The 44,263-nt window shown below is 65.6% G+C and carries 37 protein-coding genes; 22 read left to right on the forward strand and 15 right to left on the reverse strand.

Going from position 1 to position 44,263, the window contains the following annotated elements; translation table 11 throughout:
• The first annotated feature begins 42 nt into the window (after window positions 1–42).
• Entirely contained in the window at window positions 43–3,072 is a 3,030-nt protein-coding gene (locus tag TNMX_RS00165; RefSeq protein WP_038028210.1) for an EAL domain-containing protein, read from the forward strand.
• Here TNMX_RS00165 and dtd read toward each other — a convergent pair.
• The 3 genes from dtd to TNMX_RS00180 are packed head-to-tail and all read right to left on the reverse strand — an operon-like array spanning window position 3,059 to window position 5,198.
• Entirely contained in the window at window positions 3,059–3,526 is a 468-nt protein-coding gene (gene dtd / locus TNMX_RS00170) for a D-aminoacyl-tRNA deacylase (protein ID WP_038028211.1), read from the reverse strand. The two genes, TNMX_RS00165 and dtd, sit on opposite strands and share 14 nt — an antisense overlap.
• A gap of 3 nt (window positions 3,527–3,529) precedes the next feature.
• Window positions 3,530–4,372, reverse strand: a complete 843-nt coding sequence (locus TNMX_RS00175) for a DegV family protein (protein ID WP_038028212.1) — start codon at window positions 4,370–4,372, stop codon at window positions 3,530–3,532.
• Window positions 4,356–5,198 (reverse strand): DegV family protein, encoded by an 843-nt coding sequence (locus tag TNMX_RS00180; protein ID WP_038028213.1) that lies wholly within the window; start codon window positions 5,196–5,198, stop codon window positions 4,356–4,358. The genes TNMX_RS00175 and TNMX_RS00180 overlap by 17 nt, the downstream gene beginning before the upstream one ends.
• A gap of 99 nt (window positions 5,199–5,297) precedes the next feature.
• Here TNMX_RS00180 and serA point away from each other — a divergent pair, with 99 nt between their 5' ends.
• Complete coding sequence (gene serA / locus TNMX_RS00185) at window positions 5,298–6,863, forward strand: phosphoglycerate dehydrogenase (protein ID WP_038028214.1); 1,566 nt, start codon at window positions 5,298–5,300, stop codon at window positions 6,861–6,863.
• A 118-nt stretch (window positions 6,864–6,981) separates the two neighbouring features.
• Here serA and TNMX_RS00190 read toward each other — a convergent pair whose 3' ends face one another.
• Window positions 6,982–7,413: a hypothetical protein gene (locus TNMX_RS00190; protein ID WP_019550544.1), complete on the reverse strand. Its 432-nt coding sequence runs from the start codon at window positions 7,411–7,413 to the stop codon at window positions 6,982–6,984.
• Between the two features lie 9 nt (window positions 7,414–7,422).
• The gene (locus TNMX_RS00195) at window positions 7,423–8,799 is read right to left on the reverse strand and encodes a CdaR family transcriptional regulator (protein ID WP_038028215.1); all 1,377 of its coding nucleotides are present in this window, start codon (window positions 8,797–8,799) and stop codon (window positions 7,423–7,425) included.
• Between the two features lie 144 nt (window positions 8,800–8,943).
• Here TNMX_RS00195 and hpaI point away from each other — a divergent pair, with 144 nt between their 5' ends.
• The 14 genes from hpaI to TNMX_RS00265 all read left to right on the forward strand — a co-directional run bounded on the left by hpaI (window position 8,944) and on the right by TNMX_RS00265 (window position 22,947).
• Window positions 8,944–9,834: a 2,4-dihydroxyhept-2-ene-1,7-dioic acid aldolase gene (gene hpaI, locus TNMX_RS00200; RefSeq protein WP_038028216.1), complete on the forward strand. Its 891-nt coding sequence runs from the start codon at window positions 8,944–8,946 to the stop codon at window positions 9,832–9,834.
• A complete protein-coding gene (locus tag TNMX_RS00205; RefSeq protein ID WP_019550548.1) occupies window positions 9,831–10,601 on the forward strand; it encodes a fumarylacetoacetate hydrolase family protein in 771 nt (256 codons plus the stop codon). The genes hpaI and TNMX_RS00205 overlap by 4 nt, the downstream gene beginning before the upstream one ends.
• On the forward strand, window positions 10,598–12,148 hold the full coding sequence (gene hpaE, locus TNMX_RS00210) for a 5-carboxymethyl-2-hydroxymuconate semialdehyde dehydrogenase (protein ID WP_038028217.1): 1,551 nt from the start codon (window positions 10,598–10,600) through the stop codon (window positions 12,146–12,148). The genes TNMX_RS00205 and hpaE overlap by 4 nt, the downstream gene beginning before the upstream one ends.
• 4 nt (window positions 12,149–12,152) lie before the next feature.
• Window positions 12,153–13,604, forward strand: a complete 1,452-nt coding sequence (gene hpaB / locus TNMX_RS00215) for a 4-hydroxyphenylacetate 3-monooxygenase, oxygenase component (RefSeq protein ID WP_038028218.1) — start codon at window positions 12,153–12,155, stop codon at window positions 13,602–13,604.
• A gap of 50 nt (window positions 13,605–13,654) precedes the next feature.
• A complete protein-coding gene (hpaC, locus tag TNMX_RS00220; protein ID WP_038028244.1) occupies window positions 13,655–14,104 on the forward strand; it encodes a 4-hydroxyphenylacetate 3-monooxygenase reductase subunit in 450 nt (149 codons plus the stop codon).
• Window positions 14,092–15,048 (forward strand): 3,4-dihydroxyphenylacetate 2,3-dioxygenase, encoded by a 957-nt coding sequence (gene hpaD / locus TNMX_RS00225; protein WP_038028219.1) that lies wholly within the window; start codon window positions 14,092–14,094, stop codon window positions 15,046–15,048. Before hpaC ends, hpaD begins: the two co-directional genes overlap by 13 nt.
• 117 nt (window positions 15,049–15,165) lie before the next feature.
• Complete coding sequence (locus tag TNMX_RS00230) at window positions 15,166–16,338, forward strand: ABC transporter substrate-binding protein (protein ID WP_015716947.1); 1,173 nt, start codon at window positions 15,166–15,168, stop codon at window positions 16,336–16,338.
• A 3-nt stretch (window positions 16,339–16,341) separates the two neighbouring features.
• Entirely contained in the window at window positions 16,342–17,319 is a 978-nt protein-coding gene (locus TNMX_RS00235) for a branched-chain amino acid ABC transporter permease (protein WP_015716948.1), read from the forward strand.
• The gene (locus tag TNMX_RS00240; protein ID WP_038028220.1) at window positions 17,319–19,073 is read left to right on the forward strand and encodes an ATP-binding cassette domain-containing protein; all 1,755 of its coding nucleotides are present in this window, start codon (window positions 17,319–17,321) and stop codon (window positions 19,071–19,073) included. The genes TNMX_RS00235 and TNMX_RS00240 overlap by 1 nt, the downstream gene beginning before the upstream one ends.
• Window positions 19,070–19,831, forward strand: a complete 762-nt coding sequence (locus TNMX_RS00245; RefSeq protein WP_038028221.1) for an ABC transporter ATP-binding protein — start codon at window positions 19,070–19,072, stop codon at window positions 19,829–19,831. Before TNMX_RS00240 ends, TNMX_RS00245 begins: the two co-directional genes overlap by 4 nt.
• 3 nt (window positions 19,832–19,834) lie before the next feature.
• Window positions 19,835–20,290, forward strand: coding sequence for a hydroxyphenylacetyl-CoA thioesterase PaaI (gene paaI, locus TNMX_RS00250; RefSeq protein WP_038028222.1), 456 nt, complete (start codon window positions 19,835–19,837; stop codon window positions 20,288–20,290).
• Entirely contained in the window at window positions 20,290–21,627 is a 1,338-nt protein-coding gene (locus tag TNMX_RS00255; RefSeq protein WP_038028223.1) for a phenylacetate--CoA ligase family protein, read from the forward strand. Before paaI ends, TNMX_RS00255 begins: the two co-directional genes overlap by 1 nt.
• Before the next feature lie 2 nt (window positions 21,628–21,629).
• A complete protein-coding gene (locus tag TNMX_RS00260; RefSeq protein WP_038028224.1) occupies window positions 21,630–22,052 on the forward strand; it encodes a thioesterase family protein in 423 nt (140 codons plus the stop codon).
• Between the two features lie 97 nt (window positions 22,053–22,149).
• Window positions 22,150–22,947 carry an SDR family oxidoreductase gene (locus TNMX_RS00265; RefSeq protein ID WP_038028225.1) on the forward strand — a complete coding sequence of 266 codons (798 nt, stop codon included), beginning with the start codon at window positions 22,150–22,152 and terminating at the stop codon, window positions 22,945–22,947.
• Here the strand turns inward: TNMX_RS00265 and TNMX_RS00270 are convergent.
• The 3 genes from TNMX_RS00270 to TNMX_RS00280 all read right to left on the reverse strand — a co-directional run bounded on the left by TNMX_RS00270 (window position 22,944) and on the right by TNMX_RS00280 (window position 27,220).
• The gene (locus TNMX_RS00270; protein ID WP_038028226.1) at window positions 22,944–24,857 is read right to left on the reverse strand and encodes a cobyric acid synthase; all 1,914 of its coding nucleotides are present in this window, start codon (window positions 24,855–24,857) and stop codon (window positions 22,944–22,946) included. The genes TNMX_RS00265 and TNMX_RS00270 overlap by 4 nt on opposite strands.
• A gap of 180 nt (window positions 24,858–25,037) precedes the next feature.
• Window positions 25,038–26,033: a histidinol-phosphate transaminase gene (locus tag TNMX_RS00275; protein WP_038028227.1), complete on the reverse strand. Its 996-nt coding sequence runs from the start codon at window positions 26,031–26,033 to the stop codon at window positions 25,038–25,040.
• A 47-nt stretch (window positions 26,034–26,080) separates the two neighbouring features.
• Window positions 26,081–27,220 (reverse strand): MFS transporter, encoded by a 1,140-nt coding sequence (locus TNMX_RS00280; protein ID WP_038028228.1) that lies wholly within the window; start codon window positions 27,218–27,220, stop codon window positions 26,081–26,083.
• 108 nt (window positions 27,221–27,328) lie between these two features.
• Here TNMX_RS00280 and ppdK point away from each other — a divergent pair, with 108 nt between their 5' ends.
• Window positions 27,329–29,935 (forward strand): pyruvate, phosphate dikinase, encoded by a 2,607-nt coding sequence (gene ppdK / locus TNMX_RS00285; protein ID WP_038028229.1) that lies wholly within the window; start codon window positions 27,329–27,331, stop codon window positions 29,933–29,935.
• Between the two features lie 154 nt (window positions 29,936–30,089).
• Here ppdK and TNMX_RS00290 read toward each other — a convergent pair whose 3' ends face one another.
• On the reverse strand, window positions 30,090–30,842 hold the full coding sequence (locus tag TNMX_RS00290) for a LamB/YcsF family protein (RefSeq protein ID WP_038028230.1): 753 nt from the start codon (window positions 30,840–30,842) through the stop codon (window positions 30,090–30,092).
• 139 nt (window positions 30,843–30,981) lie between these two features.
• On the reverse strand, window positions 30,982–32,070 hold the full coding sequence (nagA, locus tag TNMX_RS00295; protein WP_038028231.1) for an N-acetylglucosamine-6-phosphate deacetylase: 1,089 nt from the start codon (window positions 32,068–32,070) through the stop codon (window positions 30,982–30,984).
• Between the two features lie 297 nt (window positions 32,071–32,367).
• Here nagA and TNMX_RS00300 point away from each other — a divergent pair, with 297 nt between their 5' ends.
• Complete coding sequence (locus TNMX_RS00300; protein WP_038028232.1) at window positions 32,368–34,506, forward strand: alpha-amylase family glycosyl hydrolase; 2,139 nt, start codon at window positions 32,368–32,370, stop codon at window positions 34,504–34,506.
• Window positions 34,507–34,760: 254 nt separating this feature from the next.
• Entirely contained in the window at window positions 34,761–35,702 is a 942-nt protein-coding gene (locus TNMX_RS00305) for an AI-2E family transporter (protein WP_038028233.1), read from the forward strand.
• Here the strand turns inward: TNMX_RS00305 and TNMX_RS00310 are convergent.
• The 3 genes from TNMX_RS00310 to TNMX_RS00320 all read right to left on the reverse strand — a co-directional run bounded on the left by TNMX_RS00310 (window position 35,699) and on the right by TNMX_RS00320 (window position 39,056).
• On the reverse strand, window positions 35,699–37,570 hold the full coding sequence (locus TNMX_RS00310) for an amino acid transporter (RefSeq protein WP_038028234.1): 1,872 nt from the start codon (window positions 37,568–37,570) through the stop codon (window positions 35,699–35,701). The two genes, TNMX_RS00305 and TNMX_RS00310, sit on opposite strands and share 4 nt — an antisense overlap.
• Before the next feature lie 101 nt (window positions 37,571–37,671).
• Window positions 37,672–38,541, reverse strand: a complete 870-nt coding sequence (gene cbiB / locus TNMX_RS00315) for an adenosylcobinamide-phosphate synthase CbiB (RefSeq protein ID WP_038028235.1) — start codon at window positions 38,539–38,541, stop codon at window positions 37,672–37,674.
• Window positions 38,538–39,056: a histidine phosphatase family protein gene (locus TNMX_RS00320; RefSeq protein WP_038028237.1), complete on the reverse strand. Its 519-nt coding sequence runs from the start codon at window positions 39,054–39,056 to the stop codon at window positions 38,538–38,540. Before TNMX_RS00320 ends, cbiB begins: the two co-directional genes overlap by 4 nt.
• Window positions 39,057–39,082: 26 nt before the next feature.
• Between TNMX_RS00320 and cobT the strand changes: the two genes are divergently transcribed.
• Genes cobT through cobO form a run of 3 tightly spaced genes read left to right on the forward strand, consistent with a single transcriptional unit; the run spans window position 39,083 to window position 41,337 of the window.
• Entirely contained in the window at window positions 39,083–40,096 is a 1,014-nt protein-coding gene (cobT, locus tag TNMX_RS00325) for a nicotinate-nucleotide--dimethylbenzimidazole phosphoribosyltransferase (RefSeq protein ID WP_038028238.1), read from the forward strand.
• Between the two features lie 3 nt (window positions 40,097–40,099).
• Entirely contained in the window at window positions 40,100–40,795 is a 696-nt protein-coding gene (locus TNMX_RS00330) for an adenosylcobinamide-GDP ribazoletransferase (RefSeq protein ID WP_038028239.1), read from the forward strand.
• Window positions 40,774–41,337, forward strand: coding sequence for a cob(I)yrinic acid a,c-diamide adenosyltransferase (cobO, locus tag TNMX_RS00335; protein ID WP_038028241.1), 564 nt, complete (start codon window positions 40,774–40,776; stop codon window positions 41,335–41,337). The genes TNMX_RS00330 and cobO overlap by 22 nt, the downstream gene beginning before the upstream one ends.
• Here the strand turns inward: cobO and TNMX_RS00340 are convergent.
• Window positions 41,334–43,310, reverse strand: coding sequence for a cobyric acid synthase (locus tag TNMX_RS00340; RefSeq protein ID WP_038028242.1), 1,977 nt, complete (start codon window positions 43,308–43,310; stop codon window positions 41,334–41,336). The two genes, cobO and TNMX_RS00340, sit on opposite strands and share 4 nt — an antisense overlap.
• Window positions 43,311–43,661: 351 nt before the next feature.
• Window positions 43,662–44,263 (reverse strand): ABC transporter ATP-binding protein (locus tag TNMX_RS00345; protein WP_038028243.1); only part of this gene is annotated, 602 nt, incomplete at its 5' end.

Genomic DNA, 44,263 nt, shown 5'->3' on the forward strand with positions numbered 1-44,263 from the left:
CTTAACCATTTAGGGCTACGATGCAGGCAGGTAGGTAGGTCCATGCCCAGGCGAACCCAGGTAACCCTTCAGCTCTCCCGGATCCTCCTAAAGGAAGCTCCCTTACAGGCGAGGCTGCAGGAGTTCCTCCAGGCTCTCCTTGAGGTGCCGTGGCTTGGTTTACAGGCCCGGGGGGCCATCTTCCTTAAGCAGGGGGAAAGCCTCCGCCTGGTGGCGGAGTACCGTCTGGATGAACCCCTGAAGACCTCCTGTGCCCTTTTTCCCTTGGGCCGGTGCCTGTGCGGGCGGGTGGGGCTCACGGGGGAGCCGCTTTGGACGCCTGAGGTGGATGAGGCCCACGAGATTACCTACCCGGGGATGCCTCCCCATGGCCATGCCATCCTTCCCCTCAAGCTGGGAGAGCGGGTTCTGGGGGTCTTGAATCTGTACCTGGAGCCAGGGGCAAGACTCTCCCGCACTGCCAAGGCCATGTTGGAGATGGCCGCGGGCCTTCTGGCCCTGGCGGTGCTCAGGGAGCGGGCGGAGAGGGCGGCCAGGGTTTTGCACCGGGCCAGCCAGGTGGCCCTCGAGGCCCAGGACGAGGCCGAGTATTTCCAGCGCCTGTGCGCTTTGCTGGTGGAGGAAGGCTACGCACTGGCCTGGGTGGGGGAGGCCCTGCCCGACGGCCGGGTGCGCCCTCTGGAGGGGGCGGGGGCAGTGGGGTACCTGGAGGAAGTGGTGGTGCGCCACGACGAAACCCCCGAGGGTCAGGGTCCCACGGGAAGGGCCATCCGCCTGGGCGAGCCCCAGGTGCTGAGGGATGTGGGCGAGGACCCGAACTACGGCCCTTGGCGCCTTCGGGCCCAGCGCTTTGGCTTCGCCTCCAGCGCCGCTTTCCCTTTGTGGATCGGGAAGAGGATTTTTGGTGCCCTTAACGTGTACGCTCCCGAGCCGGATGCCTTTGACCCGGAGGAGGTGGCCCTCCTCCAGGACCTGGCTCATATGGCGGGGAAGGCCCTGGAACGCTTCCGTGCCCTGGCCCAGGCCCACCTCCTCTCCCAGCTGGTGGAGCAGGTGCCGGAGGGCATTTTCACCACGGACCTGGAGGGGCGCATCACCTATGCGAACGCAGCCCTATATACCCAGACAGGGTATGATCCTTCAGAGCTCCTGGGGCAGAATCCCCGCATCTTCAAGTCGGGCAAGCACCCGGAAGCCTTTTATAGGGACCTTTGGGATACCTTGCGGCGAGGCCAAGTATTCCGAAGCATCTTCTATAACCGCCGAAAGGATGGGCGGCTGGTGGTGGAGGACGAGATCCTCACCCCCATACGGAACCTTCAGGGCCAGGTGGTGGCCTATGCCTCCACGGGGCGGGACATCACCCGGGAGTGGAGCCTTTACCGCATCCAACAGGTGCTCATCCAGATGCTGGAGCGCTTTTTGCAGGAGGGGATGGGCCGCTCCTTCTTCCAGCACTTTCTGGAAAAGGTCCTGGAGGCCATTCCAGGGGCGGAGGCGGGAAGCCTCCTTTTACGAAACCGGGACGGGAACTTCTCCTTCGTGGCCCTTACGGGGCATGACCCCGGGCTAAGGGAGGTGCGCCTTGCTCCCGAGGAGGTTTACGCCCTACAGGCCCAGGCTCCTCAGGGCCGGGTGTCTGGGGCGGTGCTTGGGGAGTTCCTCCGGCACCTGCCCCCGGAAAAGGGGGAGATCCTTTGGCAAAGGGGGCGTTTTGGGGAGCTTAAGGAAACCCTTTACGCCCGCCTCGAGGTGGAGGGGGAAGCCATCGGGGCCCTGTACCTGGATGCCTTCCAGGCTCCTTTCCCTGACGAGGCCCTGGATCCCTTCCGTTTCCTGGCCCGTTGGTTGGAGATGATTTTCTCGTGGGAGCGGGCCCAGGTGCAGGCCCGGTACTTCCGCTACCACGATCCCCTTACCGGCCTACCCAACCGGGCCTTCTTGGAGGAAGCCTGGCGGGAAGGGGATGAATCCCTTGTCCTGGTGCTGGCAGACCTGGACAACTTCGGGGAGTTTAACCAGATACATGGCCGGAAGGTGGGGGATATGCTCCTGGCGGCGGCGGCCCGGGCCTGGGGGGAACTCCTTCCCAAGGGCGGGGAGCTTTACCGCTTGGGGGATAACGAGTTCCTCTTCGTGCTTCCCCTTGAACCGGGAAAGGTCCTGGGGTTTTATCAGGACTTGACACGGGCTTTGCAGGCCAGCGCCCCAAGCGCCTTGGAAAAGGCCAAGCTGGGGATCTCCGTGGGGGTGGTGGCCTACCCCACGGACGGGCGGAACCTGGGCGAACTCCTCCGGCGGGCGGACCTCGCCCTGCGGGAGGCCAAGAAGGGCCGGGGGATCGCTTACTTCAACCGGGAGCTGGAGGCCGCTTACATGGAGCGGGTGGAGGTCCTGGCCGCCCTGGAGGAAGCCTTGCGGGAAGGCCAGTTGGTCCTGTTCGGCCAGCCCATCGTGGATCTTTCCACCCTCGAGGCCGTGGCCACGGAGGTACTGGTGCGCTGGCCCAGGGAGGGGAGCTTCTGGCCTGCGGGGGTTTTCATCCCCCTGGCGGAGGAAACCGGGTTGATCCGGGAGCTGGACCTTTACGTGCTCCGCCGGGTGGAGAACCTGCCCGAGAATAGTGTCTGGCACGTGAACCTTTCGCCACAGACCCTGCGCGACCCCCGGTTCCTGGAGGCGGCCTCCCGCCTGCGGGGCAAGGGGGTGCGGTTTGAGATCACCGAGTACGCCCTGGCCCAGGGGGTGGAGGAGGTGCTACAGGAGCTGGTGGAAATGGGGTTCGGGCTGGTCCTGGATGACTTTGGCCAGGGCTACGCCTCCCTCAACACCTTGATCCAACATCCCTTCTGCATGGTCAAGATGGACCGGAGCTTCACCGCCGGGCTTGGGAAGAATCCCAAATCCCATGCGGTCCTCCGGGCTTCCTTGAGCCTGGCCCGGGAGCTGGGGTTGGAGCTGGTGGCGGAAGGGGTGGAAACCCAGGCGCAGCGGGCCTGGTTGTCGCGCCTTGGGTACCGGTTCGCCCAGGGGTACCTCTTCGGGACTCCCCAGCCCGTCAGCGGCTCCTGAACCTCTCCGCTTTTGCCTCCGAGTCCAGGATGAGGGTCACGGGGCCATCGTTCACCAGGTGCACCCGCATGTGGGCCCCGTAGACCCCGGTTTCCACGTGCACGCCCTGTTGCAGGAAGGCCTCTATGGCCACTTCGTAGAGGCGCTTGCCCAAGTCGGGCGGGGCCGCCTGGACAAAGGAGGGTCGGTTTCCCTTGCGGGTGTCCGCGTAAAGGGTGAACTGGCTCACGAGGAGCACCTCCCCGCCCACCTCCTTGAGGGAGAGGTTCATCTTTCCGGCCTCATCGGGGAAGATGCGCAGGGCCACGATCTTGCGCGCCAGGTAAAGGGCGTCCTCCACCGTGTCCCCGTGCCCGATCCCCAGGAGGACCAGAAGCCCGAGGCTGATCCTGCCCACCTCCTCGCCTTCCACCTCCACGAAGGCCTCGGAAACCCGTTGCACCACCGCCCGCATGCCTTACCTCCTGGGCCCGGCGAAGAGGGCCACGGTGCCCGGGCCCGCGTGGACGCTCACCGCAGCCCCTGCCCGCAAGGTGCCCAAGACCTCCACGCCTTCCGCTCTCAGGGCCTCGCCCAAGGTCCTGGCGCCCTCCGGGTTGCCCGCATGGGCCAGGTAAACGAGTCCCCCATCCGGGAAGTCCCGGCGGAAGAGCTCCACCAGCCTGCGCAGGCCCTCCTTGAAGCCCCGCACGCGCGGACCAGCCAGGACCTGGCCCCCCTTGACCTCCAGCACCGGAAGGATGCTGAGAAGCCCGCCCATGAACCTCTGCAGGCCGGAGATCCGCCCGGAGCGGTGCAGGTAGATAAGGGTTTCGGGGAGGACATAGCCCCGCACCCTCTCCCGGTAGGGGGCAACGGCTTCCTCCAGGTGTTCCCAGGCCACCCCTCTTCCCAGAAGCCGGCGGGCTTCCTCCAGCACCAAGAGGAGGCCCCCGTTCAGGGACCAGGAATCCAGCACCTTGAGCCTTTCCCCGAACTCCCGGGCCACCGCCATGGCGGTGGCCACGGTTCCCGAGAGGTGGCCGGACACGTGGACGGAAAGCACCCGCTCGTGGGTTTGCAGGAGGGTTTCGTAGGTGGAGCGCAGGTCCTCGAGGGCCACCTGGCTGGTGGAAAGCCGCTCCCCTCGGCGCAGGAGGTCTAGGACCTCCTCGTCGGTGATGTCCAGCTGGTCGCGGAGGGTTCTATTCCCCCAGATCACCTGCTGGGGCACCACGTGAATGCCCTGTTTTAAGGCCTCTTCGGGGCTCAGGCCTAAGGTGGAGTCGGCCACGAAGGCTACTTTAGAGGCTGTAGGCATAGAACCCGTAGGTGCCGGGCCCGGTGTGGCTGGCGATCACCGCTCCCAGCTCGCTCACCAGGGCTTCTTCCACGGGAAGGCCCGAGGCCAAAACCATCTCCTTAAGCTCCCTTACGGCGTTTTCCTCAGCGCCATAAAGGAAGAAGGCCCGGATGTGCTCCCTTCCCCTGGCCCAGGCCTGGAAGTCCTTGAGGATCTCCTCCCTGGCTTTCCTTTCCCCCCGGGCCCGGCCCGCCGCCTCCACCCGGCCTTCCCTCAGGGTCAGGATGGGCTTGATGCCCAGGAGGGTACCCAACAGGGCCTGGGCCCCGCCGATCCGCCCGCCCCGCTTTAAAAACTCCAGGGTGGCCACGCTGAAGCGCACGAAGTGATCCTGGCGGATGCGCTCAAGCTCGCGGATGACCTCGGGCAGGGCCTGGCCTGCTTGCAAGAGCTCGTGGGCCCGCAGGAGCATCATGCCTATCCCCAAGGAAGCGGCCTGGCTGTCAAAGACGGTGATCCGCTCCGGAAAGTTTTGCGCCGCAAGAAGGGCGGACTGCACGGTGCCCGAGAGTTTGGCCGAGATGTGGATGGAAAGCACGTGGTCGGCCTCCTGCAGGGCCTCCTGGTAGGCTCGCTGGAAATCCTCAGGGGAAGGCTGGCTGGTGGTGGGAAAGGCCTCCCCCTCCCGCACCTTCTTGAAGATCTCCTCGGGGGTGATCTCCTCCCAGTCCTTGTAGATGCGCCCCCCCAGGTTCACGTAAAGGGGCACTACCCGTACCCCCAGGCGCTCCCTTAGGGGCTTGGGCAGGTCGGCGGTGGAATCGGTTACCAGGGCTACTTTCATACCTCCTCCTCTCGGTCCTGGACAAGATACCACAGGCTTGTGGTGTAGTGTACCGGGCTTGTTGCTGGAAGAGGGGCTTTCTGCTAGGGTCAAGGGTATATGTGGCGGGTCTTGGTGTCCGACGAGATGCGGCTTGGGGATGTGAAGTACCCAGGGGTGCTTTTGGACTACCGGCCGGGGATCGGGCGGGAGGAGCTTTTGGAGATCATCCCCGCCTACGATGCCCTCATCACCCGGAGCCGAACCCAGGTGGATGCTGAGCTACTGAAGCGGGGCAAGCGGCTCAAGGTGGTGGGACGGGGCGGGGTAGGCGTGGACAACGTGGACCTCGAGGCGGCAAGCCGCCTGGGCATCCTGGTGGTCAACGTCCCCGAGGCCAACACCCGCTCGGCGGCGGAGCTGGCCTTTGGTCTTCTCTTGGCGGCGGCCCGGGGCATCGCCCTTTCCGACCGCAAGATCCGTGCCGGGGAGTGGGACCGGAAGTTCCTGGGCCTGGAGCTTAAGGGGAAAACCCTGGGCATCGTCGGCCTGGGGAGGATCGGAAGCCAGGTGGCCCGCTTCGCCAAGGGGTTTGAGATGCGGGTCTTGGCCTACGACCCCTACATCCCCCGGACCCGGGCGGAGAGCCTGGGAGTGGAGCTCCTGGAGGACCTTTCCGACCTCCTCCGTCAGAGCCACTTCCTCACCGTCCACACCCCCCTCACCGAGGAAACCCGGGGGATGATCGGGAGGAGGGAACTCTACCTCCTCCCCCGGGGGGCGGTGGTGGTGAACGCCGCCAGAGGGGGCATCGTGGACGAGAAGGCCCTGTTGGAGGTGTTGGAGGAAGGCCACCTGTTCGCCGCGGGTCTGGACGTGTTTGCCCAGGAGCCTCCCCCCAAGGACCACCCGCTTCTTAACCACCCGAAGGTGGTTCTCACCGCCCACCTGGGGGCCAACACCTTTGAGGCCCAGGACCGGGTGGGGGAGGCGGTTTTGGAGCGGGTGGTGCGCACCCTGGAGGGGGATCTTTCCTATGCCCTGAACACCGGGTTTGATCCCGAGGCCCTCGAGGCCCTGAGGGGATTCCTGCCCCTGGGGGAGGCGTTGGGGAAGCTTCTTGCCCAGATCACCCGGGGCCGGCCCGAGGTGCTGGAGGTAAGCTTCCTGGGCCGGTTTGAAAAGGACCCCGAGCCCGTGGCCAGCGCCGTGGCCAAGGGCTTCCTCTCCCGGGTGCTGGGGGAGGAGATGGTGAACCTGGTTTCCGCCAGGCCCCTCCTTAAGGACCGGGGCATCCGGCTTGTCACCCGCAGGCAGGAGGAGGCGGGGGAGTACACCAGGCTTCTGGAGGTGCGCCTTGCCACCGACCAGGAGGAGCGCCGGGCCCGCGGGGTGGTGATGGCGGGTAAGCCCCGCCTGGTGGGCATCGACGACTATGCCCTCGAGGTGGTGCCGGAGGGGTACATGCTGGTCTGCGTCAACTACGACCGGCCGGGGGTGGTGGGCCAGGTGGGAACCCTCCTGGGCGAGGCCGGGGTGAACATCGCCGGAATGCAGCTGGGCCGGGACGTGCCCGGCGGAAGGGCCCTCTTTGTGCTCACCGTGGACCAGAAGCCTAACCCGGAGGTGCTGGAGGCCCTTAGGGCCCTCCCCGTGCTGGAACGGGTGGACTTGGCGGAGGTTTAGCCCAGGAGACGGGCACGCTTTTCCTTCGGCTTTGTGGCCTGGCTAAAGGGGTGGGTTTGGGTGAGACAACAGGCACGAGCAGCTTGAATCGTGAAGCAAAGCACTAACGCTTGGGGTGCTAACGCTTTTTCCCGAACCCGTAGACCAGTTCCTCCCCCTTGCGCACCACCAGGAGGATGGCGGACCGGCCCAGGCTGTCCTTGAGGAGGTAAAGGCTTCGCACCTCCCCATCTATGGTTTTCTCCTCCTGCCTCTCCACGAAGTAGCCTGCGGCGGCGAAGCTGGTGAGCACCTGCTGGACGAAAGCAGCGTGGAGCCTGCTGGCGATGCCTTTGGCCACGAAGGCCTCGAGGGCATACCCCTTGGCCTCGGGAAAGCGAAGGAGGAGGGGTTCAGGTTTTTTGGCCTTGTAGCTTCCCGCCGGCAGGCGCACCGCTGGGTCCAGGCTGGAGGCCAAGGCCACCACGGCGGTGGCCTCCAGGAGGGTCTGGGCAAAGCCCACGCCGCCCAAAAGCAGGAGGACCAGGAGAAGCACCCTGAGCTTTGGCATATAGGGATCTTACCCCATCAGGAGGTCTTGGGCCTTGAGGGCCAGGTGGACCTGGGCCAGGACCTCGGGTCGGGACAGGGAGCCCAGGGCGGCTTCGATCCGCTTGAGGCGGTAGCGCAGGGTGTTGGGGTGGATGTGGAGGGAAGAGGCCGCCTCCTCCACGCTGCCCGTGGCCATGTACACCTCGAGGGTCTTCAGGAGCTTCGGGGGCAGGGGTAGGTAGCGTTCCACCAGGGCCTTCAGGTCCTCGGGGGACTGCTGGAGAAGCACAAAGGCCACGGGATCCAGGCCGCTGAAGGAAAGGGCCTCCCCCGCCCGGGCCGCCTTGAGGGCGATGAGGGCCTCGCGGTAGGCGTTTTGCACCTCATCGCCAGCGGCGTGGACCGCGGAATACCCCAGCCGGCTTCCCGGGGGCAGGGCAGAAAGGAGGTCTTGCGCCTCCTTCTTGGGGTTGTGCACCTGCCACATGGCCGCCAGGCGGTTTCCCCGGGTGGTGAGGAGGTAGGGCACGCCCAGCCGGTCCAGGAAGGTGCCGGCCCGGCGCCTTAGTTCCAGGGTGGCCTCCCGCCTCTGCTCCTCCGCCAGCCGGTGGCGGCCCGGTACCGCCTTGGGTTCCACCAGGGCCAGGACCCACTCCACCCCCTCGGTGAAGCCAAAGGCGAAGAGCCGGTCGGGTTCCGCTTCCCCCAGGATGAGGCCCTCCAGGAGCGCCCCGCCCAGGGATTCCTCCCGCATCCTTTCCAGGGAGCGTTCCAGGGCCCGCACCCGGAGGAGCCGGGCGGCCACCTCCAGAAGGCCCCGGGCCTGCCGTAGACCCTCCTCCTCCCCGTAGGCCACCAGAACACCCTCCCCTGCCTCAAGGGAAAGCCATCCCCGGCCTTCCCCGGGCTCCTTGGGGTGCTGGGGAGGCACGGGGCCGGCAAATCCCAGCACCTCTCCCCAGGGGGCTACCCGGGTCAGGGCCAGGCCCGTGGCCTGGTAGAGGACTTCCAGGAAGGGCCTTTCCGGAAGCTTCAACAGGAGGTCCAAAAGCCCGGCCATCCCCAGGCCCGAGCCCAGGTGGAAGAGGCGCAGGGCCACCGCCTTGGCCAGTTCCTCCCGCTTCAGCCAAGGAGGGTAGACCGCTACCCCCAGGCCCTCCTTCCGGGCATACTCCAGGAGTTCCGGGTCCGGGGCCGGAAGGAGGAAGCCGGAAGCGGTGCGGTAGCGCCAGAGGTTTCCCTCGGGGCGGGTGAGGAGAAGGGCTCCCTCCAGGGGCAGGAGGGGCTTGGCCCCCTCCAGGAGGTAGAGGACTGGCCTATAGGAGGGGACCAGGACCTCGAGGCCCAGGTCTTGGACCAGATGGAGGAAGGTAATGGAGGTTTGGCTAAACTCTGGCATGGGCATTGTTGGTTTGCACAATATACCCGCCTCGACCAGGGTGCAAGGGGGGTCATTTTGTGTCAAGGAACAAATATGGGCGCAATCTTGTGCTCCTTACAGTTGCCCTCCCGGGCCGGGAGGGCCATCCTAAGGGGCGAAAGGAGCAGCATGTTCCGCGGGTCCATTCCTCCCTTACCCACACCCTTTCGGCGAGGCCGGATCGACGAGGAAGCCCTACGGGGTTTGGTGGAGCGGGTAATCCAAGGGGGCTCCCATGGTCTTAGCGTGGGGGGCACCACGGGCGAGCCCGGCACCCAGACCCTGGAGGAGCGAAAGCGGGTGATCGAGATCGCCCTGGAGCAGGCGGCGGGCCGGGTTCCCGTCATCCCCGGCACCGGGGCCCTCAGGCTTGAGGAAACCCTCGAGCTCACCCGCTTCGCCAGGGAAGCAGGGGCCCAGGGAGCCATGGTCATCGTCCCCTACTACGTTAAACCCAACCAGGAGGGACTTTACCGCTACTTCGCCGAGGTGGCCCAGGCGGTGCCCGACTTTCCCATTCTCATCTACAACATCCCGGGCCGGGCAGGGGTGGAGATCGCCCCCAGGACCGTGGCCCGCCTCAGGCGGGACTTTCCCAACATCGTGGGGCTCAAGCATTCCTCCAAGGACCTGGAGTACCTCTCCCAGCTCTTCCAGGAGGTGAGCCAGGACTTCCTGGTGTTCTGCGGCTTGGAAAGCCTCACCCTGCCCATGATGAGCCTGGGAGCGGTGGGGACCATCGCCGCCACCGCCAACTGGCTCCCCAAAGAGGTGGCGAGGCTCACGGAGCTGGCCCTGGCGGGGGATTTCCGGGGGGCCAGGGAGCTTCATTACCACCTCCTCGAGGCCAACGAGGCCATCTTCTGGGACACGAATCCCATTCCCCTGAAGACGGTGCTCTCCTGGATGGGCCTTTTGGAGAAGGAGTGGCGCCTCCCCTTGGGTCCCACCACCCCCGAGGTGGAGGAAAGGCTTAGGGCCATGGCCCGGCGCTACCGCCTGATCGGGGAGGAGGGATGAAGCTCTGCCGTTTCCTGGCTAAGGGAAGGCTCCATCACGGGGTTTATAGGGAAGGCGTCCTCCTGGACGAAGCTGGGGAGGCCCATGATCCCGAGGGGGTCACCTGGCTCCTTCCCTTCACCCCCGGCAAGGTGATCGGGGTGGCCCTGAACTATGCGGACCATGCCGAGGAGCTGGGCCTTTCCCGTCCCGGTGCTTTGCCCGAAGGGCAAACAGGTATTGCGGAGCCCGCGCTTTTTTGGAAGCCGAACAATAGCCTCCTTCCCCATAAGGGCGTGGTGCGTTACCCAAAAGGGGCGGAGTACATGCATTACGAGGTGGAGCTGGCGGTGGTGGTGGGCCGGCCCATGCGCAGGGTGAAGGCCAAGGAGGCCTTGGACTACGTCCTGGGATACACCATCGCCAACGACCTGGTGGTGCGGGACTACGTTTCCAACACCTTCCGTCCCCCCATCCGGGCCAAGGGACGGGATACCTTTGGCCCCCTTGGGCCCTTTCTGGTGGTGGGGGAGGTGGAGGATCCCCAGAACCTTACCCTGAGGGCCTATGTGAACGGGGAGCTTCGTCAGGAAGGGCACACCTCGAGGATGCTCTACAGCGTGGCGGAGCTTTTGGAGTACATATCCGAGTTCATGACCCTGGAGCCCTACGACGTCATCCTCACCGGGACGCCCAAGGGCATAAGCCGGGTGCTTCCCGGGGATGTGATGCGGCTGGAGATCCAAGGGCTTGGCGCTTTGGAAAACCCCATAGAGGAGGAGGCATGAGGTACCCGGACCAGGTGGCAGGGATTCCCTGGGAAAGGATCGAGGCCATTCGAAACGCCCTAAAGGGGTGGACGGCCCTCCACTTCATCGGCGGGGAGTTCCGCCCCTCGGAAAGCGGGGAGGTCTTCCCCACCTTGGATCCTTCCACCAACGAGGTGCTCTCCCATGCGGCCCGGGGCGGGGAAAGGGAAGTGGACCGGGCGGCCAAGGCGGCCCACGAGGCCTTCCAGCGGTGGAGCCGCACCCCGGCCCGGGAGAGGAAGCGCTACCTCCTGAGGATCGCCGAGCTTTTGGAAAAGCATGCGGATGAGCTGGCGGTGGTGGAGGCCTTGGATGCTGGGCAGGTGCTGCGGATTGTCAAGGCCCAGGTGGCCCGCTCCGCGGAGAACTTCGCCTTCTACGCCGAGTACGCCGAGCACGCCATGGAGGACCGCACCTTCCCCGTGGACCGGGACTGGCTTTACTACAGCCTGAGGGTCCCGGCTGGGCCGGTGGGCATCATCACTCCCTGGAACGCTCCCCTGATGCTTTCCACCTGGCGCATCGCCCCGGCCCTGGCCTTTGGGGACACGGTGGTCCTGAAGCCCGCGGAGTGGAGCCCCTTAACCGCCAGCAAGCTGGCGGAGATCGTGCAGGAGGCGGACCTTCCCCCTGGGGTCTTCAACCTGGTCCAGGGCTACGGCGAGGAGGCGGGGGCTGCCCTGGTGGCCCATCCCCTCGTTCCCCTCATCACCCTCACCGGGGAGACGGAAACCGGGAGGATCGTCATGCAAAACGCCGCCCGCCACCTTAAGCGGCTTTCCCTGGAGCTTGGCGGGAAAAGCCCGGCCTTGGTCTTTGCCGACGCCGATTTGGAAAGGGCTTTGGATGCGGTGGTCTTCCAGATCTACTCCTTCAACGGGGAGCGGTGCACAGCGAGCTCCCGCCTCCTGGTGGAGGAGTCCATCTTTGAAACCTTTGTGGAGAGGGTAGCCGAAAGGGCACGGGCCATCCGGGTGGGCCATCCCCTGGACCCCGAGACCGAGGTGGGCCCCCTCATCCACCCCGAGCACCTGGAGAGGGTTTTGGGGTATGTGGAGGCGGGCCTTAAGGAGGGGGCAAGGCTTCTCGTGGGCGGAAGGAGGGCCACCACCTCCTTCCGCGGGGAGGATCTTTCCCAGGGGAACTACCTGGAGCCCACCCTCTTCGTGGGGGAAAACCACATGAAAATCGCCCAGGAGGAGATCTTCGGGCCCGTCTTGGTGGCCATTCCTTTCAAGGACGAGGAGGAAGCCCTTAGGAAGGCCAACGACACCCGGTATGGCCTTGCGGCCTACGTGTTCACCCGGGACTTGGAAAGGGCCCATCGCCTGGCCCTGGAGCTAGAGACGGGCCTCGTCTACCTGAACAGCCACAACGTGCGCCACCTGCCCACCCCCTTTGGCGGGGTGAAGGCCAGCGGGGAGCGGCGGGAGGGTGGCCTTTATGCCCTTGAGTTTTACACCGACCTCAAGGCCGTGGGGCTTCCCCTAAGGCCCCCCCACGTGCCCAAGTTCGGAAAGAGGTGAGAGGATGGCGAGAACAGGAGCGGAGTATCTGGAAGCCTTGAAGGAGCGGCCCCCCAACCTCTGGTACAAGGGGGAAAAGGTAGAGGACCCCACCACCCATCCCGTCTTCCGGGGCATCGTGCGCACCATGGCGGCTTTATACGACCTGCAGCACGACCCCCGGTACCGGGAGGCCCTCACCTACGAGGAGGAGGGGAAGCGGCACGGGATGAGCTTCCTCATCCCCAAGACCAAGGAGGACCTGAAGCGGCGGGGCCAGGGCTACAAGCTCTGGGCCGACCAGAACCTGGGGATGATGGGCCGTAGCCCGGACTACCTGAACGCCGTGGTCATGGCCTATGCCAAAAGCGCCGAGTACTTCGGGGAGTTTGCCGACAACGTGCGGGCCTACTACCGCTACCTCCGCGACCACGACCTGGCCACCACCCACGCCCTCACCAACCCCCAGGTGAACCGGGCCAAGCCTCCCTCGGCCCAGCCCGACCCCTACATCCCCGTGGGGGTGGTGCGTCAGACGGAAAAGGGCATCGTGGTGCGGGGAGCCCGCATGACCGCCACCTTTCCCCTGGCGGATGAGGTCCTCATCTTTCCTTCCACCCTGCTTAAGGAGGGGCCGGGCAACGAGAAGTACGCCATTGCCTTCGCCCTGCCCACCTCCACCCCGGGCCTTCACTTCGTCTGCCGCGAGGCCTTGGTGGGAGGGGATAGCCCCTTCGACTACCCCCTTAGCAGCCGCCTCGAGGAGATGGACTGCCTGGTGATCTTTGACGATGTATTGGTCCCTTGGGAGCGGGTCTTCATTTTGGGGAACGTGGAGCTCTGCAACAACGCCTATGCCGCCACCGGGGCCTTGAACCACATGGCCCACCAGGTGGTGGCCTTGAAGACCGCCAAGACCGAGGCCTTTCTGGGGGTGGCGGCCTTGATGGCCGAGGGGATCGGGGCCGACGCCTACAGCCACGTACAGGAGAAGATCGCCGAGATCATCGTCTACCTGGAGGCCATGCGGGCCTTCTGGACCCGGGCGGAGGAGGAGGCCCAGGAGAATGCCTTTGGCCTGCTGGTACCCGACCGGGGGGCCTTGGACGGGGCGAGGAACCTGTACCCCAGGCTGTATCCCCGGCTTAGGGAGATCCTGGAGCAGATCGGAGCCAGCGGCCTGATCACCCTGCCCTCGGAGCGGGACTTTAAGGGGCCCCTGGCTCCCTTGCTGGACAAGTATCTGCAGGGGGCTACCCTCGAGGCCAAGGAGCGGGTGGCCCTCTTCCGCCTGGCCTGGGACATGACCCTCTCGGGATTCGGAGCCCGGCAGGAGCTTTACGAGCGTTTCTTCTTCGGGGATCCGGTGCGCATGTACCAGACCCTCTTTAGCGTCTACGATAAAGAGCCCTACAAGGAGCGGATCCGCGCCTACCTGAAGAGGGCGCTTTCCGTGTTTGCGGAGGTGGAGGCGTGACGGGTGCCTTTCCCGAGGGGCCTGCGGGTTTGCCCAAGCCGGACGAGGCCTTGAGGGAGGCCTTTAAGGAGGCCCTAAGCCGGTTTGCCGCCGGGGTGACCGTGGTGTCCGCCCGGCTGGGGGAGGAGGAGCGGGGCATGACCGCCACCGCCTTCATGTCCTTGAGCCTCGAGCCTCCCCTGGTGGCCCTGGGCATCCACGAGAAGGCGAGGCTTTTGCCCCTTCTGGAGGCCTCCCGGGCCTTCACCGTTAGCGTTCTGAGGGAAGGGCAGGAGGCGGTCTCCCAGCACTTTGCCGGCAAACCCCAGGAAGGGGTGGGGTTGGTGGACGGCAGGGTGCCAGGGGCCTTGGCGGTGCTGCGCTGCCGCCTGGATGCGGCCTACCCCGGGGGGGACCACCGGCTGGTGGTGGGCCGGGTGGAGGCGGTGGAGCTGGGGGAGCCGGGCCTTCCCTTGGTGTACTTCGGCCGGGGATACAGGAGGTTGGTATGGCCATCGTGAGGGTGGGGTTCATAGAGCTTTGGGTGAGGGACCTGGAGAAAAGCCTGGAGTTCTACGAGGGGCTTTTGGGCTTCCGCCTGGAGCGCAAGGAGGGGAAAAGCGCCTACCTCCGGGGCTACGAGGAGCTGGAGTGGAGCCTGAAGCTCACCCAGGCGGAACTTCCCGCGGTGCGGAGCCTGGGCTTCAAGGTGGACGAGAGGGGGATGGAAGAGGCCCAGGCCTGGGTGGAACAGGAAGGGCTTCCCCACCGGTTGGAAACGGACTGGGGTAGGCCCAGGATGCTCCGCGTTCAGGACCCCTTCGGCTATCCCCTGGTGTTCTACGCGGGGGCCGAGAAGCTTCCCCGCATGTTGCAGGAGTACCACCTCTACCGGGGGCCGGGGATTCTGCGCATCGACCACCTGAACCTCTTCTCCCCCGAGGTGGAGCGGGCCACCCGCTATTACCAGGAGAGGCTGGGCTTCCGCCTCACCGAGTACACGGAGGACGATGAGGGGAGGCTTTGGGCCAGCTGGCTCCACCGCAAGGGGAACGTCCACGACGTGGCCTTCACCAATGGAGAGGGCCCGAGGCTCCACCACTTCGCCTACTGGCTTCCCGACCCCATGGCCATCCTGAAGGCGGCGGACATCCTGGCGGGAGCCCGCAGGACGAACCAGATCGAAAGGGGGCCCGGGCGGCACGGGATCTCCAACGCCATGTTCCTCTATCTCAAGGACCCGGACGGGCACCGCATCGAGCTTTACACCTCCGACTACCTCACCGTGGACCCCGACCTGCCCCCGGTGCGCTGGAGCCTGAATGACCCCAGGCGGCAGACCCTTTGGGGGCACAGGACCCCAAAGAGCTGGTTCCTGGAGGGAAGCCTGCTTTTGGACCTCGAGGGAAAGCCCTTGCCCACGCGGTCCTCGCCCCTTGTCGGCATCCCCGAGCACGTGACCTAGCTTGACGGGACAGAAGTCCCTGGTTAAACTGGAAGGCAAACGGTCGTTAGTTAGACCCAATCCGGGTCTCGCCCGGTGGGAATAGAGGGTGGGAAAGAGACGAAGGAGGGGAAGAAGATGAAGCGCTGGTTGGTAGCCCTGTTGGTTTTAGGCCTTTCTGCCCTGGCCCAGGAGGCTCTCAAGGTGGGTGTGGTGGTCTCGGCCACCGGCCCTGCCGCCTCCTTGGGCATTCCCGAGCGGAACACCTTCCTCATGCTCCAGGAGATGCTGGACCGCACGGGTGGCGTGGCCGGGCGCAAGGTGCAGTTCGTGATCCTGGAGGATGCCTCGGATACCACCCAGGCGGTGCGGAATACCCGCCGCCTGGTGGAGGAGGGGGTAGTGGCCGTCATCGGCACTACCACCACCCCGGCTTCCCTGGGCATGATCCCCGTGGTGGCCGAGGCCAAGGTGCCCATGATCTCCCTGGCGGCCAGCAAGGACATCATCTACCCCGTGGACGCCCAGCGGCACTGGGTCTTCAAGACCCCCCAGACGGAGGAGCTCATGGCCCGGGCCATCGTGGCGGACATGGTGGCCAGGGGGGTCAAGACCGTGGCCTACATCGGCTTTAACGACGCCTACGGGGAGGGCTGGGCCCGCTTCTTCGAGGCGGAGGCCAAGGCCAAGGGCCTGCAGGTGGTGGCCAGCGAGCGCTACAACCGGACGGATACCTCCGTAACCGGCCAGGTGTTGCGCATCATCGCCCGGCGGCCCGATGCGGTCTTGATCGGGGCCAGCGGCACCCCCGCCGTGCTTCCCCAGCGCACCCTGAAGGAGCGGGCCTATGCCGGCTTCATCTACCAGACCCACGGGGTGGCCAACCCCGACTTCCTGCGGGTGGGGGGCAAGGACGTGGAGGGCACCCTTCTCCCGGCCGGTCCCATCCTGGTGGCGGAGCAACTTCCCGGCACCTTCCCCAGCAAGCGGGTGGCCCTGGACTACATCCAGCGTTACGAGGCCAAGTACGGCATCGGCAGCTACTCCACCTTCGGCTCCCATGCCTGGGATGCCTGGCTGATCCTGAAGCCGGCCCTGGAGCGGGCCTTGAAGCGGGCTGACCCGGCCAAGGACCTCGCCGCCTTCCGCGCTGCCTTGCGGGATGAGATCGAGGCCACCCGGAACCTGGTGGCCACCCACGGGGTCTTCACCTTCAGCAAGGAGGACCACCTGGGCCTGCGCTTTGAGGATGCCGCGGTGATGGTCCGGGTGGAGAACGGCCGCTGGAAGCTGGAGCGCATCTTCCGCTAAACCATGGACGCCACCATCCTCAGCTTCCTCCTCTTGGACGGATTGCAAAACGGGGTGGTCTACGGCCTTCTGGCCCTGTCCCTGGTTCTGGTCTTTGCCGTCACCCGGGTGATCCTGGTGCTCATTGGGGAGCTTCTGATGTTCGCCCCCCTTTCCCTGGTGTGGCTCCTCGAGGGCAAGCTCCCCGGCACCCTTTGGCTGGCCCTGGCCCTGGGAGGGGCCTGGGCCCTCATGGCCCGGGGCCGGGGAGCCCTTCTGCCCCTTGTGGGCGGGGTGGGGCTTTTCCTCCTCTTCCTTCTAGCTAAAGGGGTTCCTCCCTTGGCCTATCTGGCGGCGGTGCTCCTCGTGGTGTACCTGGGGGTGGCCACCTACCGGGTCTTCTTCCAGCCCATGCGGGGGGCCACGGTGCTTTCCCTCCTCATCATGGCCGTGGGCCTTCACGTGGCCTACCAGGGGTTGGGCCTCGTCTTCTTCGGTCCCGAGCAGTTCCGTCCCGCCCCTCTCCTTTCGGGTGAGGTGGTGGTGGGCCTCTCCTGGCAGGGGGTTCTGGTCCTCCTCTTCGCCGCCTTGAGCCTAATGGCCCTTTACCTCTTCTTCCGTTTCTCCCTTTTCGGAAAGGCGCTTTTGGCGGCGGCGGAGAACCGGCTTGGGGCCAGGCTCTTGGGGATACGCCCGGAGGAAGCGGGGATGGCGGCCTTCGGCATCGCCAGCCTCTTGGCGGCTTTTTCCGGGCTTCTCTTGGCCCCCCTCATCAACGCCGCCTACTTCATGGGCTTCATGCTGGGGCTTAAAGGGTTCGTGGCCGCCATCCTGGGGGGGCTTGCCAGCTACCCGGTGGCCTTTTTGGGAGCCCTCCTTGTGGGCTTCTTTGAGAGCTTCACCAGCTTCTACGCCAGCGCCTACAAGGAGGCCTTGGTCTTCCTGCTCTTGGTGCCCGCTCTCTTCTACCAGAGCCTGCGGGCGCGAACGGTGGAGGAGTGATGCGCTACCTCTGGTTTTTGTTGCTCCTGTTGCCCCTGGCCCTGTCCCCCTTCCCCTACTACCTCACCCTCCTGAACTTCTTCGCCCTCTCCGCCATGGTGGCCCTCTCCCTCTACGTGCTCACGGGTCTAGCGGGGATGACCAGCTTCGCCCAGGCGGCCTTCATGGGCATGGGGGCCTACGCCACCGCCCTCCTCACGGTCAAGGCTGGGCTTTCCCCTTGGCTTGGGCTTGGGGCCGGGCTCCTTTCCGCCCTTCTTTTGGCTTTGCTCCTGGGTGCTCTGACGGTGCGGCTTAAGGGGCATTTTCTTCCTCTTTCCACCATCGCCTGGCAGGTGGCCCTGTACATCCTGGCGGGGAACCTGGTGGGGCTCACCGGGGGGCACACGGGGCTTACGGATCTTCCCCCGATCCACCTCTTCGGCATCTCCCTGGACACCGGCTTCCGCTACGCCTTCCTCACCCTTTTTCTCCTGGTCCTCCTGGTCCTGGCCCTCTACAACCTGCGCCAAAGCCGTATCGGGCGGGCCCTTCTGGCCCTGAGGGGGGATGCCCTGGCGGCGGCCAGCTTCGGCGTGGACCCGGCAGCCCTCAGGCTCAAAGCCTTTTTGCTCTCGGGGGTTATAGCCGGCCTAGCGGGTTTCCTGTACGCCCACTTCCTGCGCTTCGTCAACCCCACGCCCTTTTCCCTGGAGGCTTCCATCAAGTACCTGGTGATGGCCGTGGCCGGGGGGGTGGGGAGCATTCCCGGGGTGATGCTGGGGGCGGCCTTTTTCACCGGCCTCGAGGACTGGCTAAAGGACCTCCTGCCCCTCCTCTTGGGGCGGCAGGGCAACTACGAAACCATCGGCTATGGCCTCATTCTGGCCCTGATCCTCATCCTGGCCCCCAAGGGCCTCTGGCCCATGGTGGAGCGGTACCTGCCGAGCCGGGATCCAGGGCTACCCAAGGCGGAACCCCTTTCCCTCAAAAATCCCGACGGCCCCCGGGGTGAGGTGGTTCTGGAGGTCCAGGGCCTGCAGAAGTCCTTCGGGGGACTGATGGCGGTGGCAGGGGTTTCCTTCAACCTGAGGCGGGGGGAGATCCTGGCCTTGATCGGCCCCAACGGGGCGGGGAAGAGCACCACCTTCAACCTGGTGGCGGGGGCCTTGCTCCCCGACCGGGGCCAGGTCCGTCTCTTCGGTCAGGAGATCACGGGACTCCCTCCCTACCGGATCCACTCCCTGGGTCTGGGGCGCACCTTCCAGCACCCGCACCTTTTCCTGGAGCTTACGGTGCTGGAAAACGCCGCTTTGGGCACGTACAGCCGTACCCGGGCGGGCTTTATCCAGGCGCTACTGGGCTTTTCCCGGAAGGAAGAGGAGCGGGCCTTGGCCACCGCCTACCGGGCCTTGAAGCGGGTGGGGCTGGAGTCCTTGGCCCTGGAAAAGGCGGAGCGCCTTTCCGTGGGCCAGCAGCGCCTGCTGGAGATCGCCCGGCTCCTGGCCTCGGGGGCCGAGGTGCTCCTCCTGGACGAGCCCGCCGCGGGGCTCAGGGCCCAGGAGAAGCGGGAGCTTGCCTCCCTCCTCCGCTCCCTGGCCAGGGAGGGCTACACGGTGCTCATCGTGGACCATGACATGGACCTCATCATGGGCCTGGCAGACCGGGTGGTGGTGATGAACTACGGGGAGAAGATCGCCGAGGGCACGCCCAAGGAGGTCCAGAGGAACGCCTTGGTGCGGGCGGCCTACCTGGGAGAGGAGGAGGTGGCATGAGTCTCCTTTCCGTTCAGGGTCTCACCGTGCGCTACGGGCCCCTCGAGGCGGTGCGGGAGGTGAGTTTCTCCCTAAAGGAGGGGGAGGCCCTTACCCTCATCGGCCCCAACGGAGCGGGGAAGACCAGCGTCCTGAGGGGGCTCTTGGGCTTGGCCCAGGCGGAGGGGAAGGTCTTCCTGGACGGGGCGGAGGTGCGGGGGCGAAGCCCGGAGGCCCTTCTTTCCCGGGGTCTGGTGCTAGTGCCGGAGGGCCGGGCCCTCTTCCCCGGGCTTTCCGTGGAGGACAACCTCCTCCTGGGAGGCTTTACCCGTTTTCGCCGCAGGGAGAACCTGAGGCCGGACCTGGAAAGGGTCTACACCCTTTTCCCCAGGCTTTTGGAAAGGAGGAAGCAGCCCGCCGGCACCCTTTCCGGTGGGGAGCAGCAGATGCTGGCCATCGGGCGCGCCCTTATGGCCAGGCCCCGACTTCTCCTTCTGGACGAGCCCTCCCTGGGCCTGGCTCCCCTGATGGTGCAGGAGATCTACCGCATCCTGAGGGAGCTTAAGGGCCAGGGGACCACCCTCCTGGTGGTGGAGCAAAACGCCAAGATGGCCTTGGCCTTGGCCGATCGCGGGCTGGTGCTGGAGGCGGGGGAGATGGTCCTCGAGGGGCCCGCCGAGGCTCTGAGGCAGGATCCCCGGGTGGTGGAGGCGTACCTGGGGCTTTCCCGGGAGCCGGACGTGGCGGTTGCGCCAAGCGAGCACCTGGAGGAGGGGTAGGGAATGGGGCAGGCTGCTTCCCAGGGCGAACACCTGGAGGATGCCTTCATGCGGACCTTGGGCCTTCAGATTCAGCACCTGGCCCCGGGGGAGGCGGTGGTGGCCGGGGTGGTGGGGGAGGCGCACTTAAACCTCCACGGCACCGTCCATGGAGGATTCCTCTATGCCCTCGCCGATAGCGCCTTCGCCCTGGCCTCCAACTCCCGGGGGCCCGCCGTGGCCCTATCCTGCCGCATGGATTACTTCCGTCCCCTTTCCGCCGGGGCGCGGGTGGAGGCGAGGGCCCAGGAGGTCAACCTCTCCCGGCGTACCGCCACCTACCGGGTGGAGGTGGTGTCCGAGGGGAAACTGGTGGCCTTATTCACGGGAACGGTGTTTCGCCTGGGAGGAGATGCCTTTCCCGGTGCAGGGGAAGGGCTATCTTCCGGACAGAACGCTTGGCGCAAGGAGGAGGGATGATGTACCAACCGGAATTGGAAACCCTGTCCAGGAAAAAGCTCAGGGCTTTGCAGGAGGAAAGGCTTAGCAACATCGTGGCCTACGTGTACGAGAGGGTGCCCTTCTACCGGCGGCTTCTGGACGAGGCAGGGGTGGACCCGAAGGGAGTGCGGACCCTCGAGGACCTCCCTAAGCTCCCCTTTACCAAAAAGGACCACCTCAGGGAAAACTACCCCTTTGGCCTCTTTGCCGTGCCCCGGGAAAGGCTGGCGCGCATCCACGCCAGCAGCGGCACCACCGGCAAGCCCACCGTGGTGGGATACACCAAAAACGATCTCCAGGTCTTTGCGGAGGTGGTGGCCCGCTCCCTGGCCGCGGCGGGGGCTAAGCCGGGGATGATGCTCCACAACGCGTATGGTTACGGGCTTTTCACCGGGGGCTTGGGTCTGCACGGCGGGGCGGAGGCCTTGGGAATGACGGTGGTCCCCGTCTCCAGCGGCATGACGGAGCGGCAGCTCATGCTCATTCAGGACTTCCGCCCGGAGGTGATCTCCTGCACCCCCTCCTACGCCCAGACCCTGGCGGAGGAGTTCAGGAAGCGGGGGGTCTCCCCGGAGGAGCTCTCCCTGGAATACGCCGTGCTGGGCGCTGAGCCCTGGACCGAGACCATCCGGAAGCAGGTGGACGAGGGGCTTGGGGTGAGGAGCACCAACATCTACGGGCTTTCCGAGATCATCGGTCCCGGGGTTGCCAACGAGTGCGTGGAGGAACGGCAGGGGAGCCACATCTGGGAGGACCACTTCCTGCCCGAGGTGGTGGACCCGGATAGCGGCGAGCCCCTTCCTGAGGGCAAGGTGGGGGTTTTGGTCTTCACCACCCTCACCAAGGAGGCCGTGCCCCTCTTGCGGTACTGGACCGGGGACCTCACCTTCCTCACCTACGAGGCCTGCTCCTGCGGTCGCACGCACGTGCGCATGGGCCCCATCCTGGGCCGCACCGACGACATGCTCATCATCCGCGGGGTCAACGTGTACCCCACGCAGGTGGAGGCGGTGCTTTCGGGTATACCCGAGGTGGAGCCCTACTACCAGATCGTGGTGCGGCGGGAGGGTACCCTGGACGAGGCCGAGCTCAAGGTGGAGGTTTCCGAAGCCTTCTTCCAGGAGATCGGGCGCAAAGCCCTTTCCGATGAGGTCATCGAGGCGGACCACCGCCTCCACGCCCTGAGGGAGAAGGTGGCCCACAAGATCAAGGACAGCATCGGGGTGAGCATGAAGGTGACCCTCCTGGCCCCGGGGGAGGCCCCGAGGAGCGAGGGGGGGAAGCTGAGGCGGGTTCTGGACCTGCGCAAGAAGTAGCCATGCGTCCCATTCCCCCTGGCTTCCAGGCGGTTTTTGAGACCGTGGTCACCCCCGAGATGACCGTGGACTTTGAGGAGCTCGGCCCAGTCCATCCCGTTTACGCCACCTACTGGATGGCCAAGCACATGGAGCTGGCCGGACGCAAGATCATTCTCCCCTTCCTGGAGGAGGGGGAGGAGGGAATCGGCAGCTACGTAGAGGTGCGCCACCTGGCCTCGGCGCTCCCGGGGATGCGGGTCAGGATCGTGGCCCGGCACGAAAGGACCGAGGGAAACCGGGTTCACGCCAGCATGGAGGCCTACAACGAGCTTGGGGACCTGATTGGCCGGGGGCGCACGGAACAGGTGATCCTCCCCAAGGAGAAGGTGGAGGCCCTCTTCGCCCGGCTGCGGGAGAGGTGGGAGGCTAGGGGAAGGGTCTAGCTGCCTAGATCTGGTCCAAGAGGTCCCCGGGATACCCCCGGGATGCCCCGAGCCCTTTCAGAGGGCTCGGGGTGTACCCTGGAAATAGGGGGTCCAGATGAGGTTGGCCGGCAAGGTGATGGTGGTCACCGGAGCGGGAAGTGGCTTAGGGCAGGCGCTCACCCTGGAGCTGCTATACCGGGGTGCCCGGGTGGCGGCGGTGGACCTAAGGCGGGAGGGCCTCGAGGCCACCAGGGAGCAGGCAGGGGCCAAAGCGGCCAGTTTAAGCCTTCACCAGCTGGATATCACCGATAGGGAACGGGTGGAAGCCCTTCCCCAGGAGGTGGTGGCCATACATGGAGACGTGGATGGCCTCATCAACAATGCAGGCATCATCCAGCCTTTCAAGCGCTTGCAGGACCTGGACTACGCCACCATAGAACGGGTGATGCGGGTAAACTTCTACGGTACCCTCTATATGATAAAGGCCTTTTTACCCCTGCTTTTGGCCCGGCCTGAGGCCCATCTGGTCAACGTGTCCAGCATGGGGGGATTTCTGCCCGTACCGGGGCAGACGGTCTATGGAGCCTCTAAGGCTGCCCTCAAGCTGCTCACCGAGGGACTTTGGGCGGAGCTCCAAGGTACCCCCGTGCGGGTTACCCTGGTTTTGCCGGGGGCCATGCGCACGGCTATTGCCGAGCACTCGGGGGTTGAGGCACCGAGGGTGGGTGGGGAAGCCAGGATCCCTATCCTGGAGCCAGCGAAGGCGGCGAAGATGCTACTGGATGGAGTGGAGCGGAATGCCTTCCGCATACTCCTGGGCCAGGATGCCAGGAGCATGGATGTGCTTTACCGGATCAGCCCCCTTTGGGCTACCCGGGTGATCCAAAAACGCATGCGCCACCTGCTCTCCTAAAGCTTCAGGGGTCTACCCGCAATAAGCAGGTAGACCTCCTGGGCTGCCTTCGCCAGCAGGGCGTTCACCTCTCCCAAGAGGTCCCGGTAGCGCCGGGCCAGGGGGTTTGCGGGAACGATCCCCATCCCCACCTCGTTGGAGATGGCGATGACCCGCTTGCCGCTGGAGGAAACCGCTTCCAGGAACCGCCGGGCTTCCGCGAGAGGATCGCGGTCCCTCTCCAGAAGGTTGGAAACCCAAAGGGTGACGCAGTCCACCACCACCGTGGGGTAACGGGCCCTCTTAAGGGCTTCCACCAGGTCTAAGGGTTCTTCCAGGGTTTCCCAGGTGGGGGGACGTTCCGCCCGGTGGCAGGCGATCCTCTCCGCCATCTCCCCATCCCGGGCCTCCGCGGTGGCGATGAGGGTGGCCCAGGGGCCGGCAAGCCTTTGGGCGTGGCGGCTTTTCCCGCTTTTGGCCCCGCCCAGGAGGAGGATGAGGCCGGGGGGAGGTGGGGGGTCAAGGGATTCCTCTTTCCCCCTGGGCGCTGGGGAAGGGTTTGGCCTAAGCCCTAGGTGGCGGTGGAGGTGCTCGAGGTCCAGGTGCTCCTCTAAGGCGTCGGCCAGCTGGTCCAGGACTGCCTCCAGGGCCTTGGCCTCTTGGCCGAAGAGAGCCCGCTGCACCCCAGGATTTTCCAAAAGGCCGTGAAGCCAGGTGGCGAGAAGGGGCCCCTCCTGGTGCACCAAGGGGATCCCCTGGCCGTGGTGGATCTCGTAACCCTGGGCCCTCAGGCCGTTCAACCTGGCCCAGAAGCCGGAAAGCTCCCGGAAGACCACCCCGGCCGGGCGTACGGTTTTCTCCCTGAGCATCCGCACCTGGAAGGGAAGGAGGCCTAGGCCTGGGAAAACCCCCTTGACCTCCACCCCCTCCTCGTCAAGGATGGCCTGGGCCAGCATCTCCGCTCCCCCGCAGATGGCCAGCACAGGTTTTCCCGCCTCGAGGTGGGCCCGCAGGAGGGGTAGGAAGCCCTGGAGCCAGGCCAGGTCCCTGGCGGGCAGGCGGCTTCCCGGGAGGATTAGGAGCTCGGCTCCCTGGGCCTCCTCGGGGGTGCGGGCGTACACAGGCTGGGCGAGTTCCGAAAGAGGCCAGAACTCGTCCAGGTTGGAGGCATGGGGGTAGCGGAGGATGGCCACCTTTGGGCCCAGGCTCTTTCTCGGGTGGTGGCGGAATCCATCCTCCTCGGGTAACTCCAGGGACAGCATGGGCAGCGTGCCTAGGACCGGGATTCCCGTCCAGCCCTCCAGGAGGCGGTAGGCGGGTTCCAGCAAGCGGATGTCCCCCCGGAACTTGTTGAGGACGAAGCCAAGGAGCCTCTCGCGGTGCTCCCCCAGCAGGGCCCAGGTGCCGTAGAGGGCGGCCAGGGACCCTCCCTGGTCCACGTCGGCCACCAGGAGGGCCTGGGCCCCCGCCCACTCCGCCACCTGAAGGTTGGGGAGGTCCGGCCAAAGGTTCCGCTCCACCGGGCTTCCTGCCCCCTCGAGGACCAGGAGGTCGAACTCGTTCCCCAAGGCCTCCAGGGCTTCCCGTACGGGAGCCTCCAGATGGGGTCTACGCTCCTTCCAGGAAAGCCGGGAAAGAAGGGGGTCCACCCGGCCCAGGACCACCACCTGGCTTCCCTCGAGGCCCATGGGCTTGATGAGGATGGGATTCATGCGAGGATCGGGTTCGGTCCCTGCCGCCACCGCCTGGAGCCACTGGGCGCTGGCCATCTCCCCGCCCGCCACCACCCGGGAGTGGTTGGACATGTTCTGGGCCTTAAAGGGAGCTGCCCGGAGGCCCAAGCGCCGGAAGTGCCTGAGGAGCCCAGCGGTGATGAGGCTTTTTCCCACCCCGCTTCCCGTCCCCCAGATGATGAGCGCCTTAGCCTTCACCCTGAACCTCCAGAACCGGTACGAAGGAGGTCTTGGCCAACGTGCAAGCCTTCGCTGTTCCCTCCCAGCCGTTCTGGGCCTTCAGGCTTGGCCCAGTGGGCCGAGGTGCCCTAGGCGAGGGGAACCAGGGCCATGTTTTAAGCCACCCCTTTTCCACGCTCATCAGGGTTCTGTCCTCCATCAGATCCTCGCGGCCAGGGCCTCGGCGAGGGCTGCCAGGAGCGCCTCTATAGCCTCCTCTCTTTGGGCGGAAAGCCTTAGCCACCCGGGCAGGCCAAAGCTGGTGGCGTCCCTTACCCGTATGCCCCTTTCCCTTAGCCTCCTGGCCACCTCCGTGGCCTGCTGCCCCACCCGCACCAGGAGGAAGTTGGCCGGGCTTTCCCGCACCGGTAGGCCTAGCTCCCGTAGGCCCTGGGCCAGGAGACGGCGCAGGCGGATGAGTTCCCTTTTGCTCTCCTCCAACCACCCCTGGGCCTCTGGGTCCAGGTGGCCTAAGAGGAGGGCCTCCCCGTAGACGGAAACCGGCCAGGAAGGAGCCAGATGGCGGAAGGAAGTGAGGTCCATGGGGGCCAAAAGGTACCCGGCCCGTATCCCAGTGAGGCCATGAGCCTTGTTGGGGCTGTACAGGCGCCAAGCTCCTTGGGGAAGGGGAAAGGGCTTTTCCATAAGGGGGTAATAGGCCAAATCCAACACCAAGGCCCCCCCGGCCCGTTGTGCGGCCTCCTCCAGGAAGGGGTACACCTCCCCCGTGGGGTTGTTGGGCACGCAGAGGAAGGCCAAGGAGCTTCGGGGTAGAAGCCTCAGGAACTCCTCCGGGCTTCCCGCCTCAAAAAGGGGCAGATCCAGGGCCCGCGCAGCCCTGGCGTACTCGCTGAAGGTGGGCTTGAGGAGGAGGATGGGGCCCCTGAGGTGGTTCCAGCGGGCCAGGCGGTGGATGACTTCGCTGGTGCCCGTGCCCACGGCCACATGGCTTTCCGGAACCCCGTGGGCCTCGGCCAGAAGGCGGTGGGTTCTATGGTAGAGGGGGTCCGGGTAGCGGCTTGGATCGGCCTGCCTGAGGTACTCCAGGATCACCGGGTTGGGCCCCAGGGCGTTGGCGTTGGTGGAGAAGTCGTAGAGGGGCTCAGGACCCCCATCGGGCCCACCGTGGATGGGCCTCAGCGCATCGTCCAGCATGGCTACATGCTACGCTCCTTTTGCTCCTCCGGAGCGTGGCCTGGCCCTTAACCCCTGGCCCGCACCAGCCAGGCGGAGAGGCCCATGAGGCCTGTGAGGAGCAAGAGGGTGGCGGCGAAGGCCAGGCGGTGGTTGGGAAGGACGGCGTAGAAGAAGGCCAGGGAACCCCCGGCCAGGGCGCTTCCCAGGGCTTGGCCCAGGGCCCGGGCCACGGACAGGGCACCCGAGGCCAGCCCCTCGAGGCCCCCAGGCGCCAGGGAAAGCACCAGGGCGTTGTTGGCCGCTTGAAAAAGGGCCCGTCCTATCCCCAGGAGGAGGAGCCCCAAGGCCGAGCCCCAGAGGGGATGCCAAAGGGGCAAGAGGGCGAAGCCCACGCCCGCGGCCACCAGGAGGTAGGCCCCGAGGAGGGACATGCGGTTGTACCCCAGGCGGTCCGCGGTGCGGCCAGCCCAGGCTCCCAGGAGGAGAAGTTGCAAGGGATTGAGGAGGAGAAGGGTGCCGATGGCGCTGGGGGAGAACCCCTCTGCCCCCAGGTGGAAGGCCAAGGCCACGGTGGTGCCCAGGGTGTGGAGGAAGTACAGGGAGGTGGCCGCGAGGGCCTGAAGGAACCCAGAGGCCTCGAGCAAGCGCCTTAGAGAGCCTTCCTGCCTGGGAAGTTCCGGAAGATTGCCCGAGAGGAAGAGGGCGAGAAGCCCCACGGGAAGGGGGAGGAGAAAGACATAGGAAAGGCCCCAGGTGGCGGCCAAACCTCCAAGGGCGGGGCCCAAGAGGGTGCCGGTGGCCACGGTGCTGGCCACCATGCCCATGGCGTAACCTCGGGCCTGGGGAAAGGCGCTGGTGGCCAGGCCGGGTACCAGGCCCACCACCATGGCGGTGGCCACTCCCTGAGCCAGGCGGAGGAGGATGAGGTAGGGAAGGCTGGAGGCCAGGGCTAGGGCCAAGGCCAAGGCGGCGTGCAGGATCAGGCCCAGGCGGAAAAGCCGTGCGGCACCCAGGTGGCGGGCCAGCCAGGCCACGGGCAAATAGGCCAAGGCCGCTCCCAAAAGCCCAGCGGAAACCGCCTGCTGGGCGGTATCCGGACCTACCCCGTAGATCCGGGCCAGGAGGGGGAGGGCAGGGGCCAGGCTGCTTTCGCTCACCGTTCCGAGGAGCACGCCGAAGAGGAGGGCCACGAGCCTCGAGTCCACGGGAAAAGCCTACCCATAACCGGGCCGGGGTGGGTAGGGCACGAAGCGGTGTAGACCTCCGGACCTTACACCTTTCCACGTTTCCATACCCAGGGGGAAACTGGGGGCGTGGGTACGCACACGCAGGTGTATCTGCTTTCCGAGGCCCGGGGCCTTTCCCGGGATCTCTTGGGCGGCAAGGGGTTTGGGCTGGTGGAGATGGCCCAGGCGGGGCTTCCCGTTCCCCCGGCCCTGGTCATCACCACGGAGGCTTGCCGCCGCTTCCTCAAGCAGGGGGCGGTGCCGGGCCTGTGGGAGGAGGTCCGGGCCAAGCTGGCGGCCCTCGAGGGCCTAGTAGGCAAGCGCTTCGGCACAGGGGAGGGGAGCACCCCTCCCCTTTTGGTTTCCGTGCGGAGCGGGGCCCCGGTGTCCATGCCCGGGATGATGGACACCATCCTCAACCTGGGCCTCTCCTTGGAAGGAGTGGAAAGCCTGGCCCGGGCCACGGGGAATCCCCGCTTCGCTTGGGATGCCTTCAGAAGGCTCCTTTCCATGTACGGGGAGGTGGTCTTGGGGGAGAGGGCGGAGGTTTTTGAGGGCATGCTCTCCGCCTTGAAGGAGAAGCGGGGTGTGCAAAGCGACACGGAGCTTTCCCCCGAGGACCTCGAGGCCCTTTCCTTCCAATACCTGCGCCACCTGCAAGAGCGGGGCACGCCCTTCCCCATGGACCCCTGGCTTCAGCTGCAAGGGGCCATCGAGGCGGTCTTCCGCAGCTGGCTGAATCCCCGGGCCAAAACCTACCGCCGCATCTACGGCATCCCGGAGGACCTGGGCACGGCGGTGGTGGTCCAGGCCATGGTCTACGGGAACCTGGGGGAGGACTCGGGGACCGGGGTGGGCTTTACCCGCAACCCCGCCACCGGGGAGAAGGGCCTCTACGGGGAATACCTGCGGAACGCCCAGGGTGAGGATGTGGTGGCGGGTATCCGCACCCCTGAGCCCCTTTCCCGCCTCAAGGAGTACGCCCCCGAGCTCTATAGGGAAATTGAGCGGGTGGCCCACCTCTTGGAGCGCCACTTCCGCGACATGCAGGATTTTGAGTTCACCGTGGAACGGGGGAGGCTCTACCTGCTCCAAACCCGCTCCGGCAAGCGCACCGCCCAGGCCGCGGTACGCATCGCCGTGGAGATGGCGGAGGAGGGCCTGATCAGCAAGGAGGAGGCCGTGCTCCGGGTGGAGGCCAACGCCCTGCCCGGCCTCCTCAAGCCCACCGTGGACCGGGAGAAGGCTCCCAAACCCATTCTGCGGGGCCTTCCCGCAAGCCCAGGGGCGGCGTTCGGCCATGCGGTCTTCAGCAACGAGGCGGCGGAGCGCTACGCCGCCCAAGGGCTTCCCACCATCCTGGTGCGCCCGGAAACCACCCCCGAGGACATCACCGGCATGTACCTTTCCAAGGGAATCCTCACCGCCCGGGGGGGCTTGACCTCCCATGCGGCGGTGGTGGCCCGGGGCCTGGGGGTGCCGGCGGTGGTGGGGGCGGAAGCCTTGAGGGTGGTTCCCGAGGAAGGTCGGGCCTGGGTGGACGGCCTGGAGATCCGGGAGGGGGAGCTGCTTACCCTGGACGGGAGCACCGGGGAGGTTTACCTGGGAGCGGTGCCCCTGGCTGAAGCGGCCGAGGAGGAGCTTTTGCATAAGCTTCTTTCCTGGGCGGAGCCTCACCGTTCCCTGGGGGTCAGGGCCAACGCCGATACCCCCCTGGACGCCGAAAGGGCCCGGGCTTTCGGCGCCGAGGGGATCGGGCTTTGCCGTACCGAGCACATGTTTTTCCAGGAGGAACGCCTGCCTTGGGTTCGGCGGTTGATCCTGGCCCGCACCCCGGAGGAGGAAGCCGAGGCCTTGGAGCGGCTTTTCGTCTTCCAAAAGGAGGACTTCAAGGGCATCCTCAGGGCCATGGATGGCCTCCCGGTGACCGTACGCCTCCTGGATCCTCCCCTCCACGAGTTCCTGCCCTCCCTCGAGGAACTGAAGGCGCAGGCGGAGGCCGGGGACGAGGAGGCCAAGGCCCTTTGGGAGCGGGCCAAGGCCCTGGCGGAGCAGAACCCCATGCTGGGCTTTCGGGGCATCCGGCTTTTGCTCCTCAGGCCGGGCATCTTCCGCATGCAGCTTCGGGCCCTCCTGGAAGCGGCCAAAGAGCTAAGGGAAGAGGGTTTTGATCCCCGCCCGGAGGTCATGGTTCCCCTGGTGGCAGATCCCAAGGAGGTGGAAAGGGCCAAGGCCCTGGCGGAGGAGCTTTTCCGGGAGTACGGCCCCATTCCCTTCGGCACCATGGTCGAGACTCCAAGGGCGGCCCTTCTGGCTTCGGAGATCGCTCCCCTGGTGGACTTTTTCAGCTTTGGCACCAACGACCTCACCCAGATGGCCTTTGGTCTTTCCCGGGACGATGCCGGGAAGTTCCTGCCCCAGTATGTGGAGGAAGGGCTTTTCCCCTTCGACCCCACGGAGCGCCTGGACGAGAAGGGGGTGGGAAGGCTTCTTCGGCTTGCGGTGCAGGAAGGGAAGCGGGCTAACCCCAGGCTTAAGGTAGGGCTTTGCGGGGAACATGGGGGCGAGGCCCGCAGCGTGGCCTTTGTGGCCGACCTCCTGGATTACACCTCGGCGAGCCCCTTCAGGGTGCTTACCGCCCGGCTTGCCGCAGCCCAGGCGGGGCTTCGGGCCTCGAGGTACGCTGGCACCTGACCGAAACCTGAAGGAAGCCCAGGGGGGTCAGCCCCCCTGGGCTTAACGCTTTAAACTGGAATGGTTTACAGGATTAGCGGACTTAAGAAGAGGGCTATGAGGGAAGTCTACGCCTTTGTGGAGAAAAGGGACCTGGCGATGAGCCGACTGCTTTCTAGAAGGGTCTCACCTCTATCCCTGCTTCCTCCAGCGCCTTGCGCACCGCCAGTGCCACCTCGGGGGCGTTGGGGTTGTCCCCGTGGATGCAAAGGGTTTCCGCCTTGACCTCCACTTCCCCGCCATCCAGGGCCTCGACTTTTCCTTCTAGAACCATCCTGAGGGCCCGCCTGGCTGCCTCCTTGGGATCGCTGATCCAGCTTCCCGGGAGGGAGCGGGGGGCCAGCTGGCCGTTTTTCAGATACGCCCGTTCGGGAAAAGCCTCGAGGACCACCCTTAGCCCTGCCCTCCGGGCCTCCTCCTCGTACACCGTGCTGGGAAGCACCACCAAGGGCACTTCGGGGTCAAAGGCCTTCACCGCCTCGGCGATGGCCCGGGCGGTTTCCCGGTCGCGACAGGCTCTGAGGTAGAGGGCCCCGTGGGGCTTCACGTGGTGAAGGCTTAACCCTTCCGTCTTCAGGAAGGCGTAGAGGGCTCCTATCTGGTAGAGGACGTCCGCATAGACTTCCTCGGGGCTCAGGGCCATATCCCTGCGACCAAAACCCACCAGGTCGGGGAAGCCCGGGTGGGCTCCCACCGCCACCCCATGGGCCTTGGCAAGAGTCACCGCCTCCCTTATGCGGGTGGGGCTTCCCCCATGAAAGCCGCAGGCCAGGTTCACCGAGGTCACCAGGGGAAAGATTTCCCGATCGTGACCGTAGGTAAAGGTCCCATAGGATTCCCCAGCGTCGACGTTCAGATCTACGAACATAATTACCCCCTTACATGGAAAGCTTAACGTCCCGTCCTCCACACCTAACTTGGTAGCTTGTGCCCCTAAGTCCGTACTACCTACCCCCCATGTAAAATCTCACGGGCCTCCCCTAGGGTTTCCCGAGGCGTTCTGTACCCTAGTTCCGAGTGGAGCCTTCCCACGCCAGCTGTTCCCCTTCCAGGTACACCTCCAGCACCCTTAGGGCCTCGTCCAGCACCACGAGATCCGCCCGCTTCCCCAAGGCGATCTCCCCCCGGTCCGAAAGGCGCAGGTATCGGGCCGGGTACAGGGATAGCCGCTTGGCCGCCTCCTCCAAGGGCACGCGAAAGGCCACCAGGTTCCTTAAGGCCTGGTCCAGGGTAAGGGTGCTCCCCGCCAAGGACTCTCCCAGCCACACTCCCTCCTTCCGCTTTTCCACCCGATGGGCCCCCAGGGGATAGGTGCCCTCCGGCATCCCCGCCGCGGCCACAGCGTCGCTCACAAAGTACAGCCCGGGAATGGTCTTCAAAGCCAGCCGGATGGCGGCCGGGTGCACATGCAGGCCATCGGGGATGATCTCGGCCCATTTCCCCCGTTCCAGGGCCAGGCCCACCACTCCCGGGGCCCGGTGGTGCAGGCCGGTCATGGCGTTATAGAGGTGGGTGAAGCCCACCGCCCCTGCCTCCAGGGCGGATAGGGCCTCCTCGTAGCGGGCTCCCGTGTGCCCGAGCTGGACCCGAATGCCCTTTTCCGCCAGGAAGCGGATGAGTTCTAAGGCCCCGAGAAGCTCGGGGGCTAGGGTCACCACCCGCACGGGAGCCAGGGAGAGAAGATGGCTGGCTATTTCCCGGTCCGGGGGAAGGGGGAAGGGGGGCTGGGCTCCCAGGCGGTTTGGGCTGATGAAAGGACCCTCCAGGTGAACGCCCAGAAGGGCCTTTCCCCAAGGGCCTTCCATGGCCGCCTGCGCTCCTTTGAGAGTTCTTTCCAGATCGGCCAGGGGAGCAGTGACGGTGGTGGCGAGGAGGCCTGTGGTGCCGTGCTGGAGGTGGAAGCGCAAGGTGGCTTCTACTCCCTCCTGGCCCTCCATCACCTCCCTTCCGCCTCCCCCGTGCACGTGGAGGTCCAGGAAGCCCGGGAGGATGTAAGGGCCCTTCACGGGAGCCTCCTCTATGGCCTCTATGCGCTCGCTGAAGTGAAGCCTGCCCTGTACGAAGCCTTGGGGAGTCAGGATGGAGCCTGCTAGCACAACCGCCTCCTTATCCGGGTTCCACCCGTTGCCCGGCTCAGCACGTTCACCTGGGTGCCGGGGCAGCAAATGGCCCGGAACACCCGGAGGAGCAGTGCTGGGTGGGGATACCGCTCAGGTGCATGCATCCATGGTATTCCGGAGGGCCTTGCCGGGGCCGGATATGGCTTCCTCCGAAGTGAAGAGGAATACACTGGCGGATGGGGGATTTAGGACGCAAGTCCGGTTTGCGGTTGCCGAAAGAGGCGAAGGAAGTATGATGGAAGCGCTTCTATGTGGATAGGAAAAGGAGGGGATATGGGAAGAATCCTGGCGGTGTGGGTATGGCTTAGCCTGGCCCTGGCGGTCCCGGTGACCTTCCGCTACACACCCCCTTCGGGCCTCGAGGTGCGCTCGGTAAGCCTCCGGGGCTCCTTCAACAGCTGGGGGGAAACCCCCATGCAGAAGGAGGACGGGTCCTGGGCGGTAACCGTGGACCTGGATCCAGGGGAGCACCAGTACAAGTTCTTCATCAACGGCCAGTGGCCCAGGGACATGTGCAACGATCCCACCTTCGGCACGCCCATGGTGGACCCGAAGGCGGCAGGGTGTGTGGACGATGGCTTTGGGGGTCAGAACGCCGTGATCGTGGTCCAGGCTCCGGTAGCCCCCACCCCTCCTGCGGGGCCCGTGGCCCTGGACTTCACCCATGATCCGTTGGACGCCCAGTTTGTCTCCCATGCCGACGGCAAGCTTTCCGTGCGCTTCCGGGCGGGGGAGGGGGCGGTGGCGGCCGCCTGGGTAGAGGTGGAAGGAAAGAGGGTCCCCATGCACCTGCAACTGAGTTTTCCGGGAAGCGAGGTTTGGCGTGGGACCTTACCTGGGGGCGTGGGAGCCTACCGCATCCGGGTGCGGACCCAGGATGGGAAGGAGGAGGTGTTCGGTCCCTTTAACCCTCCCGAAAGGCCCTTTGCCGAGGTGGCCTGGGTAGGCGAGGGGGTGGGTTACCAGATCTTCCCCGAGCGCTTCTACAACGGGGATCCCGGCAACGACGCCCTGGCCCTGGAAACCGACGAGTACCGCTTTAACCAGGTGTGGCAGCGCTCCTCCGGGCCCAAGCCCCATCTCTCCCACTGGAGCGATCCCCCCTCGCCCCTGCACTGCTGCCACCAGTACTTCGGGGGGGATCTTGCCGGGGTGCTGGCCAAGCTTCCTTACCTAAAGGCGCTGGGGGTTAGCGTCCTCTACCTGAATCCCATCTTTGATTCCGGGTCGGCCCACGGCTACGACACCCACGACTACCTCAAGGTTTCCCCCAAGTTCGGCGACAAATCCCTCTTGCGCAAGCTGCTGGACGAGGCCCATCGCCTCGGCATGCGGGTGATCTTTGACTTTGTGCCCAACCACACCGGCTTGGGCTTCTGGGCCTTCCAGGATGTGGTGCGGCGGGGGCCTAGGTCCCCTTACTGGAACTGGTACTTCATCAAGCGCTGGCCCTTCCTGCCCGGCGATGGTTCCGCCTACGAGGGATGGTGGGGCCTGGGTAGCCTCCCCAAACTGAATACCGCCGACCCGGGAGTGAAGCACTACCTGATCGAGGTGGCCAAGTACTGGATCCGCTTCGGCTTTGACGGGGTGCGGGTGGATGTGCCCGGGGATGTGCTAAATCCTCACGCTTTCTTTAAGGAAATGCGGGCCGAACTGAAGGCCATCAAGCCCGACGCCTACCTGGTGGCGGAGATCTGGCAGAGGGATCCTAGCTGGCTCCGGGGGGATGAGTTTGACTCCCTGATGAACTACGCCATCGGCCGGGATATCCTCCTTCGCTTTGCCAAGGGGGGAAGCCTGGCCCTGTACAACGCCCGCCGGGCCTTGGCGGACCTGGCCCGGGTTTACGCCTTTTACCCGGAGGCGGTGGCCGGGATGGGCTTCAACTTGATCACCTCCCACGACACGGCCCGCCTCCTTACCGAGCTTGGGGGCGGGGGCCTGAAGGACGTTCCCAGCCCGGAAGCCAGGGCCCGGCAGCGGCTTGCGGCGGCCATGCTCTACGCCCTTCCCGGTCTCCCCGTAACCTTCCAGGGGGATGAGTGCGGTTTCACCGGGGAAAGGCCAGCCGACCCCCCCCACGAGCTCAACCGGTATCCTTTCCAGTGGGAGAAGTGCCACGGGGAAACCCTGGTCTTCTACCAGACCTTGGCCGGGCTACGCCGGGAGCTTCCCGCCCTTCGGAGCGCGGTTTTTCGCAGTTACTATGGCGAGGGTTACCTGCTGGCTTTCCTCCGGGGGGAGCCGGGGGAAGGGGAGGTGCTTGCCGCCTTCAATAGCGGGGTGGAGGCCGCCACCCTACCCCTGCCCCCAGGTGGCTGGCGGGACCCCCTGGAGGGGCGGACCTACCGCAAGGAAGTGGCCGTACCGCCCCTTGGCTTCCGGTATTTACTCCACCTGGGTCGCTAGGTCCCGAGGGGGCTTTTGGCCAGCGGGGGTTCCGGGATGATCCCGGGCCCTGTCGGGGAGTGGAAGGCCCCCCAAGCCCTGCAGGATACCCTGGCCCGCAACCGGTCAAGGGCCTTATGCCACCCCACGCGGGGTCCCGGTAAACCACCCCCAGCCCGCCGCCAGGCGGGCTGGGGGCCCGGTTGTGCCTTAACCAAGGGACTTGTGTGGCCCCTCATGAAGTAGGGATATTATCCTGAGGAGGGTTAGACCGGATGGAAACGCCTCCCGTACGCCGCTTTTTTTTGAGCCTGGCCCTTTTCCTCCTTTTCCTTTGGGCCCTTTCCCACCTCTATAGCCTTCTTCTTTGGGTCTTCCTGGCCTTTACCCTGGCCGGGGCTTTGGATCCCCTGGTGGGGCTCTTTGCGCGAAGGTTCCCCCGGCCTTCCGCGGTTTTCCTGGCCTACCTCTTGGTTTTGGGCGCCATGGGCCTGGGGTTTTACCTGGCCGCACCCCTCCTTGTCCTCCAGTTCCACCATCTGGGTGAGGTTTTGCCCCAGGTCCTGAGGTGGCTGGAGGACAACCTGGGGCTTACCCTTCCCGACCTGGCCTCTTCGCTTTTCACCTCCGCCCACGTGGCCGGGGATCTCCTCCTGAGGGTGGGGGAAACGGTTTCCCAGCTGGTTTTGGCCTTGGTCCTGGCGGTGATGATTGCCCTCGAGCCCCATTTGGTGGCCAGGGTTGCCCCCTATCTCCCGGGGAGCGGCTGGACCGAGGTGCTGGAGGACACCTGGAGGCGGATGGGCTACTGGGCCCGGGCCCAGTTCCTCATCGCCCTTTCCTTCGCCCTTCTCTTCGGCGGGTGGCTTTTGTTCCTGGGGGTTCCCAGCCCCTTTGCTCTAGGGGTCTTGGGTGGGGTTCTGGAGGTGGTACCCTTCGTGGGCGGCATCGCCACCGCCTTGCTGGCTTTTCTGGTGGCCCTTTCGGCCAAGGGGCCTTTGGTGGCCTTGCTGGTGCTTTTGGGCTACGGGGGGATCGCCCTACTGGAGGGCAAGGTCCTCATCCCGTACATCTACGGCCGCACCGTGGGTTTCCATCCCGCCCTGGTGCTCCTTGCCATCTTCGCCTTCGGCAAGCTCTTCGGTTTTCTGGGTATATTCCTGGCGGTACCCATGACCATCCTGGGGGCAGGAATCCTGAAGCACTGGCGGCGCTAGCCCCCCACGTGCACGAAGGGGCGCTGGCTCCGATCGGGTTCGGTGCGGCGCAGGATCTCATGGGTAAGGGTGGGTACATCCCCTTCCCCGAAAAGGAGGAAGTCCAAGGCAGCTTGCAGGGGTCCCTCGTCTGACCACTCGAAGTAAATGTGGGGCCGTCGGCCGGTGCGGTTTCTCAGGTAGAGCAAAAAAGCAGCCAGGGTATTGGGCGCCGCTGTACCCAGGATGCGGAAGATGCGGGCCTCAGGGCGGTCCACCCCCCAGACCCGGGCTTGGGCGGTGAACTCCGAAGGATCCTGCACAAACACCTCCACGAAGTAAATGGGATCCCCCACCGGGATGTGAGTGGCCTCGCGGATGCGGCGCTCCTTCTCCCAGTACACCCCCCGGCCTCCCCGCTCCGGCCGGTGGGCCACCAGGCGGATGGGGGCTTCCTGCGCCTTAAGCTGGGACACAAATTGCTCGGCCATCTCGTCCAGCTGGAAGCCCTCCACCCTGAGTTCAAACGCCCGCAGGGTCCGGGAGAGCAGGGAGATGATCAGGGTGGCCGCAATGAAAAAGGAGGCGATCTTCACCCCATCCGGTCGCTCCAGGATGTTGGCCAGAAGCACATAGGCGAAGAGGGGGAGGAGGAGGCGGTAGTACCCGCTTTCGGGACGCTTCTCCTGCTCCGCCAGCAGGGCCGCCGAAAGGGCAGCGGAGGTCATGACCACCAGCACGCCGGTGGCGTAGGCAGCTGCCTGGGCCTCTACCCGGGCCTGGAAAAGAAGAGTGAGGGCAAAGGCCACCCCGGTGAAGAAAAGGACCATGGGACGTTGTTTCCTAGCCCATTCCGGGGCCATGCCAAAGCGGGGAAGGTAGCGGGGGACGATGGTAAGGAGACCCGCCATGGCGCTGGCCCCAGCGAACCAGAGGATGACGATGGAAAAGAGGTCGTAAAGGGTGCCGAAGTCTTCCCCCAGGTAGCGGTGGGCCAGAAAGCTTATTGCCCTGCCGGAAACCTCCTCGCTGCCCCATAGCTCCTGGGGGATGAGGAGGGTGGTGGCGAATCCCGCCCCTAAGAGGAAGATGCCCATGACGAGGGCCGCGGTGAAGAGGAGGCGGTGCGTTCCCCGGATGCGGCCCCAGGGGCGCTCCGGGGTATCCCCGGGCAGGCCCCGGATCAAGGGCATGACGGCCACCCCGGTTTCGTAACCGGAAAGCCCCAGGGCCAGCTTGGGAAAGGCTAGGGCTGTGGCCAGCACCAGGCCCAGGGGGTCGGGCTGGCTGGAAAGGAGCTTCCGCCACCAGTCCTCCAGGTGCTCCGGGCGCACGTGGGGCAGAGCGGAGAGGAGGACTATTCCGTTAAGGAAGAGATACCCCAGGGTGATGGGCACCGCCAGGCCGATGGCCTCCCGGAACCCCAGGTAGAAGACGAAGCCCAGGAGGCCAATAAGCAGAAGGGTGAGGCCCACCTGGTGTCCCTGAAGCCAGGAAGGAGCCAGGGGGTTGCCCAGGATGTGAACGGCGGCGTCGGCGGCGGAGAGGGTGATGGTGATCATGAAGTCCGTGGCCAAGAAGCCCAGGACCACCAAAACCAAGAGCTTGCCTCGCCAGCCGGGGATCAACCGGGTGAGAAGCCCTATGGATCCCTCGCCGTGTGGGCTTTCCTCCGCCACCCGGCGGTAGACAGGGTAGACCGCCAGGAAGGCGAAGAGAACCAGGGCCAGGTTGGCCAAAGGGGACAGGAGCCCCGCGGCCAAAAGGGCGATCCCCGGCTGGTAGCCCAGGGAGGAGAAGAGATCAACCCCTGTCAGGCAGAGGACCTTCCACCAGGGGTACTGTCCTTCCTCCGGAGGTTTGCTGGAGGGTGAGGTATGCGGGTTCATATCCAAGCGGGGAGAGCAGGGCTGGTTCTAAACTGCCTTGCGCCCCGATACGGGAATATACACCCAAGCCCCCCTTGGGACAACGGGGAAAAGCTCTTTAGCTACCGCCCCAGGGTGAGAAGGGCCAGGAGGAAGCCCGCGCCGTAGCCCACCGCTAGGGCTAGCCGCAAGGCCTGGTGGGTGGTCTTGGGCGTGGGGGAGGGGGCAGAGGCGTTTAAGGCGTAGGCTCCCCGCTTACGCAGGCGCACCCCTAGCCTCAAGGCCAAGGCGGCCATGGGGAAGCCGGCATTGGGGGAAAGCGTCTTCCTGGCTTCCTGGAGGAGCCTGGGCCAGAGCCGGGGAGGGCAAAGGAGAAGGCCCGTGATCCGGGCCGGGACCAGGTTTAAAAGGTCGTCGGCCCGGGCGGCAAACGCTCCCCTCCTTCCGTGCTCGAGGTAGCCCCACATGGCATCGGCGGTGTTGGCGTACCGGTACAGGGCGGCTCCGGCCAGCCCCAAGAGGGCGTAATAGAGGAGAGGGGCGATGACGCTATCGGAAAGGTTCTCCCCAAGGCTTTCCAAGGCGGCTTCCCGAACCTCCTCTGGGGAAAAGTCTTCTGTGGGGCGGCTCACGATCCGGGCTAGGCGCCGCCGGGCTTCTGCAAGGGAATCCGGCCCCTGCAGAGGCCCATAGGACAGGGCTTCCTCCACCCTACCCACCTCCCAAAGGAGCATCCTCAAGCTGAAGAGGGGCTTGAGGAAAAGCCCCAGAAGAAGCCAGCCCCAGGCCAAGGGCCTGAGGATCAGGTCCAGGAAAAGGGCGGGGAGGGTGAAGAGGAGGGCCCCCAGGGTCCAGTAGAAGGCCCCCGTCCAGAAACCCCGCACCTGGGGCCAGGCCCAGGCCAGGTACCGGCCCATGAGCACCACGGGGTGGAACCGGGCAGGGGGTTCCCCAAAGAGGAAGTCCAAGAGAAGAGCCAGAAGGAGGCTCACGGGTTTGGAATCAAGCGGTCCAGGACCCGCTTAGGCCAGTCCAGAACCACGGCGCTTCCCGGCTGGACAAGGCCGTCCTCCCCTAAGGCCCTTAGGGCCGCCCGGATCACCCCTCCGTGGGTGAAGAGGACCGCAGGGGCCTTGATCTCCTCCAGGAAGCGGAGGACCCGCTCCTGGAAGGCCTCGAGGCTCTCCCCTCCTGGGGGGGCAAAGCCCTGGAAGCGCAGGAGGGCTTCCTGGTAGGCGGGGTCCAGCTCCTGCCAGAGGGCTCCTTCCAGAAGGCCGAAGTGGATTTCCCTTAAGGCGAAGACGGGTTGGGGCTGAAACCCCGCCAGTTCCGCCGTCCTTTGGGCCCGAAGCAGGTCGGAGCTGAAGGCGGGAAGCCCCGGCAGAACCCCTCGGAGGGCCTTGGCCTGGGCCTCCCCCAGGGGGGTGAGGGGGAGGTCGGTCCAGCCCAAGAGGCGGCCTTCCCGGTTCCAAAGGGTTTCCCCGTGGCGCACCAGCCATAGTTCCACGCTCCAAAGCTTATACTCCTTGCCGTATAGACTACCGTGAAACCTTGCAAGCAGCGTGGAGGCGCATGGAGAGACTCACCAAGCCCCCTAGGTCCCTGGGCCACCTGGAGGAGGTGGCGGTGCGGCTGGCCGCCATCCAAGGGCGGCTAAAGCCCGAGCTGGGCCCGGGGGCGGTGGTGGTGGCCGCCGCCGACCATGGGGTGGTGGCGGAAGGGGTTTCCGCCTACCCCCAGGAGGTCACCTACCAGATGGTGCTGAACTTCCTTCGGGGTGGGGCCGCCATCAACCAGCTGGCGCAGGTGGCGGACTGCCGGGTCTACGTCCTGGATGTGGGGGTCAAGGGGGACCTGCCCCAGCACCCGGGGCTTCTAAAGCGCAAGGTGCGCCCGGGCACGGGGAATCTGGCCCGGGAGGCGGCCATGACCCTGGAGGAGGCGGAAAAGGCCCTTCTGGCGGGCCAGGAGGCAGCCCGCATTGCCATCGCTCAAGGGGCCACCCTTCTTGCGGCTGGGGATATGGGCATCGGCAACACCACCGCAGCCAGCGCCCTCACCGCCGCCCTTTTGGGTCTTCCCCCGGAGGCGGTGGTGGGCCCGGGCACCGGGGTGGGGGAGGAGGGGCTTAGGCGGAAACGGGAGGCGGTGGCCCGGGCCCTAAGCCGCCTGCGCCCCGGTGAGCATCCCCTGGAGGTGGCGGCGGAGGTGGGGGGTTTGGAGCTTGTGGCCATCGCCGGGGTCTACCTGGAGGGGTACCGTCAGGGTTTGCCCTTGGTTTTGGACGGTTTTCCCGTTTCCGCTGGGGCCCTTCTGGCCTACCGGTTGGAGCCAGGGCTTAAGGAGTACCTCTTCGCAGGCCACCTCTCCCGGGAGCCTGGGCACCGGTACATCCTCGAGGCCCTGGGCCTAAGGCCCCTCCTGGACCTCCACCTGGCCCTGGGGGAAGGAACGGGAGCGGTCTTGGCCATGCCCCTTCTTCGGGCTGCGGCCCGCATCCTGCACATGGCCACCTTTGAGGAGGCGGGGGTTTCCGACCGCCAGTAGTCCATGCGCCCCTTGCGCCTGGCCCTAAGCCTTCTCACCATCTTCCCCTTGGCTCCCAAGGAGGCCACCCCGGAGGATTTCCGAAGGAGTACCCTTTTCTTCCCCCTGGCGGGTTATGCCCTGGGGCTTCCCCTCATGCTCCTGTCCTTACTTCCCCTTCCCGATGGGCTTTTGGCTGCCCTGCTTCTGGCTTTCCTCCTGGGCCTTACGGGGTTTTTGCACCTGGATGGGCTTTTGGATCTGGCCGATGCCCTTTTGGGCGCAAGGCCCAAAGAGGAGCGGCTTCGCATCCTCAAGGATCCTCACCTGGGCCCCTTTGCCTTCGGGGTGGGAGGGGTTTACCTTCTTCTTCTTTGGCAGGCCTTGGCCTTGGCGAGGGAACCCCTTTTCCTCCTCCTCCTGCCCGGCTTTGCCCGCTTTGCCGTCCTCCCCTTTTTAAACCGCTACCCCCTCCTGCATTCGGGAATGGCGGGTTTCATCCGGGGAGGTCCCTGGGGAGGCGCTTTCCTTCTGGCCCTGCCCTTTCCCCTCCTTTACCCTTGGCCTGCCCTCCTGGTTTTCCTGGCCGCCTATGGGGTGGCCCGCTTGGCGGTGGCCCGCCTGGGGGGGCTAAACGGGGATGTCCTCGGGGCCATGATCGCCTTGGGGGAGCTTTCGGGACTGGTAGGCTATGCCTTATGGAAAGCCCTAAGCGGGTGAAGCCGTACGCCAGGCCCACGGAAAAGAGACGGGGCCTCCTTCTGGTCTACACCGGGGAGGGCAAGGGGAAAAGCACCGCCGCCTTTGGCCTGGCCCTTAGGGCCCACGGCCGGGGCCTAAAGGTGAGGATCTTCCAGTTCATCAAGCACCAGACGGCCCGCTTCGGGGAGCACCGGGCCTTTGCGACCCTGGGGATTCCCGTGGAGGGATTGGGGGATGGCTTCACTTGGAAAAGCCGCGACCTTTTGGCTTCGGCCCGGTTGGCCTACGAGGGATGGGGGCGGGCCAAGGAAGCCATCCTCTCCGGCGCTTACCATCTGGTGGTCCTGGACGAGGCCATCTACCCTTTGCGCTACGGCTGGATTCCTTTGGAGGAGTTCCTTGAGGTCTTAAGGGTGCGTCCCGAGCACGTGCACGTGGTGGTGACGGGGCGGGATGCTCCCGAGGAGCTTTTGCACCTAGCGGACACGATCACGGAGATGCGCAAGGTGAAGCACGCCTTTGACCAGGGGATCCCGGCCCAGGCGGGAATGGAGCACTAAAGCCTTAGAGCCCGGCCCGCCACCAGGAGGTAGACCTCCTCTGCCTCCCGGGCGAAGAGGGCGTTCACCTCCCCCAAAAGGTCCCGGTAGCGGCGGGCCAAGGGATGGGCGGGAACGATCCCCATGCCCACCTCGTTGCTGACGGCGATGACCCGCTTGCCGCTATGGGGGAGGGCCTCGTTGCTTCGCGGAGCGAACAATGCCTCAAGGAACCGCTTGGCCTCCTCCAGGGGGTCCAGGCCCTTTTCCAGGAGGTTGGAGACCCATAGGGTCAGGCAGTCCACCACCACCGTGGGGTAGCGGGCCTTTGTTAAGGCTCCCGCCAGGTCCAAAGGCTCCTCCAGGATCTCCCAGGTGGGGGGGCGTTCGGCCCGGTGGCGGGCGATTCTTTCCGCCATTTCCTCATCCCGGGCCTCGGCGGTGGCGATGAGGGTGGCGAAGGGCCCCGCTAGGTTCTGGGCGTGGCGGCTTTTGCCGCTTTTCGCCCCACCCAGGAGAAGGACCAAGCCGGGGCGAGGGTCATGCGGATCGGGACTCCGGCTCGCTAAGGGGCCTTGTGGGGGATCCGGGCTTTGCGGCATGGAGGGCAGGGGTTTTGCCTTGCCAAAAAGCCCTAGGGCGCGGTGGAGGGCCTTCAGGTCCAGATGGCGCTCCAGGGCGTCCGCCAGTTCCTGCAAGGCCTCCTCGAGGCCTCTGGCCTCCCGGCCGAAGAGGGCCCGTTGCACCCCGGGGTTTTCCAGAAGGCCATGGAGCCAGGTGGCGAGGAGGGAGCCTTCCTGGTGCAGAAGGGGGAGGCCCTGGCCATGGTGGATCTCGTAGCCCTCCACCTGGAGGCCGTTTAAGCTACCCCAAAAGCCCGTCAGTCCCTCCAGTCTTACCCGCCGGCCGAAAACGGTCTTGGCCTTTTCCATGCGCACCTGGAAGGGAAGGAGGCCGAGGCCTGGGAAAAGGCCCCTCTTTTCCACTCCCTCCTCGTCCAAAATAGACTCCGAGAGCATCTCCGCCCCGCCGCAGACCGCCAGCACCGGCTTGTTTTGGGCCAGGTGGTTTTGGATCAGGGGCAGGAAGTCTCTAAGCCAAGGGAGGTCTTCGCTGGGGAGGCGGCTTCCCGGAAGGATGAGGAGCCAGGCCCCTTCCGCCTCCTTGGGGGTGCGGGCATGGACCAGGTGGGCGAGCTCGCTCAAGGGCCAAAACTCGTCCAGGTTGGAGGCATGGGGGTAGCGGAGGACGGCCACCTTGGGGCCCGGGCCAGGCCTAGGGCGATGGCGGAACCCATCTTCCTCGGGAAGCTCCAGCCCCAGCATGGGCAGGGTGCCCAGTACCGGGACCCCAGTCCAGTCCTGGAGGAGGCGGTAGGCGGGTTTTAGAAGTTCCAGATCCCCCCGGAACTTGTTGAGGATAAACCCCACCAGCCTTGGCCTGTGCTCCCCCAGAAGGGCCCAGGTGCCGTAGAGGGCGGCCAGGGAGCCACCTTGGTCCACATCCGCCACCAGGAGGGCCTTGGCCTTTGCCCACTCGGCCACCTTCAGGTTGGGGAGATCGGGCCAGAGATTCCGCTCCACGGGGCTTCCCGCCCCCTCGATCACCACCAGTTCGTAGTCTTGAAGAAGCCCCGCCAAAGCTTCCTGCACCACGCCATCCAGGTGGGCCCGCCGCTCGGCCCAGGAAAGCCGCGAAAGTTCCGGGCTAACCTGGCCCAGGAGGATCACCTGGGAGGCCCGTTCCCCCATGGGTTTTAGGAGAACCGGGTTCATGCGGGGCTCGGGAGGGACACCCGCCGCCTGGGCCTGGACCCACTGGGCGCTGGCCATCTCGCCCCCCGCCACCACCCGGGAGTGGTTGGACATGTTCTGGGCCTTGAAGGGAGCCACCCTAAGGCCCAGGCGGCGGAAATGCCGAAGGAGCCCGGCGGTGAGGAAGCTTTTCCCCACCCCGCTTCCCGTGCCCCAGATGATGAGGGCCTTGGCCTTCATGGTAGCCTAGGTCTTCCTGGGGTTAACCCTGGGAAGGGCGTGGGGATAAGGGCTCAGGGCTTCAGGTGGTTTTTTCACCGCTTTTTAAGGTGGGCAACGGCTTTCCCCATGCGCCCAGTATACGCACCTACCTTTCCCGCCGCTATGTGGGGGCATTTGGGGGCTCGGCCCGCTGGATGGGCTTGGATACCTCCGCCCAGCAGGATGCAAGGCAGGCAGCCGTCTGGCCTATGGAAAAGGCCTGCCAGGTAGGGAACCGGCGGGCCTTGGCCAGCACACCTCTTGGAACATATCCCACGGTTGGAGGTTCATCAAGAGCGGCGCCCTTGGTTTGACCTCCTGCGGGGGGCCTCAGGCGGGCTTTCTAGGAGGCTCCGGGGCGTAGACCACAGTCAGCAAGTGCAGCAGTTCTTCCTTGACCTCCAGGTAAGCGCGGTTCTGAAGCATCTCCCGCCGGTTGCGGGGGCGGGGCAGCGGCACCTCTACCACCTTGCCGATGGTGGCGGCGGGTCCGTTGCTCATCACCGCAATGCGGTCGGAGAGGTAGATGGCCTCTTCCACATCGTGGGTTACCAAGAGGATGGTCTTGCGTTGGCCGCCCCAGATGGCCCTCAGGAAGCTGTCCTCCAAGGTGGAGTCCCACACCTTCAAGAGCTCGTCTTGCAAGTTCGTACGTGTCAGGGCGTCCAGGGCGCCGAAGGGTTCATCCAGCAACAGGATCTTCGGGTTGGTGGCCAGGGCCCGGGCCAAAGCAGTGCGCTGCTTCATCCCCCCGGAGATCTCGCCTGGCTTCTTGTGGCGGTGTTCCCACAGGCCCACTATGCGGAGAAACTTCTCGGTGATGCGGGCTCTCTCAGCATCGGTAAGTTCGCGGTGCACCGAGTCCACCCCTACCCTCACGTTTTGGTACACGGAAAGCCAGGGCAAGAGCGAGTAGTTTTGGAACACCACCC

Source organism: Thermus sp. NMX2.A1 (genome assembly GCF_000511705.1).
GTDB lineage: Bacteria > Deinococcota > Deinococci > Deinococcales > Thermaceae > Thermus > Thermus scotoductus.

Bases quoted from the DNA above. Each gene is read 5' to 3' on its own strand.
- TNMX_RS00340 (WP_038028242.1), bottom strand. From the start codon at position 43,310: ATGAAGGCCAAGGCCCTCATCATCTGGGGCACGGGAAGCGGGGTGGGG.
- TNMX_RS00230 (WP_015716947.1), top strand. From the start codon at position 15,166: ATGAAGCGCTGGTTGGTAGCCCTGTTGGTTTTAGGCCTTTCTGCCCTG.
- TNMX_RS00330 (WP_038028239.1), top strand. From the start codon at position 40,100: ATGCGCCCCTTGCGCCTGGCCCTAAGCCTTCTCACCATCTTCCCCTTG.
- TNMX_RS00175 (WP_038028212.1), bottom strand. From the start codon at position 4,372: ATGCCTACAGCCTCTAAAGTAGCCTTCGTGGCCGACTCCACCTTAGGC.
- TNMX_RS00310 (WP_038028234.1), bottom strand. From the start codon at position 37,570: ATGAACCCGCATACCTCACCCTCCAGCAAACCTCCGGAGGAAGGACAG.
- hpaD (WP_038028219.1), top strand. From the start codon at position 14,092: ATGGCCATCGTGAGGGTGGGGTTCATAGAGCTTTGGGTGAGGGACCTG.
- serA (WP_038028214.1), top strand. From the start codon at position 5,298: ATGTGGCGGGTCTTGGTGTCCGACGAGATGCGGCTTGGGGATGTGAAG.
- TNMX_RS00300 (WP_038028232.1), top strand. From the start codon at position 32,368: ATGGGAAGAATCCTGGCGGTGTGGGTATGGCTTAGCCTGGCCCTGGCG.
- TNMX_RS00235 (WP_015716948.1), top strand. From the start codon at position 16,342: ATGGACGCCACCATCCTCAGCTTCCTCCTCTTGGACGGATTGCAAAAC.
- hpaE (WP_038028217.1), top strand. From the start codon at position 10,598: ATGAGGTACCCGGACCAGGTGGCAGGGATTCCCTGGGAAAGGATCGAG.
- hpaI (WP_038028216.1), top strand. From the start codon at position 8,944: ATGTTCCGCGGGTCCATTCCTCCCTTACCCACACCCTTTCGGCGAGGC.
- TNMX_RS00165 (WP_038028210.1), top strand. From the start codon at position 43: ATGCCCAGGCGAACCCAGGTAACCCTTCAGCTCTCCCGGATCCTCCTA.
- TNMX_RS00205 (WP_019550548.1), top strand. From the start codon at position 9,831: ATGAAGCTCTGCCGTTTCCTGGCTAAGGGAAGGCTCCATCACGGGGTT.
- TNMX_RS00305 (WP_038028233.1), top strand. From the start codon at position 34,761: ATGGAAACGCCTCCCGTACGCCGCTTTTTTTTGAGCCTGGCCCTTTTC.
- dtd (WP_038028211.1), bottom strand. From the start codon at position 3,526: ATGCGGGCGGTGGTGCAACGGGTTTCCGAGGCCTTCGTGGAGGTGGAA.
- TNMX_RS00255 (WP_038028223.1), top strand. From the start codon at position 20,290: ATGTACCAACCGGAATTGGAAACCCTGTCCAGGAAAAAGCTCAGGGCT.
- TNMX_RS00195 (WP_038028215.1), bottom strand. From the start codon at position 8,799: ATGCCCATGCCAGAGTTTAGCCAAACCTCCATTACCTTCCTCCATCTG.
- TNMX_RS00180 (WP_038028213.1), bottom strand. From the start codon at position 5,198: ATGAAAGTAGCCCTGGTAACCGATTCCACCGCCGACCTGCCCAAGCCC.
- TNMX_RS00275 (WP_038028227.1), bottom strand. From the start codon at position 26,033: ATGCTGGACGATGCGCTGAGGCCCATCCACGGTGGGCCCGATGGGGGT.
- TNMX_RS00265 (WP_038028225.1), top strand. From the start codon at position 22,150: ATGAGGTTGGCCGGCAAGGTGATGGTGGTCACCGGAGCGGGAAGTGGC.
- paaI (WP_038028222.1), top strand. From the start codon at position 19,835: ATGGGGCAGGCTGCTTCCCAGGGCGAACACCTGGAGGATGCCTTCATG.
- TNMX_RS00260 (WP_038028224.1), top strand. From the start codon at position 21,630: ATGCGTCCCATTCCCCCTGGCTTCCAGGCGGTTTTTGAGACCGTGGTC.
- TNMX_RS00190 (WP_019550544.1), bottom strand. From the start codon at position 7,413: ATGCCAAAGCTCAGGGTGCTTCTCCTGGTCCTCCTGCTTTTGGGCGGC.
- TNMX_RS00245 (WP_038028221.1), top strand. From the start codon at position 19,070: ATGAGTCTCCTTTCCGTTCAGGGTCTCACCGTGCGCTACGGGCCCCTC.
- cobO (WP_038028241.1), top strand. From the start codon at position 40,774: ATGGAAAGCCCTAAGCGGGTGAAGCCGTACGCCAGGCCCACGGAAAAG.
- TNMX_RS00290 (WP_038028230.1), bottom strand. From the start codon at position 30,842: ATGTTCGTAGATCTGAACGTCGACGCTGGGGAATCCTATGGGACCTTT.
- hpaB (WP_038028218.1), top strand. From the start codon at position 12,153: ATGGCGAGAACAGGAGCGGAGTATCTGGAAGCCTTGAAGGAGCGGCCC.
- TNMX_RS00240 (WP_038028220.1), top strand. From the start codon at position 17,319: ATGCGCTACCTCTGGTTTTTGTTGCTCCTGTTGCCCCTGGCCCTGTCC.